The sequence below is a fragment of the Vibrio sp. Y42_MX_L11 genome (assembly GCF_024181785.1).
Lineage (GTDB): Bacteria > Pseudomonadota > Gammaproteobacteria > Enterobacterales > Vibrionaceae > Vibrio > Vibrio diabolicus.
Window position 1 is genome coordinate 1 of the sequence record NZ_JAMZAP010000025.1, and the last position, 57,671, is coordinate 57,671.

The 57,671-nt window shown below is 45.8% G+C and carries 48 protein-coding genes, 1 tRNA gene and 1 pseudogene (1 of these 50 running past the window's edge); 37 read left to right on the forward strand and 13 right to left on the reverse strand.

From position 1 onward, the window contains the following. Positions 1-30 precede the first annotated feature (30 nt). The gene (locus NL643_RS19990; RefSeq protein WP_253645035.1) at positions 31-321 is read right to left on the reverse strand and encodes an AAA family ATPase; all 291 of its coding nucleotides are present in this window, start codon (positions 319-321) and stop codon (positions 31-33) included. Between the two features lie 1,324 nt (positions 322-1,645). Between NL643_RS19990 and NL643_RS19995 the strand changes: the two genes are divergently transcribed. Beyond that, positions 1,646-2,410 carry a recombinase family protein gene (locus NL643_RS19995; RefSeq protein ID WP_253645036.1) on the forward strand — a complete coding sequence of 255 codons (765 nt, stop codon included), beginning with the start codon at positions 1,646-1,648 and terminating at the stop codon, positions 2,408-2,410. Next, positions 2,317-2,676: pseudogene (locus NL643_RS22795) on the forward strand (recombinase zinc beta ribbon domain-containing protein); the annotation flags it as partial. The gene NL643_RS19995 and the pseudogene NL643_RS22795, both read left to right, overlap by 94 nt. A gap of 525 nt (positions 2,677-3,201) precedes the next feature. On the opposite strand, the gene NL643_RS20000 reads toward NL643_RS22795, so the two are convergent. Beyond that, positions 3,202-3,292, reverse strand: a tRNA-Ser gene (locus NL643_RS20000). Between the two features lie 328 nt (positions 3,293-3,620). On the opposite strand from NL643_RS20000, the gene NL643_RS20005 reads away from it, so the two are divergent. After that, positions 3,621-4,301, forward strand: a complete 681-nt coding sequence (locus NL643_RS20005) for a MaoC family dehydratase (protein WP_005391037.1) — start codon at positions 3,621-3,623, stop codon at positions 4,299-4,301. A gap of 59 nt (positions 4,302-4,360) precedes the next feature. On the opposite strand, the gene NL643_RS20010 is transcribed toward NL643_RS20005, so the two are convergent. After that, the gene (locus NL643_RS20010; RefSeq protein ID WP_005391035.1) at positions 4,361-5,185 is read right to left on the reverse strand and encodes a phosphate ABC transporter substrate-binding protein; all 825 of its coding nucleotides are present in this window, start codon (positions 5,183-5,185) and stop codon (positions 4,361-4,363) included. A gap of 266 nt (positions 5,186-5,451) precedes the next feature. On the opposite strand from NL643_RS20010, the gene NL643_RS20015 reads away from it, so the two are divergent. Next, a complete protein-coding gene (locus tag NL643_RS20015; RefSeq protein ID WP_012842479.1) occupies positions 5,452-5,805 on the forward strand; it encodes a DUF3024 domain-containing protein in 354 nt (117 codons plus the stop codon). Positions 5,806-5,845: 40 nt separating this feature from the next. Here NL643_RS20015 and NL643_RS20020 read toward each other — a convergent pair whose 3' ends face one another. Both NL643_RS20020 and rnb read right to left on the reverse strand, forming a co-directional pair. Then, a complete protein-coding gene (locus tag NL643_RS20020; protein ID WP_253645037.1) occupies positions 5,846-6,655 on the reverse strand; it encodes an AraC family transcriptional regulator in 810 nt (269 codons plus the stop codon). Positions 6,656-6,728: 73 nt separating this feature from the next. Next, positions 6,729-8,732 carry an exoribonuclease II gene (gene rnb / locus NL643_RS20025; protein WP_012842481.1) on the reverse strand — a complete coding sequence of 668 codons (2,004 nt, stop codon included), beginning with the start codon at positions 8,730-8,732 and terminating at the stop codon, positions 6,729-6,731. Between the two features lie 413 nt (positions 8,733-9,145). On the opposite strand from rnb, the gene NL643_RS20030 reads away from it, so the two are divergent. Further along, positions 9,146-11,080 carry a DEAD/DEAH box helicase gene (locus tag NL643_RS20030; RefSeq protein ID WP_253645038.1) on the forward strand — a complete coding sequence of 645 codons (1,935 nt, stop codon included), beginning with the start codon at positions 9,146-9,148 and terminating at the stop codon, positions 11,078-11,080. A 73-nt stretch (positions 11,081-11,153) separates the two neighbouring features. On the opposite strand, the gene NL643_RS20035 is transcribed toward NL643_RS20030, so the two are convergent. Then, complete coding sequence (locus NL643_RS20035; RefSeq protein WP_031780182.1) at positions 11,154-12,692, reverse strand: bifunctional diguanylate cyclase/phosphodiesterase; 1,539 nt, start codon at positions 12,690-12,692, stop codon at positions 11,154-11,156. 363 nt (positions 12,693-13,055) lie between these two features. On the opposite strand from NL643_RS20035, the gene NL643_RS20040 reads away from it, so the two are divergent. The 8 genes from NL643_RS20040 (at position 13,056) to NL643_RS20075 (ending at position 21,868) form a co-directional block, all read left to right on the forward strand. Next, a complete protein-coding gene (locus NL643_RS20040; RefSeq protein ID WP_006742422.1) occupies positions 13,056-14,249 on the forward strand; it encodes an acetate/propionate family kinase in 1,194 nt (397 codons plus the stop codon). Between the two features lie 354 nt (positions 14,250-14,603). Beyond that, entirely contained in the window at positions 14,604-15,917 is a 1,314-nt protein-coding gene (locus NL643_RS20045; protein WP_253645039.1) for a methyl-accepting chemotaxis protein, read from the forward strand. A 236-nt stretch (positions 15,918-16,153) separates the two neighbouring features. Next, entirely contained in the window at positions 16,154-16,807 is a 654-nt protein-coding gene (locus tag NL643_RS20050; protein ID WP_041853126.1) for an ABC transporter permease, read from the forward strand. A gap of 27 nt (positions 16,808-16,834) precedes the next feature. Continuing rightward, positions 16,835-18,004, forward strand: coding sequence for an ABC transporter ATP-binding protein (locus tag NL643_RS20055; protein WP_253645040.1), 1,170 nt, complete (start codon positions 16,835-16,837; stop codon positions 18,002-18,004). Then, the gene (locus NL643_RS20060; protein ID WP_006742426.1) at positions 18,001-18,735 is read left to right on the forward strand and encodes an ABC transporter permease; all 735 of its coding nucleotides are present in this window, start codon (positions 18,001-18,003) and stop codon (positions 18,733-18,735) included. The genes NL643_RS20055 and NL643_RS20060 overlap by 4 nt, the downstream gene beginning before the upstream one ends. Positions 18,736-18,769: 34 nt before the next feature. Beyond that, on the forward strand, positions 18,770-19,651 hold the full coding sequence (locus NL643_RS20065; RefSeq protein WP_253645041.1) for a glycine betaine ABC transporter substrate-binding protein: 882 nt from the start codon (positions 18,770-18,772) through the stop codon (positions 19,649-19,651). Between the two features lie 4 nt (positions 19,652-19,655). Next, positions 19,656-20,492 (forward strand): nitrilase-related carbon-nitrogen hydrolase, encoded by an 837-nt coding sequence (locus tag NL643_RS20070; protein ID WP_253645042.1) that lies wholly within the window; start codon positions 19,656-19,658, stop codon positions 20,490-20,492. 14 nt (positions 20,493-20,506) lie between these two features. Continuing rightward, positions 20,507-21,868, forward strand: a complete 1,362-nt coding sequence (locus NL643_RS20075; RefSeq protein WP_253645043.1) for an MmgE/PrpD family protein — start codon at positions 20,507-20,509, stop codon at positions 21,866-21,868. 37 nt (positions 21,869-21,905) lie between these two features. Here the strand turns inward: NL643_RS20075 and NL643_RS20080 are convergent, their stop codons facing one another. Continuing rightward, entirely contained in the window at positions 21,906-22,862 is a 957-nt protein-coding gene (locus tag NL643_RS20080; RefSeq protein WP_047009304.1) for a GlxA family transcriptional regulator, read from the reverse strand. A 154-nt stretch (positions 22,863-23,016) separates the two neighbouring features. Between NL643_RS20080 and NL643_RS20085 the strand changes: the two genes are divergently transcribed. From NL643_RS20085 to NL643_RS20105, 5 genes are all read left to right on the forward strand, one after another. After that, entirely contained in the window at positions 23,017-23,910 is an 894-nt protein-coding gene (locus tag NL643_RS20085) for an alpha/beta hydrolase (RefSeq protein WP_005391008.1), read from the forward strand. A 58-nt stretch (positions 23,911-23,968) separates the two neighbouring features. Continuing rightward, the gene (locus tag NL643_RS20090; RefSeq protein ID WP_253645044.1) at positions 23,969-24,838 is read left to right on the forward strand and encodes an amidohydrolase; all 870 of its coding nucleotides are present in this window, start codon (positions 23,969-23,971) and stop codon (positions 24,836-24,838) included. A 55-nt stretch (positions 24,839-24,893) separates the two neighbouring features. Next, positions 24,894-27,941 (forward strand): FAD-binding and (Fe-S)-binding domain-containing protein, encoded by a 3,048-nt coding sequence (locus tag NL643_RS20095; RefSeq protein ID WP_253645045.1) that lies wholly within the window; start codon positions 24,894-24,896, stop codon positions 27,939-27,941. Positions 27,942-28,152: 211 nt separating this feature from the next. Beyond that, a complete protein-coding gene (locus NL643_RS20100; protein WP_046873653.1) occupies positions 28,153-29,031 on the forward strand; it encodes a DMT family transporter in 879 nt (292 codons plus the stop codon). A 40-nt stretch (positions 29,032-29,071) separates the two neighbouring features. Beyond that, on the forward strand, positions 29,072-29,623 hold the full coding sequence (locus NL643_RS20105) for a DUF2301 domain-containing membrane protein (RefSeq protein ID WP_253645046.1): 552 nt from the start codon (positions 29,072-29,074) through the stop codon (positions 29,621-29,623). An 8-nt stretch (positions 29,624-29,631) separates the two neighbouring features. On the opposite strand, the gene NL643_RS20110 is transcribed toward NL643_RS20105, so the two are convergent. The 5 genes from NL643_RS20110 to NL643_RS20130 form a co-directional block, all read right to left on the reverse strand. Further along, complete coding sequence (locus tag NL643_RS20110) at positions 29,632-30,540, reverse strand: hydroxymethylglutaryl-CoA lyase (RefSeq protein ID WP_047009300.1); 909 nt, start codon at positions 30,538-30,540, stop codon at positions 29,632-29,634. Further along, a complete protein-coding gene (locus NL643_RS20115) occupies positions 30,540-31,379 on the reverse strand; it encodes an enoyl-CoA hydratase-related protein (protein ID WP_005390997.1) in 840 nt (279 codons plus the stop codon). The genes NL643_RS20110 and NL643_RS20115 overlap by 1 nt, the downstream gene beginning before the upstream one ends. Positions 31,380-31,408: 29 nt before the next feature. Beyond that, on the reverse strand, positions 31,409-33,013 hold the full coding sequence (locus NL643_RS20120) for a carboxyl transferase domain-containing protein (RefSeq protein WP_167427598.1): 1,605 nt from the start codon (positions 33,011-33,013) through the stop codon (positions 31,409-31,411). A 25-nt stretch (positions 33,014-33,038) separates the two neighbouring features. Continuing rightward, positions 33,039-34,208 carry an isovaleryl-CoA dehydrogenase gene (locus tag NL643_RS20125; protein ID WP_046873648.1) on the reverse strand — a complete coding sequence of 390 codons (1,170 nt, stop codon included), beginning with the start codon at positions 34,206-34,208 and terminating at the stop codon, positions 33,039-33,041. Positions 34,209-34,274: 66 nt separating this feature from the next. Beyond that, complete coding sequence (locus tag NL643_RS20130; protein ID WP_012842485.1) at positions 34,275-34,649, reverse strand: MerR family DNA-binding transcriptional regulator; 375 nt, start codon at positions 34,647-34,649, stop codon at positions 34,275-34,277. A 277-nt stretch (positions 34,650-34,926) separates the two neighbouring features. On the opposite strand from NL643_RS20130, the gene NL643_RS20135 reads away from it, so the two are divergent. The 15 genes from NL643_RS20135 (at position 34,927) to NL643_RS20205 (ending at position 51,858) form a co-directional block, all read left to right on the forward strand. Further along, positions 34,927-36,138 (forward strand): thiolase family protein, encoded by a 1,212-nt coding sequence (locus NL643_RS20135; protein ID WP_253645047.1) that lies wholly within the window; start codon positions 34,927-34,929, stop codon positions 36,136-36,138. 23 nt (positions 36,139-36,161) lie between these two features. Beyond that, positions 36,162-37,655: a CoA-acylating methylmalonate-semialdehyde dehydrogenase gene (locus NL643_RS20140; RefSeq protein WP_253645061.1), complete on the forward strand. Its 1,494-nt coding sequence runs from the start codon at positions 36,162-36,164 to the stop codon at positions 37,653-37,655. Positions 37,656-37,674: 19 nt separating this feature from the next. After that, complete coding sequence (locus NL643_RS20145; RefSeq protein ID WP_253645048.1) at positions 37,675-38,829, forward strand: acyl-CoA dehydrogenase family protein; 1,155 nt, start codon at positions 37,675-37,677, stop codon at positions 38,827-38,829. A gap of 38 nt (positions 38,830-38,867) precedes the next feature. Then, positions 38,868-39,653, forward strand: a complete 786-nt coding sequence (locus tag NL643_RS20150; protein WP_253645049.1) for an enoyl-CoA hydratase — start codon at positions 38,868-38,870, stop codon at positions 39,651-39,653. 8 nt (positions 39,654-39,661) lie between these two features. Beyond that, the gene (locus NL643_RS20155; RefSeq protein WP_253645050.1) at positions 39,662-40,801 is read left to right on the forward strand and encodes an enoyl-CoA hydratase/isomerase family protein; all 1,140 of its coding nucleotides are present in this window, start codon (positions 39,662-39,664) and stop codon (positions 40,799-40,801) included. A gap of 11 nt (positions 40,802-40,812) precedes the next feature. Continuing rightward, a complete protein-coding gene (gene mmsB / locus NL643_RS20160; RefSeq protein ID WP_005390978.1) occupies positions 40,813-41,718 on the forward strand; it encodes a 3-hydroxyisobutyrate dehydrogenase in 906 nt (301 codons plus the stop codon). A gap of 110 nt (positions 41,719-41,828) precedes the next feature. Then, positions 41,829-42,587: an SDR family oxidoreductase gene (locus NL643_RS20165; RefSeq protein WP_074190874.1), complete on the forward strand. Its 759-nt coding sequence runs from the start codon at positions 41,829-41,831 to the stop codon at positions 42,585-42,587. Between the two features lie 789 nt (positions 42,588-43,376). Continuing rightward, complete coding sequence (gene cyoA / locus NL643_RS20170; protein WP_005388604.1) at positions 43,377-44,258, forward strand: ubiquinol oxidase subunit II; 882 nt, start codon at positions 43,377-43,379, stop codon at positions 44,256-44,258. Between the two features lie 5 nt (positions 44,259-44,263). Beyond that, a complete protein-coding gene (cyoB, locus tag NL643_RS20175; protein WP_005375781.1) occupies positions 44,264-46,300 on the forward strand; it encodes a cytochrome o ubiquinol oxidase subunit I in 2,037 nt (678 codons plus the stop codon). Further along, entirely contained in the window at positions 46,290-46,892 is a 603-nt protein-coding gene (gene cyoC / locus NL643_RS20180; RefSeq protein ID WP_005375782.1) for a cytochrome o ubiquinol oxidase subunit III, read from the forward strand. Before cyoB ends, cyoC begins: the two co-directional genes overlap by 11 nt. Beyond that, on the forward strand, positions 46,892-47,203 hold the full coding sequence (cyoD, locus tag NL643_RS20185) for a cytochrome o ubiquinol oxidase subunit IV (protein WP_012842490.1): 312 nt from the start codon (positions 46,892-46,894) through the stop codon (positions 47,201-47,203). Before cyoC ends, cyoD begins: the two co-directional genes overlap by 1 nt. Beyond that, positions 47,164-48,084 carry a heme o synthase gene (cyoE, locus tag NL643_RS20190; RefSeq protein WP_031780178.1) on the forward strand — a complete coding sequence of 307 codons (921 nt, stop codon included), beginning with the start codon at positions 47,164-47,166 and terminating at the stop codon, positions 48,082-48,084. Before cyoD ends, cyoE begins: the two co-directional genes overlap by 40 nt. 123 nt (positions 48,085-48,207) lie before the next feature. Next, positions 48,208-48,624 (forward strand): hypothetical protein, encoded by a 417-nt coding sequence (locus NL643_RS20195; protein WP_253645051.1) that lies wholly within the window; start codon positions 48,208-48,210, stop codon positions 48,622-48,624. A 217-nt stretch (positions 48,625-48,841) separates the two neighbouring features. Next, positions 48,842-49,945 carry an NADH:flavin oxidoreductase gene (locus NL643_RS20200; protein ID WP_253645052.1) on the forward strand — a complete coding sequence of 368 codons (1,104 nt, stop codon included), beginning with the start codon at positions 48,842-48,844 and terminating at the stop codon, positions 49,943-49,945. Positions 49,946-50,472: 527 nt separating this feature from the next. Next, positions 50,473-51,858 (forward strand): FAD-binding oxidoreductase, encoded by a 1,386-nt coding sequence (locus NL643_RS20205; RefSeq protein WP_253645053.1) that lies wholly within the window; start codon positions 50,473-50,475, stop codon positions 51,856-51,858. A 105-nt stretch (positions 51,859-51,963) separates the two neighbouring features. On the opposite strand, the gene NL643_RS20210 is transcribed toward NL643_RS20205, so the two are convergent. After that, positions 51,964-52,854 carry a LysR family transcriptional regulator gene (locus NL643_RS20210; RefSeq protein ID WP_253645054.1) on the reverse strand — a complete coding sequence of 297 codons (891 nt, stop codon included), beginning with the start codon at positions 52,852-52,854 and terminating at the stop codon, positions 51,964-51,966. Between the two features lie 155 nt (positions 52,855-53,009). Here NL643_RS20210 and NL643_RS20215 point away from each other — a divergent pair, with 155 nt between their 5' ends. The 4 genes from NL643_RS20215 to NL643_RS20230 all read left to right on the forward strand — a co-directional run. Then, positions 53,010-53,408, forward strand: a complete 399-nt coding sequence (locus NL643_RS20215) for a RidA family protein (RefSeq protein WP_005375789.1) — start codon at positions 53,010-53,012, stop codon at positions 53,406-53,408. Between the two features lie 72 nt (positions 53,409-53,480). Continuing rightward, a complete protein-coding gene (locus NL643_RS20220; protein WP_253645055.1) occupies positions 53,481-54,941 on the forward strand; it encodes an aldehyde dehydrogenase family protein in 1,461 nt (486 codons plus the stop codon). A 69-nt stretch (positions 54,942-55,010) separates the two neighbouring features. Continuing rightward, positions 55,011-56,000: a membrane dipeptidase gene (locus NL643_RS20225; protein ID WP_005390958.1), complete on the forward strand. Its 990-nt coding sequence runs from the start codon at positions 55,011-55,013 to the stop codon at positions 55,998-56,000. Between the two features lie 109 nt (positions 56,001-56,109). Next, on the forward strand, positions 56,110-57,671 hold the 5' portion of the coding sequence (locus NL643_RS20230) for a BCCT family transporter (protein WP_005390956.1). It continues 40 nt past the right edge of the window; 1,562 of the gene's 1,602 nt are visible here — the first part of the coding sequence; it begins with the start codon at positions 56,110-56,112; its stop codon lies off the right edge, out of view.

The window sequence follows — 57,671 nt, forward strand, 5'->3', positions numbered from 1 at the left end:
CATTTTTTGCTAGGTCGATACCTAATACAGTCACAGCCATGTTGTTATCTCCGTATGAAATGGTGAATTTATCATCTCAGAACTAACGGCTGAGTGATAGGGAGGAAGTCCATTCCATACGCTAAGCTTCTTACCCCGCTGAACGCTCACACGTAAAGAATGGTCGATTGAGAACAGCTTATTTAAGGCTTCTAATGCGGCACTTTTACCTGTGCCATTATGCCCAATGAAAATGGTTAGGTCAGGCTCAAACTCAATTGTTTGAGGGTGACTTGTGGATATACTCTTATAACCTGAAACCACTAATTTCTTTAATAACATGCTAACCACTTCTTGGAATATTATACGTAAGCCGTTTAAATCAACTAAGGTGAACGACTCTATAAGCTATCAAATGAATAGCAAATGTTACCATATATAACTGTACACTGTTCCTATACAAATCACTTTTTGATAAGAAACGCTTTGCTTTCACAAACGCGTCGTTAACACATAATGGGGCACGTCTGGGCTAGTTCAAATAATGAAAAGGCCGTGAGATCTAATCTTCGCTACTACGAGACAGTATCCTACGTGTTTACACATGCGATAAAGGTCTAGCAAACGGGATTCGTCAGCTTGCAAATCAATACCAAATGAAGTTCCAGTGGCATAAACGATACACTCAATAGGAGATTAAATAGCGCATAGTTTCAAATCAACGTGATGGTCAAAACTATAGGTTTCGACCTTAAATAAGTAGCAGATCGAATCGCGATGATAATAGTGTCGGACATAACATAGTTATTGTAGACCCGTAAAATTTCTACAAGCATCACAAACCATTTAGGGTTGTAGGAGGCATAACCATTCCACCTGTTGCCATTAGTGGCAGATGTCATCGGCCTTTCAAGGACGTTTATTCTCCTTAAGATCATCTGAAAGTAATTGTCTACGCCTTGAGTTGAGCGATCAAGTAAGTTTTCTGCTACCTCAAGCCGCTGAGCGTCATCAACACCAACAAGAGGTTTTATCTGGATGGAGTGTTGTGACTTTGGAAATGGGTGTACCAACCATTCTGAGCGACTATTCCCTGATGTGTACAACTGGTTCTCCAAGGTTGCAGCCCAATACTAATGAGCAAGTCCTCTTTTTTCACCAAAAAGAATAGATAACAACGGAGTGAATTAAGGCTTTGTTATGCTTATTTTTAGATTGTTTTCTTTTTAAATTAAATTTATATATCATGATGTCATGAAAAAACTTCAGTTTGATCCATATATATTGGCAATATAAAGACAAGAAGTTTTAAATTTTTCAAATACATAGCAATATGTAGATTGTGACTTTTTATTATTGAATAATATTCAATAACTTTATTGATTTAACTTTTTTATTAATTATTAAAACTATTTTTGTCACTATTATGCTTCATTTTTCACCTTCTATTTTTTTATGTATTTTTTGGTTTTGAAAAAATTAATAATTGGTCTTTTATTATAAAGTGTTCTAATTATCGTCACAAGGTGCTAACAATGAGTAAAATTAGTAGCGATATGATTGAGATTGAAGTTGATGTCGAATTAATACCAGAGCTATTTTTTGATAAGTTACTTGAGTTATATTTTTCATCATATGAAAAATATATTAATTAAGGAGAATGGTTATGGAGTACGTAGCATATCTAAGGGTTTCTTCATATAACCAAAAGGAAAAAGGAGATTCAATTGATGGACAAAGGAAGTCTATAACTAGATGGGTCACTGAACGAGGAGGGAATATAATTAAATGGTACATCGATGATGGTGTTAGTGCATATAAAGGTAAGAGGAATAATTTTGACCTAATGCTACAAGAACTTGAAAACGATATAGTTAAAGTAGACGGGTTAATAGTCTATTCTCTATCGCGTTTCAGTAGGAATTTGTTGGCTCAATTAGAAGCTACCAAAGTATTACAGAGGAAAGAAATACGCCTGATATCAGCAACGGAGGCTCTGCCTGAAAGCTATGAAGAAAGCTATGTGATGTCTTCAATTCTAGGCTTGATGAACGAACATTCCAGCATGCAAAATGGAAAGGTAGTTCGAGATAGATTGAGGGATACAGCGTTGAAACAATGCTTTACAGGTGGGCCAATTCCTTTTGGTTATCGTTCGGTTACAGTGACTGGAGAAACTTCTAAGAAGAGAAAAAAGCTACAAATACGAGAAGAGGAGGCGGAAATAGTGAGAGAAATATTTAATTTGGCCGAAAAAGGAGAAAACGGTAAACCATTGGGAGTAAAAAAAATAGCTGAGCGTCTGAATATAGATATGAAATATAAGAGAGGATCCAAATGGGAAAAAATACTATCTGTAGATTATTGCATAACAAGACTAATATCGGAGAATTTATATTTAACCCTAGTGAAGGAGATCCAGTTACTGTAAAAATTCCAAGTATTATATCTAAAGAACAATTTTATAATGTTCAGGAGTGTTTGAGATTGAAAGATATATTTTCTTCTGAGTCTAGGGGAATTCGGTCAAAGAACCTCTTAACTGGATTGCTAAAATGCAGTGTTTGTGGTGGCAGTATGGTAGTTACAAGCGGTAAAAATGGAAAGTACCATTATTATCAATGCAGCAAGCAAGTAAGACATTCTCCCGACTCATGCAGTTCTAAAAGAATAAGAAAGGATGAAATTGAACCTATAGTGAAAGATAAATTTGTTAAGCAATTATTGAAGGAAGATCACCTAAAGATGATTCATTATAATGCTAAGCAGCGCCTTAAGGAGGTTAATAAACTATCGTCGACAGATAAAGCCAAGATTTCCAAAAAGATCGGTAGCTTAGAAACACGTTATTCACGATTAGTCAACTTGATTGCTGATGGTGATTTAGTTCCAGATAAGAGAATAAACAAAACTCTTACAGGTTTATCTACTCAGATAGATGCTCTTGAGGCGGACATGGAAAAGTTGAAGGTTAGAACAAACCTCCCTGTGAAGAATTTTGGATCTGCTCGGTTAGAAGAGTTCGCAAAAGCCATACAAATATACTTACATGGTATTGATGATGAGGCGCTAAAACAACTTATGCTTGCTACAGTTACCAGCGTGAAGGTAGTAAAGACAACAAAAAAGTTGAAATTTGAAGGCTCTAACATGGCTGTTCTGTATCTAATTGCAAACGCAAAAACGGGAACCGATTTCTCGGTTCCCGTTTTCGTCACAAAGTGGCGGAGAGATAGGGATTTGAACCCTAGATACGCTATTAACGTATGCCGGTTTTCAAGACCGGTGCTTTGAACCACTCAGCCATCTCTCCGTTTCGGAACGTATAATAGGGAGCTTAGTCCGACTTGTAAAGTGCTGAATTATAATAGAAGTACTGTTTGCTCGTTTTATAGCCGCTGGTGAAATTTAAACAGTTTGAAAATGGGGTAAAAAAGAGACAAATAGTAGCAATTTATAGAGTTTTTACTTTATCTTGGCGCAAGTCAATAAAATGGTGTTTTATTGTTATCTTTATGATATTTAAGAAATAACTTGCTTTTAGGGTACAGGTGTTCGCCCGAAAGTATTTGCAAGACTTTGTGAACTAATTCAAAATTAACTGGTATAGCCAGTTGTGCTTAAATTTTTTAAGGGTGTTTATGAAGGTCACAAATCTATTTAAAGACAAAGTTGATGCGATTTCTGCTCATCAATCCGAGTTTATGAATTGGATGTCTCCAACGTTACGCGATTATTGGAGTGACTTTTTGGGAAAAGCTCAGAATAGCTTTCTTTTCTCGAAAGTTCGTGATCACCAACAGCCAGCTGTTAACGAAGAGGTTGCACCTCAACCTGCACCAATCGTAATGGCACCTGAGGCTCAAAAGCTGTATGACGAGTTAAGTGAAAAAATTGGTGAAGTGATTCACACTGGTGACTGGGTGCATGTATCTCAAGAACGTATCAATCAATTTGGTGCGGTAACGGAAGACATGCAGTGGATTCACACAGATCCAGAACGTGCGTCAGTTGAATCTCCATTTAAGACAACCATCGCTCATGGCTTTTTAACATTAGCATTGTTGCCTAAATTGACTGACTCAGTGGACCCTGATAAGCCAATGTTCCCAACAGCCAAAATGGTCGTTAACTTAGGCTTAAACCAAGTTCGTTTCCCTTACCCTGTTAAAGCAGGAAACAATGTTCGTGCTGTCAGCACGTTAACAAAAGTAACTCCGATCAAAAAAGGTTTGGAGATCGAGCGTGAAATTAAAGTGGAAATCGAAGGTATTCGTCGACCTGGTGCTGTTGTCGTTTCTGTTATTCAACTGCATTTCTAATTCCAGAGCCAGATAGAAAACATATAAAAAGAGAGCATCAATATGCTCTCTTTTTGGTTTTATTGATTAAAGCTTTTTACTGGAGTGTAACCGTAATCAGCAATCGCTTTTTGTCCTTGTTCTGAACGAAGGAAGGTGACGAATCCTTTACCTGGTTCGCTAATCTTATTGACTTTGTAGAGCACTAGGAATGGCCGCGCCAATTTATACTTGTGATTGCTAATGTTTGCCGAAGTTGGGTCAATACCATCTAATTGAATCGCTTTTATTGAGCGATCTACTGATCCCACAGAAATAAACCCAATTGCACGAGTATTATGGTTCACGATGGTTTTTACCATGCTGTTGCTATTTACAACCAAGTTGTTCGGGCTGATATCTGAGACGAGGCGATCATTTACGATTTTGGTTAGTCCTAGCAGACTTTCAAAACTGTAGCGCGAGCCTGAAGATGCCTCTCTAGTGACAACAGCGATAGGTTGATCTGCACCACCAACCTCTTTCCAATTCTTGATTTTACCTTTGTAGATATCAAACAGTTGTTGTTGAGAAAGGTTTTTTACAGAGTTTGTACGGTTTACAACAACAGCTAGGCCATCATAAGCGATAGGATATACGTTGAGATCTTCACCTTTTTCGCTTTCTGTCAGATAGCGAGAGCTCATCCCAATCTCGGCTACGCCTTTATTAACCATTGTAATACCCGCACTAGAACCAATACCTTGAACTGCAATGTAATCGTCCGGGTGTGTTTTGTTGTATTCCTCTGCAAGTACATCCATTACGCGAGCAACCGAGGTTGACCCAGAGATATTAATTTCTTTTGCAATGGCGGGGAGGGAGACTGCTATGGCCAATAACGTCGCCACAGTAAAACGTAACATATTAAACTCCATATACGGTATAAAGCAGCGTTTATGATATTGCGTTCAGGTTACACTTTTGTGAACTGTCAGGTCTAAACAAGGGAATTCTTTCTAACCAAGAGGTGATGTAGGTAGCGTTTCCAAGTAAAGTGAGATGATAATCTGAGGAAATGAGAATATAGCCACCCTTTGTTTGAGGTAGGCAGATAATCAGCATCGGTGGTGGTGTAAAGGTTATATACTAGGATCGACAGCTCTAACTATCATCCATCGGGAGAACGTTGATGTCAGTGTCCCAAATGGCGACAAGTCGTTTATACAAATCAGTTCAATCGCTCTGCTCTGCGCGTAATGCTAACCTGCCTGTCGAGCAGGGTAAGTGCCTATATGAGCCAGTGGAGAATGGTGTCGAGCTTCATAGAGCGCATTTTCTTCTTGATTCACAGCACAGCGAATATACCTCTCCCGTCGCGAAGATCGTGTTTGATGAGGGCAATCAGCTTTGGTATTTCTACGTCCCAACGTATCGCAACGAATTATTAAGGTGGATACCTTATAAGCCACTTCCATACAGCCAAACGCTTGAAGAACTACTCACCGAATTGGAAAGCGATCCTCAAGCGTGTTTTTGGGAATAGGGAACGCTCCAATTCTAACAGCTGCCAATGTCGCCATAATTTATGCTTTGGATTTAACGACTTGGTTTCTAAAGTCTTTCGGCGTCATGTTGTAAACCGATTTAAATGCGGTACTGAAATGCGCTGCACTTTTAAATCCGGATTCAAACGCTATTTCTGTTATAGATTTTTCTGACATGCGCAGCTGGGTTGCGGCGAAGTTGATCCGCTTCACTTTTAATATCTGTGAAAATGAAAGATCCTCTGCGGCGAGGCGGCGTTTTAAGGTCGCGATAGACATGCTCATATGAGCCGCTAAGCCTTCCAGAGTGATATCTTTCTCGATATTGTTCTCAATATACTTGATGGCCTTTTGAGAGTCGCTTAGGCTGCTTGCATCATCTATGATTGATAGGATATTTGGCTCTGCCTCCACCATTAACGACAGCAGTGCCATTGCGATATGACCTTGTGTGTAGTCTGGAGCATTGCGACTCGCTAAGTTGACCAATGTGTCTTTTAGTTGTGCTACTTCGCTGCTGGCTTGCGCTGAAAAAGGATAGAAGCGCCTTTCTTCCGTCTTGGAGCGTAGCATTGGGTGTGCTTTTTTAAAGTCACAGAATAGATTTGGGTTGAAGACTAGAGCCAGTGCTTTAAAGCCTTTTTCACTAGGGATGGCTTCTGCGCTGCTCAAATCAGCGGAGTTGTAGAGAGTAAAATCTCCTGCTTTAAGTTCAAATTGTTCACCATTTGGTTGATGAACTAATAGGGCACCTTCTTCAACAACATATAAGCCATTATGTGTTGCGGTGTAACGCTCACTTTTGCGCGCAGTGAAGTGATTAAAGCGAATGATCTCAATGTTCGGCATATTCGTTCTTATCATTTTTACATAACAAATAAAAAAGGCGCTCAATAGAGCGCCTTTTTAACTTCATTCGGTATTATTCACTTACAGTCTGTTCTGCTTGTGCTGCTGGTTGTTCAGCAAATACCTGGGTTGGCTTTGCAACTAAACTGCGGTTCTCTTGGTTTACGTCCGCAAGGACAATTTCCAATGTATCACCAAGTTTGTATACGACCTCTTTATCGATAGAGATGGTACCGTTGTCGCCATTGCACTCAATTCTTTCTTTATTATCAAGAATTAGTGCACCAGGAATAAAGGCTGCTGCGCCATTTTCGAGAAGTCGGACACGTGCACCAGCACGATTAATATCGAAAATCTCACCTGTGAAACAAGTTTTCTTGTTCGGCTCATCAGCAAGCGTACGTGCATATAACCAATCTGAGACATTTCGCTCAGCAATTTTATGATGTTTACGGTGCAGAGCTAGTTCTTCACCGACTTGATCATCAGGTTTTTGCACTGGCTCTTTGCCTAGGATGACAGCTTTCAACATGCGATGGTTGATCATATCGCCGTACTTACGAATTGGTGATGTCCAAGTCGCATAGATATCCAGCCCCATAGCGTAATGAGGAAGAGGCTGATTACCCACTTCACTGTAGGCTTGGAACTTACGAATACGATTATCAAGGTAAGAGGTTTCTTGCGCAGCCAACCAGCGACGCAATGCAGCAAAGCCTTCTAGAGTGGTAATTGACTCCGCTGTGAATTCCAGTGCACCTTCTGGATTGACAAGTTGAACCACTTCTTCAATCTTCTCAGTCTTAATGCCAGCGTGAGTATTGAAAACACCTGTTTCAAATTTATCGCGCAGTGTACGACCAGCACAGATGTTTGCGGTAATCATTGACTCTTCAACCAAGCGATTTGCACTGCGGCGCATATCTGCATGGATAGCAACCACATCGTTGTCTTCACTCAGCTCAAAACGGTAGTCAGGGCGGTCTGGGAAGACCACTGCGTTTTTCTCACGCCATTCTGCGCGAGCAAGAGAAAAGTCGTAAAGGTCACGAACGATCGTCGCGATCTCTTCAGATGGTTGCCATGCTTCTGAGCTGCCGTTTTCTAGCCAATCAGACACATGATCGTATGCTAGGCGTGCGTGTGACTTGATGTTTGCTGCAAAGAACTTGATATCGTCGCCAATTACGCCGTCTTTATTTACTGTTACGGTACAGCAAATAGCAGGGCGGATTTCGCCTTCAATCAGAGAGCATAGGTTGTCTGCTAGATCGCGAGGCAGCATTGGAATATTGCGGCCCGGAAGATAAATAGTATAGCCACGTTCACGTGCTACTTTATCCATTTCATCTTCTGGTGTGATGTAGGCGGTTGGATCTGCGATAGCGATAGTCAGTTCGAAATCGCCAGATTCGGTTTTCTTCGCGTACAGCGCATCGTCCATATCTTTGGTTGATTCACCGTCGATAGTCACGAAAGGAACGTGTGTCATGTCTACGCGTTCTAGATCGGCGTCGTCTTTTAGTTCCCAGTTCTCGATGCCTGCTGGTTCAGAGTTTGGTAGATCGTTTTGAGCAAGCGTTACCCACCAAGGTGCAATTTTGTCGTTCGCATCTGTGATTTTTTCAGAAATTTCTACGAAGAAAGAGTTATCGCCTTTTAGAGGGTGGCGAATAAGATGTGCGACAACCCAATCTCCCTCAGCGAACTCGTCAGGTTTTAGACCTTTCTTTAGTTTCGCTTTAAGAGAAAGCTTTTTAAGCTGCGGGTGATCAGGTGCTACGTTTAGCTTGCCTTTGAACATTTTGACTCGACCAATAAAGCGAGTCACGGCTTGTTCTAACAGCTCTTGTGGCTCAGCAACTTCGCGTTCATTTTCTGTGCGGATAATGGCGACGACTTTGTCACCGTGCATGCACTTTTTCATGTACGCAGGTGGGATGAAGAAGCTAGTCTTGCTGTCCACTTCCAAAAAGCCAAAGCCTTTATCTGTGGCTTTTATTGAGCCTTCTTTTTTCGGCAGGTTTTCTTGGATTTGCTGCTTAAGCTGAGCGAGTAGTGGGTTATCTTGAAACATCTTTTCTTAAATTACCTATGGAGTTGGGCACACTATAATCATTGCGAGCTATTATTACTACCTGTGGAGCGCAATTTCGCCGTGAATTTTGCTGATCGAATTGCAGGAAATCGGCTTAAATATTGATGAAAAACTCATCTGCGAGCTGCGCAAATCTACGGGGAATGGTGGGGCTGGTGGAAAAATATGCTAAAAATGCCATTATTGAGAATAAATTGTGATGTAATTCAATTTTTTCTGGCTTTTTTTATGCTTTTAAGGAATAATCCGCCTCCCTTAGTCGTCCCTAATGGCTTATCGCGGTTGTGTACTGTGCTGTGTTCCTGTCTGAATGGAATCAGTAACTGGATGAATCAGTATCGAATTGGAAGAGCATATGGGACTGTTTTTTTGTTTAATTAAGTAGGATCCCAATGCAAGATTCTGTTATTCAATTCAGCGATTTATCTCTGAATGATTCTATCCTTTCTGCTCTAGACGGAATGGGTTTCGTGTCACCAACTCCAATTCAGGCTGCGGCAATCCCACACCTGTTGGAAGGTGCTGACGCGCTGGGTAAAGCTCAAACAGGTACAGGTAAAACGGCAGCGTTCTCTCTGCCTCTTCTAAATAAGATCGATCTCAACCAACGTAAACCACAAGCTATCGTTCTTGCGCCAACGCGTGAGTTAGCGATTCAGGTTGCGGCTGAAATGAAAAACCTTGGTAAGAACATCAAGGGTCTTAAAGTTTTAGAGATTTACGGTGGTGCTTCTATCGTAGATCAGATGCGTGCTCTTAAGAGCGGTGCACAAGTTATTGTTGGTACTCCAGGTCGTGTACAAGACCTTATCAACCGTGAACGTCTACACCTAGATGAAGTAAACACGTTTGTACTAGACGAAGCTGACGAAATGCTAAACATGGGTTTCGTTGATGACGTTACTGCGATCATGGAACATGCACCAGAGTCTGCTCAACGCGTTCTATTCTCTGCAACAATGCCTCCGATGCTTAAGAAAATCGTTGAGCGTTTCCTACGTGAGCCTGTAATGGTTGACGTTGCTGGTAAGAACCACACTGTAGACAAAGTTCAACAGCAGTTCTGGGTAGTGAAGGGTGTAGAGAAAGATGAAGCGATGTCTCGTCTTCTTGAAACGGAAGAAACTGATGCATCAATCGTCTTCGTACGTACTCGTCAAGACACTGAGCGTCTAGCTGATTGGCTATCTGCACGTGGCTTTAAAGCGGCTGCTCTGCACGGTGACATTCCTCAGTCTTTACGTGAGCGTACTGTTGATCACATCAAACAAGGTGTTATCGACATCCTAGTTGCAACTGACGTTGTGGCACGTGGTCTTGATGTTCCACGTATTACGCACGTATTCAACTACGACATCCCATTCGATGTTGAGTCTTACATCCACCGTATCGGTCGTACTGGCCGTGCTGGACGTAAAGGTAAAGCGATCCTTCTAGTTCGCACTAACCAAATCCGTATGCTTCGCACTATCGAGCGTGTAACTAAGTCATCTATGGAAGAAATTCAACTTCCTCTACGTGACCAAGTTGCTGAAGCTCGTCTAGCTAAACTAGGCGCTGAGCTTGAAGCAGAGAAAGAGCACAAAGCACTAGACAAATTTGCTGAGCTGGTAGAGAAACTACAAACTTCTCTAGACATCGACCCAGCAACGCTTGCTGCTATGCTTCTTAAGCGCCAGCAAGGTAAACGTCCTCTGTTCTACATTGGCGAAGATCCAATGGTTGAAGCGATTGAGCGTGATAAGCAACGCCGCAAAGACCGCCGTGAAGGTGGTCGTGACGGCGGTCGTAACTTCAACAACCAAGATTGGGATACTTACCAGCTTCAAGTTGGTCGCGAGCAAGGTGTTCAAGTTAAAGACATCGTTGGTGCTCTAGCGAACGAACTAGGTCTAGGTAAAGGCTCTATCGGTGCGATCAAGCTAGCACAAGGCCACACATTCGTTCAGCTACCAAAAGCAATGACTTCTGAAGCTGCGGGCAAGCTAAGCAAACTACGCATCCGTCAACAAGATGTTGGTGCTGTAGTATGTGACTTCGATGACTTCCGAGAGTCTCGTGGTGGTCGCCGTGACGGTGGTCGTCGCGATGGCGGTCGTCGTGATGGCGGCGGTTACCGTGGCAACCGCGAAGGCGGCAACCGTGGTGGTGATCGTCGTGAAGGCGGTCGTCGCGAAGGTGGCTTCCGTGGTAACCGTGACGGCAACCGCGATGGTAACCGTGAGGGTGGCGAACGTCGCTTCGATCGTAACCGTGGTGGTGATCACCGTGGTAACCACCGTGGTGAGCGTGGTCACGGCCGTGGTCGTCGCACTCAAGAAGCATAATCACGAATCAGTGATTAGAGCAATTGATTAAATTGCCGTAAGAATTGAAAGCCGAGCGAAATGCTCGGCTTTTTTATGCGCGTCGAATACGGCTTTGTTTTTCATCGTGCTCATTTACCCAGGTTATTACTTCGTTTAAGGGTAGGGCTGGGCAGAACAAGTAGCCCTGAATGATGTCGCAGCCACGACTGCGTAAAAAATGCAGTGTATCCATGTCTTGAACGCCTTCTGCGACGACTGAGTACCCTAGGCCATGCGCTAACGCTATTGTATTCTCAACGATAGAGCGGGTGCCTTCTGTCCGGCTTGCGGTACAAAGAAATGATCGGTCGATTTTAATTTGATCAACTGGGAGATCTCTCAAAAGCGACAGAGATGAATACCCGGTGCCAAAGTCGTCCAAGCTGATCTTAATACCCAATCCTTTGATTTGGTGAATCAGGGGGTTGAGCTCAACAACTCTATCAATCGCCATCGTTTCAGTAATCTCTAAGCTTATAAGGTCAGCAAATTGAGGGTTTACTTTGAGCAGTGTTTCCAAGCGGTTAAACAATAAATTAGACGAGAGATCTTTTGCAGATAAGTTAACGTGGACAGGAAGCTTGATGTCTTTTTCTATAAAGGTCTGGAGGTCTTTTTCAACTTGGTTGAGGACCCACATGGTGATGTTGTGCACTTGATTACTTCGCTCCGCGATGGGGATGAAGTCGTTAGGCGAAATCGTTTTACCATTTTCATCATGCCAACGGATTACGGCTTCAAAGCCGACAGCTAAGTTAGTATGTGCGTCAATCAACGGTTGGTAGTATAGCTGGAACTCCTCTTTTTCCAGCGCACATTGAATACGAGAAGAGATTTCGAGCTGGTATTTGGCCCCGACGTTCATGTCCTCATTATAAAATGCAAAGAGATTGCCATTTCGTTTGGCGTGATACATGGCAATGTCCGCGTGCTTTATCAATAGATCATTGGACAGAGCGTCATAAGGGTAGGTACTGACACCGAAAACAACGCGGGAAGAGACTTGAAACTCATCTAAATGGAAGCGATTAGACAGTGCCGAATCTAACTCTTCGATGAGACTTTTGCCTGTTTCCTCGCATGCTGACGAGGTGAGGATGACAAATTCATCGCCACCAACGCGGAAAATTTTGTCACTGCCTTTAAGTTTCTCTTGGAGACGTTGCCCAATTTGAATCAGCAGTTGGTCTCCACAAAAGTGTCCCATAGCATCGTTGACTTGTTTAAAGTTAACGACATCGAAAAGGATCACTGAGAAAGGGTCTCCAGACTGTATTCTATCTTCGATTAACTCAAAGCAGTATTTACGGTTAGGGAGTCCAGTAAGTGCGTCGTGAACGGCATTACGCTTCTCTTTTTCAGCAACGGTATGAAGTTCCAGTATGGAGTCGTTGCTCCATTTGATAACCAGCACCACAAAAATGCTGCCACCGAATAAAATGAGAGAAACTCCGGTTTCCAAGAGGGAAGCGATAGGTTTTTGCATTATAGCGTGTAAAAAAGCGGCATAAGCAAAAATGAAACAGCTGATTAACAACAATAGGAAAGTCCACCCGGGTACATCAGTTCTCGAGCAGATGTTTTTTGTCATCTGCCATCCCCAGCAGAGCAAAATCAAACCTAAGATCACTAATAGAAATGCAATAGTGGGCACATTATTACCCCGATTTATTGATTGGTTTATTATTTTTGTTCACCCAATAAACAACGTAGCTCATATCTCTAAATTTGTACAAATTGACCTATTCATAAATTATGTTTAACAAGTCATATTTTTTAGTCTTCAAATAAAATCAAAACTTGCTACAGATCAACAAAATTTGTTCAATCAAATCGCTTTTACTAAAAGATTGTTGAAAGATTAAAAAATTATTGAATAATAGAGGGGCAAACAAGAAGTACGCAGCGCACAAGCGCTATTACAACCTCTGCTCTACAACAGGATAACTATTTCATGTCTAATTCGTTTGTACTGGTGATCAACTCTGGTAGCTCTTCATTAAAATTTGCTGTTATTGATTCTGAAACCGGTGAAGCTTTGGTATCAGGTATTGGTGAGTGTTTTGGCCTACCTGAAGCTGAAATCAGTTGGAAATATCAGGGAGAAAAAACCGTTGAAGCAATTCCTGCTGGCGGTAACCATCATCAGTACGCTGTTGAGCGAGTGGTAAAACTACTCGAGACTTTGGGTTTGAGCTCAAAATTTGTAGCTGTAGGTCACCGCATTGTTGCTGGTGGCGAAACCTTTAAAGGCACAGTAAAAGTCGATGAAAAAGTTATTCAAGAAGTTGAGCGTCTTGCTGAGCTAGCGCCACTTCATAACAAAGCGAATGCAGAAGGCATGCGAGCAGCAATGGCAGCATTCCCTTCACTGCCTCAATTCGCTGTGTTTGATACTGCTTTCCACCAAACAATGCCTGCAAAAGCGTTTATGTACGCGCTTCCTTACGAGCTTTACGAAGAGCATAAAGTGCGTCGTTACGGTGCTCACGGCACAAGCCACTACTACGTAAGCCGTGAAGCAGCGAAAATGCTAGATAAACCGGTTGAAGAAAGCAGCTTTATCACCGTGCACTTAGGTAACGGTGCATCAGTGAGTGCGGTTAAAAATGGCGAATGTGTTGATACAAGTATGGGTTTGACGCCGCTAGCTGGCCTAATGATGGGCACTCGTTGTGGTGACCTCGACCCAAGTGTTATCGAGTTCCTTTTCCGTAAAGGTTGGGAAAAAGACGAAGTGTTCGAGATGATGAACAAGAAGTCAGGCTTCTTAGGTGTATCCGGTGTAACAAGTGACGCACGTGGTGTACTAGAAGCCATGGAAGCGGGTAACTCACGTGCGAAGTTGGCATTTGAAATCTTCACTTACCGTGTTGCGAAATACATTACTTCTTACCTAGCTGCTCTGGATTCATTAGACGGCATCATCTTCACTGGTGGTATTGGTGAAAACTCACTACCAATTCGTCGTGAAATCTTGAAAAACCTAAAACTGCTAGGTTTTGTTGAAGATGAGAAAGGCAACGAAGATGCAAGATTTGGCAACGCAGGTGTTATTGCAACATCTGAGTTGCTCGGTGCGAAAGCACTAGTTATTCCTACCAATGAAGAGTGGGTAATCGCTCAACAGTCGGTGGAACTGCTGTAAAACGGCAAAAATTTTGGGAACTAAGTCAAAGCCCTTTCCTTTATGGAAAGGGCTTTTTTTGATCCAAATACATCCTTTCTCCATACAACTATCCGCATTAATACGGATCTATAATAGCTGCCAATTGCCTTAATATTGATAAATATATAAACAACTTGGGCGGTGAAGAAATTTCAGTATACTGCGCTTAAGTCATAACAAAGAAAAATAGCCTTATGTCATGTAGGTGTCTCAGCTCGGAGACAGGAATTGCGTTTGAAGAACGATCAAACGAAATCGTATCTTTGCAGGCTATTGGGCATATAAATAATAAACCGTTGACTAGTTCGAAGATTAGTCAAATGAGAGAAAGTCATGTTTTTTAATAAGTCGCTTCAGCAAGAAAACCAACGATTAAAGCAGGATCTGCAACGCTTGCAGCAAATCCAACACAGTTTAGATGAAGAAATGCTTCGCTTAACGCTGGATAAGAAAGGTTGCATTACCTCTGTAACTACAAAACTTCACCAACAACTCTTTTTCACTGATGCAGATGTTTTAGCGAAACCGATTACCGAGTTGGTGCCATCAAATTCGCGCAATACAGATCACTTTCATCGAATGAAGAGAGCCGTTCAGGAAAAAGTCTTTTGGAATGGCGCGATGCAAGTACTTAAAGGCAACGGCGAAGAAGCGTGGTTACGAACGGTTATCCAGCCTGTTTTAAACGAACATCAAGAAGTCGAAAGCTTTTTTGTGTTTGCTTCTGAGCTTACGCGAACGATCAAAGCATCGCGTGAGCAAGAGGACATGCTGAATGCGTTGAGCCGTTCTATGGCGGTTATTGAGTTCACGTTAGATGGTAATGTATTAAAGGCCAATGATAATTTCCTTAGTACGATGGGTTATACACTGGATCAAATTAAAGGTAAGCATCATCGTATGTTCTGCGATCAGGAAGAGGCTGGTTCTGAAGCTTATCGCGAGTTCTGGCAACGTTTGGCAAAAGGACAGTTTGCTTCAGACCGATTTAAGCGAGTTAACCGTTACGGTGAAGAGGTATGGTTAGAAGCCTCCTATAATCCTATCCATAACGATAGAGGAGAGCTCTACAAGGTCGTCAAGTTCGCGACCGACATCACCCAGCAGGTGATGCAAGAGCAGCAAATGGCTCAGGCTGCGCAATTGGCTAATGAAGTTTCTCAAGAGACCGGAACACAAACACTGCAAGGTCAGCAAGTGATAGGTTCGACGCTAGAAAAGGTGCAAACACTGTCTGACCAGATGCAGCAAGCGAATACGGCCATTGACGAGCTCAAAGCGCACTCATCACGCATTAGTGAACTGGTTAATAGCATCAGTGGTATTGCAGACCAAACTAACTTACTAGCGTTAAATGCGGCGATAGAAGCAGCTCGCGCGGGTGAGCATGGTAGAGGCTTTGCCGTGGTGGCTGACGAGGTGAGACAGCTTGCCACAAGAACCAATGCGACCACCGATGAAATTGTCACAATGGTAACTGAAAACTTAGAGCGAACCGATAATGCTGTCCAACTGATCGCCAAATGTCAAAAAGAAGCACTAGATACGCTAGAACTTTCAGAAAAAGCGGGGAATGTGATGAACGAAATACAAGATGGCGCTAGCCGTGTCGTAGAGGCTGTGGAGCAATTTAACCGCTCATTGTAGTTGGTTCTTCATGCTATCAATGGCTTTTTTCAGTTCCGATATAATCAACTTGTTTACTACTGCTGCTCATCGCCAATAAAGCGCTTTTTTTGGTGATGAGAAAGCCAATTATTTCCCTCCTTAATATTTCGTATTTCTATCTTAACGTGTCGCTATTTCACAACACTGTTAATAAAAAGTAGCGTAATTTAATCTCCTGTTAACTTGGTTGCGAATCACAGTTGGGGGAGACCTACTTGGACTTACTAAATTTCACCATAGATAACTTAGCGCTGCTAGGTACGCTTACCATGGAGCACATCTCTTTGGTCGCTCTGGCTGTTGGGCTTGCCATCCTAACTGGCGTACCTATCGGCATTCTTATCACACAAAATGAGCGCGTTGCGAAAGTGGTGCTTTACGTAGCGTCCATCATTATCACCATTCCTTCAATCGCACTGTTTGGTTTGATGATTCCTCTCTTATCGACCATTGGTCATGGGATTGGCTACGTGCCCGCCGTGATTACCGTACTGCTTTATTCTCAGCTGCCTATTATTCGCAACACTTATACCGCCATTCACAACGTAGAACCGTCACTCCGAGAGGCAGCTCGAGGCATCGGGATGACGCCTTTTCAGCGTTTGAAAATGGTGGAAATTCCGTTGGCGATTCCGGTGATTATGGCGGGTGTGAGAACGGCAGTAGTAATGAATATTGGCGTTATGGCGATCGCCGCGTATATCGGAGCAGGAGGGTTGGGCGTGTTTATCAGCCGTGGCATATCGCAAAGTGATCCTCGACAACTGATCGTTGGTGCCATCGCCGTCAGCCTTCTGGCTATCATCGCGGATTACGGATTGATTCGACTACAAAAAAGATTAACGCCACCGGGCCTAACCGCTGCTTGATAAAGGACAAATAATAGGGACATTCAAATGATCAAAATTGACAAGCTAACCAAAATTTTTGAAACGCCTAATGGCCCGGTGACTGCCGCAGATCACATTGAGATGGAAGTTCCCAGTGGTGAAATTTGTGTGTTACTTGGCCCATCCGGTTGTGGCAAAACTACCACGCTGAAAATGGTCAACCGAATTATTCCCGCGACATCGGGCAAGATCTATCTTGGCGGTGAAGATACTTCTGGGATGGATACGGTCACTCTGCGCCGCAACATTGGCTATGTTATTCAGCAAATTGGCTTATTTCCCAACATGACGATCGGCGAAAACATCGCGGTGGTTCCCAAGTTATTAGGATGGGATAAGGCAAGGTACATGACGCGTGCAAAAGAGCTATTGGAGATGGTGGCTCTTGATCCTAGTGTCTTCCTTAATCGTTATCCAAATGAGTTGTCTGGCGGACAGCAGCAACGAATTGGTGTTGCCCGAGCTCTAGCTGCGGATCCTCCCGTCATGCTGATGGATGAACCTTTTGGTGCGATTGACCCGATCAACCGTGAAGTAATCCAGGATGAGTTCCTTAAAATGCAGCAAGAGCTCAACAAGACCATCATGTTTGTCAGTCATGACATTGATGAAGCGGTCAAAATGGCCGATAGAATTGCGATTTTCCGTGATGGTCACCTGGTTCAGTACGATACGCCTGACGATTTGCTCGCACACCCGAAAGATGATTTCGTGAAAAACTTTGTCGGAGATGATCGCGCACTTAAACGTCTTCGCTTAGTGACGGCTGAATCCGTCATGCAGACCACTTTTGCGTACGTGAAACCTAACGTTACGCTTGCCGACGCCCTAACCAAAATTGACGCGTATGGGTATCGCGACGCCGTGATATTAGTGAATGACCAACACCAACCTATCGGTTATGTGCCAAAAGCTACCGCAATCAATATGAAGGGGTACTGCGGCGAACATTATGTCGGCCTGAAAACAATCGCCCGAACCACGGATGATCTGCGTAAAGTCGCATCGAAGATGTTCACGCACGACATTGTTTGGATGCCGTGTGTTGACGAGAATGGCCGCTTAGTGGGCGAAGTCACACAGCGCGGCATTACCCATTATCTCGGTGCAACTTATCAGCGCGATACCTCTCCTAGTCAGCCGCAGCCATTGCATCAGGCTAAGGAGGCATCGTGACCAATCAGCTCAAACAAACCTACTATTTCGTTTTATTGGCGTGTGTCTTTGCGTTGGGTATTTATTTACAAGGCGCGGGTACGATCGACGATTTCCTCTACTACCAAGAAGACATTGTTTATTTGACGGTTCAGCACATTGAACTGGTGCTGCTGTCTGGTGGGTTGGCGATCCTAATCGCGATTCCCGTCGGCGTATTGCTCAGCCGTCCCCGTTTTCAGAAAGTCGCAGAATCGGCGATGCAGGTTTTGAATGTGGGGACCACGATTCCTACTTTAGCCATTCTCGCGCTGGCAATGAGCTTTCTTGGCATTGGCACCGTGCCTGCGGTATTTGGACTGACGATTGCCTCGTTGTTGCCGATTGTCAGAAACACCTACATCGGGCTGAAAGAAGTGCCCGCTCATTTAAAAGAAGCGGCGTCAGGCATTGGTATGACCGAGTTACAAATGTTGTTTCAGGTTGAAATTCCTAATGCGCTGTTCGTCATTTTTGCCGGTATCCGCACGGCGTTAGCTGTCAACGTGGGCACCGTTCCACTGGCCTTCTTAATTGGTGGCGGTGGGTTAGGGGAGCTCATTTTTACCGGTATTGATCTGGATGAACCCATCATGATGCTCGCAGGCGCTATTCCTACAGCGATGCTGGCTATCGCTATCGACAGTGTGGTAGGAGCCGTTTCCTATGTCACTGTACCTAAAGGCTGTAACCCTATTAGAGCTAGACAATAACAATCCTAAAAATTAACACAGACAGGAGTCAAACATGTTGAAGCAAATTACTCGCCGCTTGCTGGCCGTTGGTGTACTGCTTTCAAGTTTTCACGCATCTGCGGAAATCGTCGTAGGTGGTAAAAACTTTACAGAACAACAGCTTTTAACGGAAATTACGTCTCAATATTTAACCAAAAAAGGCTACGACGTTGATAAGCGTTCGGGCATGGGCAGTGCGGTTTTGCGTAAAGCGCAAGAAAACGGCCAGATTGATCTTTATTGGGAATACACGGGCACATCACTGATCATTTACAACAAAGTCAAAGACAAGCTCCCAGCAGAGCAAGTGTATCAACGCGTTAAGGAACTGGATGCCAAGAAAGGCCTAGTTTGGCTTAATCCTTCAAAAGCGAACAACACCTACGCGCTCGCTATGCGCAGTGACGATGCGAAACAACGTGGCATTTCAACCTTATCCGACTTCGCCGAGCAAATGCGCCAAGACCCGCCAATGACCATTGCTTTGAATGCGGAATTCTATGCACGAAAAGATGGCTTCCGACCTTTACAGAAAACCTACAAATTCAAAGCTTCACGTGACCAAGTGAAACGCATGGATACTGGGTTAACTTATGATGCGCTAAAAGGGAAAGAAGTCGATGCTGCGCTTGTATTTGCAACAGATGGTCGTATCAAAGCATTCGGTTTTACCGTTTTAACGGATGACAAACAGTTCTTCCCTGATTACGCGATCACTCCTGTGGTTCGCCAAGAAACGCTAGATGCGAACCCAGACCTTGCCGACCAAATGAACGCACTTTCTGCGGCGATCGATGGCGATACGATGTCGACATTGAATCAACAAGTTGATGTGGAGCGACGTTCGATCTCAGAAGTCGCAAGCCAGTTCCTATCTGAGCATAACTTGGGGTAATACCATGACTATCCTGCAAGTCAGTGTGGCCCAAATCAACGCCCAGTTAGGCGATGTGAATGCTAATCTGAATACTCATCAGGATTACATAAAGCAAGCTGCGGCCTTAGGGTCGCAGCTATTGCTGTTTCCTGAACTCTCCTTGACCGGATACCAGCTCCAATCCTCAGTGCGTGAAGTTGCCATGAAGCGTGATGATGCTCGGCTTAAAGATCTTGCGCAACTTGCACCGCACATGTCCGTGATTGTCGGCTTTGTGGAACAGGCCGCTCCGGGAGAATACTACAACGCGATGGCTTGGTTGCTCGGTGGTACGGTGGTTGCTGTGCATCGCAAAATCAATTTACCAACCTATGGTGGGCTTGAAGAGGGCAAGTGGTTTCATTCGGGAGATGCCACCACCAGCGTTTCTCTTGATGATAATTGGCGAGGCTCGGTTTTAATTTGTGCCGATTTATGGAATCCACCTTTGGTTCATTGCGCATTACTCGATAAGCCTGAAATCTTGCTTGCGCCGATCAACTCGGCCAGCAGTATTGTCAGTAAAGATTTTTCCAATGAAGACAACTGGTTAGTTAACGTTAAATTCTATGCGGTGCTCTACGGAACCCCAGTTTTGATGGCCAATCGTTACGGGCCAGAGGGCGAAGCGTGGTTTTGGGGAGGAAGCTGTATTTTGTCTGCAACGGGTGAGCTCTTGGCGCAGGCAGAAGACAGTGAAACCTTGATAACTGCAACCTTGTCATTGGACGATATTGATAAAGCCAGATTCGAGCTGCCTACCATGCGAGACAGCAATACACCATTGATCACAACGCTATTGTCGAAGGCAAAACGCTAAAACTGGAGCAGTAGATGATGCAATCTATTCATCGATTTATTCACGAACTAACCTTTGAACAGCTTCCTGCTGACGTTATTGAACAAGCGAAGTATTGCGTCTTGGATTTGTTAGGTGTCGCCGCAGCTGGTAAAGCGACGCAGCTGCAAAACATGGTAGCCAAACTCGCGCAGAAGCAGTTTGCCGGTGATACGCCGATGCTGTTTTCTGATCACACGGCCAGTGGTTGTGGGGCAACTCTATATGGCGGAATGTTGATTGACAGTATGGACGCGCACGACGGCCAAGTCCTGACGAAAGGCCATGTTGGCGTCGCTGTTTTGCCGGGGCTGCTCGCCAGTATGCATGGGTCAGCAGTTACGGGAGAAGAGTTATTAACGTCCCTCGTCATTGGCTACGAAATAGCAACTCGCGCCGGAATCGCGCTGCATCAAACCGCTTGTGACTACCATACTTCTGGTGCTTGGAATACGTTGGGCGTCGCTGCGGTGTCTGCAAGAAGAAAAGGCTTAACGGATGCACAAACAGAGCATGCGCTCGGCATCGCCGAGTTCTATGGCCCGCGCAGCCAAATGATGCGTTGTATTGAACATCCAACCATGCTCAAAGACGGCTCTGGCTGGGGAGCGATGGCGGGCTTTGCCAGTGCAGAGCTGGCAGAAGAGGGATTTACTGGCGCGCCAGCCGTGACTCTGCTGGACCAACAAACTCACGCTTTGTGGGCAGATTTAGGACAGCGCTGGTATATCCTGGAGCAATACTTTAAACCTTATCCGGTTTGTCGTTGGGCTCAACCTGCGGTTGAAGCGGTGAGAGCACTGCAACAAGAAAATAAACTAAAACCTGATGAGATTGAACTTATCGAAGTTCACAGCTTTCACCAGGCGGTGTGCCTGCATACCAAGCGCCCTGAGACAACCGAGCAGGCTCAGTACAGTTTGCCATTTTCAGTCGCGAGTGTGGTCATGGATAATACGGTCACGGTAGAAGCCGTTACCAAAGGACTGAAAGATCCTGCTCGCTTGGCAATTACGGAGCGGATGAAGTTAATTGAAGAGCCTGCTTACAATGATAAGTTTCCAGCCGAACGCTGGGCGCATGTCGTGGTGACGTTGAAAAATGGCGACAAACTGACTTCGCCTCCCTGTATTGCGCGAGGTAATCCTGAAAATCCGCTCAGTCGAGACGAGATGCGAGGTAAGTTTTATACTTTGGCAGAGAAAGAATTGTCCGCTTCACGCGTGTCAGAGATAGAAGAGGGCTGTTTGCAACTTGATAAAGCCAGTAAAGAGCAGGTACTTGCTTGGCTATCACTGCTTTACCAAGGCACGTTGTCTGATAAGCCGTCTGACACGTCGCCTGACACATCACGATGAGATCGAAGAGATCGAACTTCTTTTCTCTTACTCAATCTTAAGCTAAACGTCGCTCTTCACGCGGCGTTTTTTCATAGCGTTTTTTGTAGCAGCGCGCAAAATACGATGTAGAACTGAACCCACAAGCGGTGCTGATTTGGGTGATGGACAGCATGGTTTGCAACAACAAATGTTGAGCACGTTCTAAGCGCAGTTGAAGGTAGTAATTGCCTGGTTTGTCTTGCAAGTATTGCAAAAATAACCTCTCCATCTGCCTGACCGATAACCCTACTTGTTCGCCAATTTCATAGCATTTTAGCGGTTCTTCCATGTTGGCTTCCATGATCTCTACAGCGTCGAGCAGGCGCGGGTGGCGGATGTTGTGCTTACGGATTAACGACATCCGCTGTTTATCATGCGCTGGTCGAATCGCAGGGTGAATGCATTGCTCAGCCACTTGATTCGCCAAGTCGCTCCCATGTTGGTTTGTAATTAAATGAAGCATCATATCCAAACCGGCTAAGCCGCCCGAACAAGTTGGTGTGCGTGGGTCGAATTCGTACAACTCACTGGTCACGTTAATGTTTGGAAACTCCTCTGCCAGGCTGTTGGCGGACTCCCAATGCACGGTACACGTTTTGTTTTTTAACAGGCCAGCTTTTGCTAACAACACGCTGCCTGTCGAAGTCGAGCCCACGGCGATGCCTTGACGAAGCGCCTGTTTTAACCACTGATTCACCGAGCCACTCGCAGCAGCAACATGGGCGCCAATACCTGCCACAACCAGCAGCAAGTCTAAATGAGCAATGTTGTTGATTGACTGTGTTGGCGAGAATGAAACGCCATTACTGGCCGACACTTCTTTATCTTCGAATCCATAAATATCCCACTGATACAAATCGCAACCAGCGAGGCGGTTGGCCATTCGAAGAGGTTCGATAACCGCCGAAAAAGAGAGCATCGAAAAATCAGGAATAAGGAAAAAACCAATGCGATACGTGTGTGTCGTTTTCATTCTCTGTGGTCACCAAGTGGGCAGTTCATCTATGTCGTATTTCTGGATAAGAATGTCGCAATTGTTAAATTATTGCTATCAAAATTCGAACATGATGTGACTTAAGACAAGGAGTTCTTTGTCGAGCATACACATTCATTTGGACGAGATAATTATGATTGAACAAAAAGCCCCAGTAATTAGTGATGGTCTACGCCTTGATGGCGCTTTCTTTACTGACGAGAACGTTAACAACCCAGACTTACCGATCGTTATTGTCTGCTCAGGCTTTACTGGGCAAAAAAATATTCACCCAGAGCGTTACGCGAGAGCCTTAACTGCGAAGGGCTTTACAGTATTCGGATTTGACTACCGTGGCTTTGGCGAATCTGAGGGTATTCGTGAGCGAGTTATTTTGGATGAACAAGTACGCGACATCGCCAACGCGGTTGCGGTTGTGAAAAAGCGCGCTGACGAGGAAGGCCGCAAAGTCGTACTGGCTGGCTGGGGCATGGCGGGGGGATTAATTCTTGATGCTTACCGCGTTTGCCAAGATGCGATTGATGGCCTTATCTCCATGAACGGCTTTTATGATGCGGTACGTGTTCAGGTTGCTCAACGTGGTGAGCACGGTTGGAAAGCGTTCCGTCAATTTATGTTAGAAGAGCGTACACGTCTTGCTCTTGGTGGAGAAAAGCAGGGGATTGATCCATTTGAAATCTACCCGCTTGATCCAGTAAGCCGCGAATATGTATTCACTGAACTGGTCAAAGCGCCGGGCTACGGCGTGACATCTGATCTGGATTTTGCGGATTCTCTCATCAATTTCAAACCGGAAGCTCTACTGGACGAGCGATTTGCAGACGCGCCAATCTTGATTGCGCACGGTGCAGAAAACGACCTTCACCCAGTGACCGAAGCAAAGTCGCTGTACGCGAAATACCCTGGGCCGAAATCTCTATTCTTACTGCCTGAAGGTGGTCACACCGAGTGGATGTTGGACGACGATCCTAAGTTTATTCAGTTCTCTGGCGTGATCGCGAACTGGTTGAGTGAGAACTTCAGTTAAGTTTTCAAGAGGTGCTTTCGTTGATGGCACCTCTACCTTTCTGACAGGATGATTTTCGATGAGCATAATTCCATTTTGTGAAGCGGCGGACCCATTTGTAAATAAACCAACAATCGCGATTCCTGAAGGCGCGGTTGATTGTCACGCCCACGTTTTTTCTTCACGTTATCCGTACTGTGAAACGCGAACCTACACGCCACCTGATGCCAGCGTCGGCGCGTACCTGCATTTGCACCAGCAATTAGGCATCCGTCATGGCGTGCTGGTTCAGCCGAGTGTGTATGGCAATGACAACCAGTTGCATCTTGATACATTGCGGTATTTGCGCCAGCAAGGTTACGACTACAAAGGCGTCGCGGTCGTGGATGCGGATGTTTCCGAGCAAACGCTGGATGAGCTACAAGAAGCGGGATTTTGTGGGGTGCGGATGAATTTGCTGTTTAAAGGTGGTATTGAGTGGCGTGATGTTGAACGTTTAGCGGCTCGCCTTGCAGAGCGACACTGGCACCTTCAATGCTTAATTGATGTTTCGCAGTTTGATGACTTATATCAGCGATTAAGGGCTTTACCCGTGCCAGTAGTGATTGATCATCTTGGACATATGCCAACAAACAAGCTGATTTCTCATCCTGGTTTTCAAACCTTATTGAAGCTTAAGGCCGAAGGGAAAGTGTGGACAAAATTGTCGGCACCGTATCGTTTGTCGCCTCAATCACCGCCTTATGATGACGTTTCTTCGTTTGCTCAAGCTTTGTTAGAAGCGAATGAAGAGCAATGCGTCTGGGGCTCGGATTGGCCTCACCCATGTTTTGCTGCTGAGATGCCAAATGATGGCCAGCTGTTAGATACCTTGTGGCACTGGACGCAAGATACGACACTGTTTGGCAAGATTCTGGTCGATAACCCCAAGCGCCTCTACCACTTTTAACTCCGCATTCATGTTACGAACCTAAAAAGACAACCGTAAGGCACCGATTCAAATTATGCTTCCTGCACTTCCGCTACAGGTTTCCTCTGATCCTGTGGTTATCAAGTTCTTTAACACCCTTAAACAGCTTGGTTTCAAGGGGGATACTGATGCTCGCTATACCACTCGATTGAGTATGGCGACTGACAACAGCGTCTACCAGCAACTTCCGTTGTCGGTCGTCTTTCCTGCCAACCATCATGATGTGGTAATACTTGGCAAGGTCAGTGCACGTGATGAATTTAAGCACCTGACCTTTTCGCCCAGAGGAGGCGGAACGGGCACCAACGGACAATCATTGAACTCGGGGATTGTGGTTGACCTTTCTCGCTACATGAATCGAGTGTTAGAGATTAACGAGCAGGAAGGCTGGGTGAGAGTGGAAACAGGGATAGTCAAAGATCAACTCAACGACATCGTTCGCCCTTATGGTTATTTCTTCTCGCCAGATCTGTCGACCAGCAACCGCGCAACATTAGGTGGGATGATTAATACCGATGCATCAGGCCAAGGCTCTTTGCAATATGGTAAAACCTCGGATCATGTGTTGGCGCTCAAAGCCATATTGGCGGATGGTTCGGTAATCGATACCGAAGCAATTCAACAAAACAAATGGTTAAACAGTGATGCAGTATCGCGAGCGTTAAAAATTACGGAGGAAGTTTGTCGAGACAAGCGTCAACAGATTCTGGATAAGTTTCCTCCTCTGAATCGATTTCTTACTGGTTATGACCTAAAAAATGCCATAAACGACAAGAGTGAAGAGTTTGACGTCACGAGAATATTATGTGGCTCTGAAGGTACGTTAGCTTTTATCACTGAAGCCAAGCTTAATCTTACGCGAATACCTACCACGCGACGGTTAGTGAACGTTAAATACGATAGTTTTGATTCTGCATTGCGAAATGCTCCCTTGATGGTCGAAGCAGAGGCGCTATCGGTAGAGACGGTTGATGCAAAGGTGCTTAATCTTGCAAGAGAAGACATAGTCTGGCACTCGGTAAAACACGCGATCTCAGATGTGCAGGGCAAAGAGATGCAAGGGATTAACTTTGTCGAGTTCGCAGGCAGTCACAGCGATGATATTGAAGATAAAGTTGAACGCTTACTTTCAATTCTCGATAAAGAAATGGCTCACCGACGCAGTGGTATCATCGGTTATCAAGTCTGTCGTGAACCCCAAGACATCCTGGCCATTTATGGCATGCGCAAGAAAGCGGTTGGGCTGCTTGGCGCGACCAAAGGTCAGGCAAAGCCGATTGCATTCGCGGAAGATACCTGTGTGCCGCCTGAAAATTTGGCGGACTTTATCGCGGAATTTCGTACGTTGCTAGACCGCAATAACCTGCATTATGGCATGTTTGGTCATGTGGATGCTGGCGTCCTTCACGTGCGTCCGGCGCTCGATATGTGTGACCCTGAGCAGGAAGCGTTGATGCATCAACTATCCGATGATGTGGTCGCGCTGGTGGCAAAATACAATGGCTTAATGTGGGGAGAGCACGGTAAAGGATATCGCTCAGAATATGGACCTGCCTTCTTTGGTGATGAGCTCTTTACTGAATTAAGGCGCATTAAAGCGGCGTTTGACCCAGACAATAAAATGAATCCGGGGAAGATTTGCACACCACTGAATAGCGACGCTGAAATGGTAAAAGTCACAGCGACCAAGCGTGGCTACTATGATCGTCAGATCCCCGTAGCAGTCCGAGAGTCGCTTAAGCCCGTGCTGTCTTGCAATGGCAATGGGCTGTGTTTTAATTACGATTCTGATAGCCCAATGTGTCCATCATTTAAAGTGACAGCCGATCGTCGCCACTCTCCGAAAGGGAGGGCTGGGATAATGCGTGAATGGCTGCGTCGCCTTAATGACAGTGGCTTCGATTTGCTCGCTAACGAACAACAGCTTCTCAATCAAACATTATCGGTTAAGCTTTTGACTCAGAAGCTGAGTAAGTTGATATCTCGCCCCGCATCTGATGATTTATCGCATGAAGTTTATGAGGTGATGAACGGTTGTCTAGCGTGCAAAGCGTGTGCGAGTCAGTGTCCTGTTAAAGTTGATGTGCCTGATTTTAGAGCACGTTTTTTACACGTTTATCACTCGCGTTATCGCAGACCTCTGCGCGACTATCTGGTGTCGAATATTGAGCAACTGCTGCCGGTTATGGCAAAAGCCCCCAAGCTGGTTAATCGAATTGCATCTAGTAGGCCTGTTACGCAAGTATTAGAGACATCCATCGGTTTTGTTGATTCGCCAGTGCTATCGATCCCTACGTTGCAAAGTCGATGTCAGGCACTTGGCGTGAGCCCGTTCGACTTTGCGTATCTAGAATCGCTTTCCCCAGAAGTGAAGCAAAATTACGTCTTGATTGTTCAAGATCCATTTACCAGCTTTTATGAAGCCGAGTTGGTTGCGGACTTTATTCAGTTATTGCAGCGGTTAGGGAAACACCCTGTTGTTCTGCCTTTCAAACCCAATGGGAAAGCTCAACATGTAAAAGGTTTCCTTAAGGCATTCGCCAGAAATGCACAAAACACCTCGGATTTTCTCAACCAAGTTGCTGAGCTTGAAATTCCTATGATCGGTATCGATGCAGCCTTAGTACTTTGTTATCGCGATGAATACCGTCAGGCTCTAAAAGAAAAGCGGGGCGAGTTTACAGTTAATACGGCTCATGATTGGCTCGTGGATACACTCAATGAATGGCCGCCAGTAAGTGTATCAGACGAAGAACCTTGGTATTTGATGGCGCATTGCACAGAAAAGACCAAAATCCCGGAGACTGAGAAATCTTGGCAGTCTATTTTTCATCACTTTGGCTTAAAGCTGCATGTGATACCTACGGGATGTTGTGGCATGGCAGGGACATTCGGCCATGAAGTGGATAAGAAAAGTACGTCTGAAGCTATTTATCAGCTGAGTTGGAAACCGAATATAAAGAACCTGCCCACTGAGCGTGTGTTAGCCACGGGGTATTCCTGTCGCAGTCAGGTTAAGCGTTTTGAAGGGGAGGTCGTTCGACATCCGGTCCAAGTTTTAGCCAGTTTGTTTAGTGCATAAGATGCTTAGGCAATTTAGTATACGAAAACGCTTGCCTTAAGACTTTACCTGCCTTTAATGTATCCGACCGCAGAACTTCAATCTGCTTAACAACAACACAGGAGAGAATCGGGCTTTCACTTCCGCTCGACAGAAACTCCTTTCAAATTGATACAATAGCGCAGCAAACTTCCCTTGCTGCGATACTGTGTTCCATATTTTGTGAGTACTTATGTTTAACTCAGAACGCAAAGCGACGGTTATTCTGGTTGCGACAACGATGATCGCGGCACTTGGTTGGATCTTTTCTAAGGAAACAATACAGGGTTTACCACCTTTCGGCTTTATCGGGGCGCGATTTACTATTGCATCGCTCTGTCTGCTGCCGTTGTGTTATAGACCTTTGCTGAAAGCGAATTTGAAAGATGTGCTTTCTGCTGGTGGTGTCGGGCTCCTGTTAGGCAGTGCCGTTATGACATGGATTTACGCCATCTCCATCAGCGACACGCTCGGAGAAGGCGCATTTATCATGAGTCTCTCCATGCTATTTGTGCCTATTGTTGCGTGGGTTATGTTTCGTCAACGACCACAACGAATTTTCTGGCTTTCTTTGCCTATCGCGGTATTAGGTCTCGCCTGTCTCTCTTTAGTTGGCGGCTGGAAGCAATCGGCCAGTCAATTTTGGTTTCTTGGGGCGGCACTGGTTCTGGCGCTTCACTTTAATGTGAACAGTAAATATTCTCAAAAATTGCCTGTGTTGCTGCTTACTTGCGTGCAGCTTTTTTCTGCTGGTTGTTTAGGTTTGTTGGTTTCTTTCTTTATGGAGTCTTTTCCGGCAGAGGTTGACTCCTCCATTTGGTGGTGGTTCGCGTTGAGCACTTTGCTAGCGACGAGCTTGCGTTACGTAATGCAAACCATGGGGCAAAAATTTGTTCAGGCAGGTAATGCTGCCTTGATCATGATATTAGAGCCAGTTTGGACCGTCATTCTAAGCGTGCTGTGGTATGGCGAAGTGCTAACGGCAAATAAGCTAGTTGGCTGTGTGCTTATCTTATTTTCTCTTATTATTTACCGTACTGGCGGGCGATTTCGTTTGTCTATCCCTAGGTAGCTTCAAGAGGTTTGGGTAGGGAACAATTTAGGAGTGAAGCATGGCCAATACTGAGCATCAGGAATCACTAGACTTTTTAGATATTTTAAGTGTCTGTTTATACCGTTTAGGAATTAGCGTATTTGCCTTTGGACTTATCGCGATGACGATATCGGGTTTGCACCTTATTGAAGGTTCGGCATTTTATGATCGAAATGTGTTGCTGCTCATCGCCATTGCAGGCGTATTAACTGCAGCAAATATCCATGTCTACAGTAAAACTGTGCGTACTGTCATCAGCTGGTCAACTTGGGTGGGACTGCTCTTCATGGTGAGCGATCCAGACTTATCCAGCGTGTGGCTTTCTCTTGGTTTTGTCTTTGTCACTTTTTCCGGTGTGGCGCTGAAAGAGTCCTTTTGTTTTAAAGTTCCAGGCTTGAAAGCGGTGCCAGTGCTACTTGCCATCGCAACCTTTGCGTTTTGTTTCGAAATACTGACGGTAGCGAATATTGCAACAGTGTTGTCTGGCTTAATTATGGGTTTCCTGTCTATATCAAAGTGGCGGATGCCACTTCATTTTGATATTGGTATTAAAGCAAACTACGAGGTTTAATAAACGTCTTATGTTAGAGATGTCATACGGTTACGCAAAGCTAGCGATACTTTTGACGTGGGTTCTCGATTAAGCTCTTCGCTGATCATCCAGCCAGCTTTTGCTAACAGCTCCAAGTCGATCCCCGTTTCGATCCCTAATCCTTGGCATAAATACAGTACATCCTCCGTCGCGACATTCCCCGAGGCCCCATGAGCGTATGGGCATCCACCCAGCCCAGCTACACTACTGTCGATGGTATTGATGCCCATACTTAATGCTTGATGAATATTGGCGAGCGCTTGTCCCCATGTATCGTGGAAATGGACAGCAAGTTGGGGGAGAGGTGTAACCAACATGACGGCTTCCAGCATGGCTGCAATTCGATTTGGCGTGCCTGTGCCGATGGTGTCACCTAGAGACACCTCATAGCACCCTAAATCGATGAGGGATTTGGTCACGCTCGCCACCTGTTTAGGGGCCGTCGGACCGTCATAAGGGCAATCGGCAACGCAGGATAGATAACCTCGAACAGGGATGCCGTGTTTGGTGGCTAATCGCATTACAGGCTCGAAGCGAGTTAAACTTTCTGCAATCGAGCAATTGATATTGTGTTGGCAGAATCCTTCTGATGATGAAGTGAAAATTGCGACCTGATTGGCACCAGCCTCCAAGGCTTGTTCGAAGCCTTTTAGGTTTGGTGTCAGGGCAGAATAAGTAACATGATTTCGCCTTGTTATTGCTTTCATGACCTCTGTTGAGTCCGCCATTTGTGGCACCCATTTGGGCGAAACAAAAGAGCCCGCCTCAATATGCGTTAGCCCAGTATCAGAGAGTAAGTTGATCAACCGGATTTTAGTCTGGGTCGCAACAGGAGACTCATTTTGCAACCCATCTCGTGGACCTACTTCGACAATATTTACTTTGGAAGGCAGCATTACTTGTCCTGTGATTTGGTTACCCAACTTGGGCTTCGTTTTTCAAGAAACGCTTGCAAGCCATCTTGGCCTTGTGGCGATACCCTAATGTCCGCAATGAGCTTGCTAGTATAGTGAATCAGTTGTTGATCGATGGGGTTTTGATGACATTGGTGACAGAGCGTTTTCGCTTTACGCATCGCATCTGGGCTATTAAGTAGTAACGTCTTGATCACGCTATCGACCGCACTTTCAAGTTGTTTGGCTTCTTTCACTTCATGCACAATACCAAACCGTTCGGCATCCTCGGCTGAAATGACTTCACCACTTAAGATATAGCGTCTAGCTTGTCGATTCCCCATCGCGCGCATGACGTAAGGCGCAATGGTTGCCGGAACTAAACCCAGCTTAACTTCACTTAAGCAAAAGTTAGCACATTGGCTCGCGATGGCGATATCACTGCAACAAATCAATCCCAGCGCGCCGCCGTAAGCGGAGCCTTGTACAACCGCGATGGTGGGTTGAGGGAACGAATCTAGTGTTTCCATGAGTCTTGCCAAGTTTTGGGCATCAACGAAATTATCTTGCCTCGTGCTGTCGGCCATCGACTGCATCCAATTCAGGTCGGCCCCGGATGAAAAGTGCTTGCCGTTACTTTTTAATACCAAGCATCGCACATCCGTTCGTAAAGCGAGATAATCTAGGCGGTGGATCAGCAAGTCGATCGTACAAGCGTCAAAAGCATTGTGTTTGGCTGTTCTGTTTAGAGTGATGGTCGCTACGCCATTGTCATCGACATGCCAAAGAACATCATCTTGTCTTTGGGCGTTGGGAATAATGCTTGGTTGCATTTCCTGCATACTTACTTCCTTAATTTATCTCTGGATATTTACATTCTGAAGACGCCAAACTCGCTATCAGGAATGGGGGCATTTAATGCTGCCGTTAGCGCTTGACTCAACACCTGACGCGTTTGTTTGGGGTCAATAATTCCGTCATCCCATAGCCGAGCGCTCGCAAAATAGGGATGTCCTTGTGTTTCATACAAGTCTATGATTGATTCTCTAAAAGTGTGTTCTTCTTGCTCTGACCACGCTTCTCCCTGGCGTTCCTTCGCGTCTTTTCGAACTTGTGTTAAGACGCCTGCCGCTTGTTCTCCGCCCATCACAGAAATACGAGCGTTCGGCCACATCCACATCATGGTTGGATCATAAGCTCGGCCGCACATGCCATAATTGCCAGCGCCGTACGACCCACCGATGATTACGGTAAACTTTGGTACGTCAGCACAAGCGACGGCCATCACCAGCTTGGCGCCATGTTTTGCGATGCCTTCTTCTTCCACCTTTTTCCCAACCATAAATCCGGTAATGTTTTGGAGAAAGAGAAGCGGTGTTTTCCGTTTGGCGCAAAGTTCAATAAAGTGCGCGCCTTTTTGTGCCGATTCAGAAAACAAGATGCCGTTGTTTGCCACAATGCCGATCAAGTGTCCGTGAACGCGAGCAAAGCCACATACTAACGTTCTGCCGTACAAGGCTTTGAATTCGTCAAAATCAGAATCATCGACGATGCGGGCAATGATTTCTCGAACGTCGAATGATAGTCGTAAGTTGGCATTCACGATTCCGTAGATTTCTTCAGCATCGTAGCGGGGAGGTAGCACGGTGTTTTCCGGCTTAATCGGTTTCGCTCTATTGGCATTGGCAATGGCTTCTCGGGCAAGCATTAGGGCATGCTCATCATTTTCAGCGTAATAATCAGCAACACCAGATTTACGACAATGCACGTCTGCCCCGCCGAGCTCTTCACCCGTCACGACTTCGCCAGTGGCCGCTTTAACTAGAGGCGGTCCCGCCAAAAATATGGTGCCTTGCTCTTTGACCATAATGGACACATCCGCCATGGCAGGAACATATGCGCCCCCAGCAGTGCAAAGCCCCATCACAACAGCAACCTGAGGGATGCCTTTTGCTGACATCCTCGCTTGGTTAAAGAAAATGCGACCAAAGTGTTCTTTGTCGGGGAAGACGTCGGACTGATGAGGGAGATTTGCGCCACCGGAGTCCACCAAGTATACGCAGGGGAGTTGGCAACGTTGGGCTATCTCTTGCGCTCTAAGGTGTTTTTTTACCGTGAGTGGGTAGTAGGTTCCGCCTTTTACCGAAGCATCGTTGGCGATGACCATACATTGAATCCCCGCTATGAAACCAATGCCGGCGATAACGCCAGCGCAGGGGATGGATTCGTCATACACTTGCCAGGCGGCAAACTGGCTAATTTCAAGAAAATCAGTGTTGTCATCAAGCAAGCGCGCGATGCGTTCTCGTGCGGGGAGTTTTCCTTTTTGCCTCTGGTGCTGAATGGCTTTTTCACCGCCTCCTTGTTTGATGGTCTCGATATGTTGATTCAGTTGAGTGACCAACGTTTCCATCGCAGCTTTATTGGAAAGAAATAACTCGTCAGTTGGCTTAGTTTTACTTTTGATAATGGCCATAATGACTTCCTTGTCGTATGTTCCTTTAGCGAGATTCTTCGAACAGTTCTCGGCCTATTAACATGCGGCGAATCTCTGAGGTACCCGCGCCGATTTCATAAAGCTTTGCATCACGTAGCAAACGACCAGCAGGGTATTCATTGATGTAGCCATTCCCACCGAGCAACTGTATTGCATCAAGTGCCATTTGTGTGGCGAGTTCTGCACTGTACAGAATCGCTCCTGCGGCATCTTTACGCGTTGCGTTACCTCGATCACAAGCCGCTGCGACGGTATATACATACGCTTTTGCTGCACTCATTCGAGAGTACATATCGGCGATCTTGCCCTGAACTAACTGAAACTCGCCAATGGATTTTCCAAACTGCTCTCGTTCATGTACGTACGGGACCACAATGTCCATGCAAGCTTGCATTATCCCGAGTGGTCCGGCAGCGAGGACGACGCGCTCGTAATCCAGCCCACTCATTAACACCTCGACGCCTTGATTCAGCTCGCCAAGAATATTCTCTTTCGGCACTACGCAATTGTTAAACACAAGTTCGCAAGTGTTCGAGCCCCTCATGCCTAGTTTATCCAGCTTTTGAGCATGGCTGAAACCTTCGACGTTGCGTTCAACAATGAATGCGGTAATACCTCGTGAACCTGCATTGACATCCGTTTTAGCGTAAAGCACCACTATGTCAGCGTCGGGACCGTTGGTGATCCACATTTTGTTGCCATTCAGTACAAAATGGTCGCCCTTGTTCTCCGCTTTCAGTTGCATGCTTATCACGTCTGAACCGGCATTGGGCTCACTCATAGCTAGGGCGCCAACGTGCGTACCATCGATGAGTTTGGGAAGGTATTTCTTGCGTTGAGAAGGCGTGCCATTGCGAAAAATCTGATTGACGCACAGATTGGAATGAGCGCCGTAGCTTAAAGCGACGGAGGCAGAGGCTCGGCTGATCTCTTCCATCGCCACAACGTGAGCAAGGTATCCCATGCCTGCACCACCAAGTTCTTCATCGACGGTGACACCGAGCAGCCCCATTTCTCCAAACAAAGGCCACAAATGGTTCGGAAACTGGTTATCGCGGTCTATATCTGCGGCGATGGGAGCAATATGTTCCGTAGCAAAGGCATTAACGTGGTCTCGGAGCATATCGATGGTATCACCAAGTCCGAAATTCAGTGGGGCGTAGGTGCTTTTCATAACGTCTCCCGATATCAGAGGTAAGGTGGAAAAGCCGATTGCAGTGTCGCTATTTGAGTATAGCGGTTATGTCTCTTTGCTTTTGAGTGTTTGAATACAGCGTTCTTTAGCGGCATTCAACTCTGCCATTACGACGCTGATGTCATTGAGTTGCTGTTGTAGGACGGCTTGTTTCTCTTCAATGATATTGAGCATTTTCAATAACTGTCCTTCGGTTTGTTGCATGTCATAAAGCTCGAAAAGTTCACGAATTTCTGCCAGTGAAAAACCGAGCCGTTTCCCTCTTAAAATCAGTTTGAGACGAATTTTATCTCTGCGTTGATAAACGCGCATGTTGCCTTTTCGCTCTGGTTCAATCAGACCTACGTCCTCATAAAACCGGATACTGCGAGTGGTAATATCAAACTCCTTGGCGAGGTCACTGATTTTGTATTTTTCCATAACATACTTACCTCGAATAAAAATCCAGTTTCTGGAAATCGAACCTTCAAAGGAAAGGCCGAACGCAAATTTTAAGAGATAAATGCCTACTTGGTGTGTTTTTTCATCTCATTGTAAAGGCTAGTGCTATGCTTACGTAAACGTCAAGAAATCGCAGTATGAAAGTTTGTCAGTGAGAAAGGGCGACAAAGACTGGCGTAGCGCTTGGTAAGCAATGTCATGCAAGGGCGTTATCAGTCAGTCTAGTGTTCACATATACCTCAAGGGAATGCGAATCATGGAAAAAGACATCTGGATTGTCAGCGCGAAGAGAACGCCGATCGGGCGCTTTCAAGGAAAGTTGCAAACTTACTCCGCTCCCCAATTAGGTGCACAAGCGATAAAGGCTGCGATGCATGAAGTGAATGTGACATCTGTAGATGAAGTTTTCATGGGATGTGTGCTACCTGCGGGGTGTGGGCAAGCCCCGGCGAGACAAGCGGCAATTGGTGCGGATTTACCCATGAATGTAGGTTGCACGACTATCAATAAAGTGTGTGGTTCCGGCATGAAGAGCGTCATGTTGGCGCACGATCTTATCAAAGCTGGAACGATTCGAACTGCCATTGCTGGTGGTATGGAGAGTATGACCAATGCGCCGTATTTATTGAAAGAGGCGAGAAAGGGAATGCGCATGGGCCACCAGTCGACGTATGACCACATGTTTCTCGATGGATTGCAAGATGCGTACGAAGGGCACTTAATGGGTGTTTATGCTCAGCACGTCGCAGACAGGCTTAAGTTCACCAGAGAGCAAATGGACGAATGGGCAGTGATGTCGGCAAAACGTGCGTTGGAAGCTCAAGAGCGAGGCTTATTTTCCGACGAGCTCTCACCGATTGAACTCAACACCAAGTCTGAACAAGGAACGCTGGATTACGATGAGCACCCGCGCTCGATTGATCTGGATAAAATCCCTCAACTCAAACCTGCATTTGATAAAAAAGGCACGGTGACCGCTGCTAATTCGAGTGCGATTTCCGATGGCGCTGCAGCGCTTGTTCTAATGGATGAAGAGACTGCGCTCCACCAAGGTCTTGAGCCACTCGCCGTTATCAAGTCTCACGCCACACACGCCAGAAAACCTGCTGAATATACTTTGGCTCCCGTTTATGCGATTGAACAGTTGTTGTCCCAGTTGGATTGGTCAATTGACGAAGTGGATCTGTGGGAGATAAATGAAGCCTTTGCTGTCGTGACACAAATCGCGGTAGCAGAACTTGGGCTTGATATAAGCAAAGTCAATATTAAAGGCGGAGCGTGTGCACTCGGGCATCCGATAGGCGCAAGTGGCGCACGAATTCTGGTGACATTGATTCATAGTTTGCGTCAGCTACAAGCTTTAGGTACCGACGGTGATCTAGACGCCAAAAAAGTGATGCGAGGCGTTGCGTCACTTTGTATCGGTGGTGGAGAGGCAACGGCGATAGGCATTGAAATACCGCTTTAATTGAAATCAGAAAGGAGTAAATGATGACTCGTTTGGTTCCCTTGTTTATTGGTGGAGAGTTTCGTGAATCTCAAACTTCGGATTGGGTTGAGGTGACCAATCCTGCCACTAATGATGTCATTGCGTACGTTCCCTGCTCAACGGATCACGAGATGGAAGCCGCCATTGATAATGCGAAAGAGACATTCCAATCCTGGAAGGAAGTGGCAGTATCCGAGCGTGCCAGAGTCATGCTTCGTTATCAGCACCTTCTCAAAGAACATCATGATGAGCTTGCCACACTGCTTTCTCATGAAACGGGTAAGATTTTAGTGGATGCTAAAGGCGATGTGTGGCGAGGCATAGAGGTTGTTGAGCAGGCTGCAAACATTGCCAGCAATATGATGGGCGAAACCGTCGAAAACGTTGCCACGGATATTGATAGTTACTCAATGATTCAGCCCCTGGGTGTGTGTTGCGGCATTACGCCGTTTAACTTTCCTGCCATGATTCCGTTGTGGATGTTCCCAATCGCTATCGCTGCGGGCAATACGTTTGTGCTTAAACCCTCTGAACAAGTGCCGTTGACCTCTATTCGTTTAGCCGAACTATTTGAGCAAGCTGGCGCGCCGAAAGGAGTGTTGCAAATCGTTCATGGTCGCAAAGACCAAGTCGATTTTCTGCTGGCTCATCCTGACATTCGAGCGGTGTCATTTGTTGGCTCGGTTCCTGTTGCCCGTTATATCTACACCACGGGTACGAAACACTTTAAACGCGTTCAAGCTTTTGCTGGTGCTAAAAATCACATGGTGATCATGCCTGATGCGAACAAAGAACAAGTGGTGAATAACCTAGTGGGGTCCTCCGTTGGGGCGGCGGGGCAGCGTTGTATGGCGATTTCTGTTGCGGTATTTGTCGGCGATTCAAAACAATGGATTACAGACCTCAAACAGGCAATGGCGAAAGTACACCCAGGGCCTTGGGACGATGAGCAAGCTGCTTATGGTCCTCTCATCAGTGAGCAAGCTAAACAACGCGTATTGGACTTAATTGAAGATGGCAAACAACAAGGCGCAGTGTGTGAACTGGATGGCAGTCAGTGTGAAGTGGAAGGCTTTCCCGATGGAAACTGGATTGGCCCAACCTTGTTTAGCGGTGTAACAGCGAATATGTCGATTTACACGCAAGAGATATTTGGCCCCGTTTTGGTTTGCATGGAAGTGGATACGTTACAAGAAGCCATTGAGTTAGTGAATCGCAACCCATACGGGAACGGCACTTCCATTTTTACGGCTAATGGCGCTGCTGCAAGAAAATATCAGCATGACATTCAAGTCGGTCAGGTCGGGATCAATGTGCCTATTCCGGTACCTTTGCCATTTTTCTCTTTTACAGGCTGGAGAGGCAGTTTCTATGGCGATTTGCATGCGTATGGTAAACAAGCGGTACGTTTTTATACCGAGACTAAAACGGTGACGGCACGTTGGTTTGATGACGATATTCCAACGGGGCCTAATTTGACCATCCAACTGCGCTGAGTGAATAGAAGGAGCTTTTATGGACTTTGAACTTAATGAAGATCAACGTGCATTTGCCGATACCGCTCAGCAATTTGCCGATGAGTGTTTAGCACCGATGGCGGCGGAGTGGGATGAAAAACAGATCTTCCCCAAAGACGTATTGAGAGAGGCGGGAGAACTGGGGTTTCTCAGTCTCTACACTCCAGAAGCGCAAGGTGGCCTAGGGCTGAGTCGCTTAGATGCTTCAATTATCTTTGAACAACTGGCCATGGGATGTACGTCCACTACGGCGTTTATGACGATTCACAACATGGTCAGTTGGATGATAGCCAGTTTTGCTACCGATGAAGCCAAAACGCAGTTCTGTCCGAAATTAGTTACGGGTGAGTGGTTAGGCTCCTATTGCTTAACTGAGCCCAACGCAGGATCAGACGCCGCTGCACTGACCACTTCCGCTACAAAAAAGGGAGATAAGTATGTCCTCAACGGTGGCAAAACCTTTATCTCTGGCGCAGGAGAGACAGATGTTTTGGTCGTGATGGCGAGAACCGGAGAAGCGGGGGCCAAAGGCGTGTCTGCATTTGTTGTTCCTGCTCAAACAGATGGTATCAGCTATGGGCGCAAAGAACCCAAAATGGGTTGGAACAGCCAACCAACACGAGCGGTTACTTTTGAAAATGTCGTTATTCCAGCTAGCCATTTACTGGGCGAAGAAGGGCAAGGTTTTGTCTTTGCGATGAAAGGGCTTGATGGAGGGCGTATAAATATTGCGACCTGCTCCGTCGGTACGGCTCAACAGGCCCTTAATCAGGCGGCACGGTACATTCAAGAACGTAAGCAGTTCGGCAAACCGCTTGCGCAGTTTCAAGCCTTACAATTCAAATTAGCAGACATGGCGACAGAGCTAGTGGCTGCACGGCAGTTAGTGCGCTATGCCGCCAGCAAGCTCGACCGAAATGACCCAGATGCCACTGCTTATTGCGCGATGGCAAAACGGTTCGCAACCGATGTAGGCTTTCAGGTTTGCGACCAAGCGCTGCAGCTTTATGGCGGCTATGGTTACATCAAAGAGTATCCAATGGAGCGTCATTTCAGAGATGTGCGTGTGCATCAAATTCTGGAGGGAACGAACGAAATTATGCGCTTGATCATCGCGCGCCGTTTGCTCTCTGAGGAATCGGCCTTGCTGTAGCGAAGTATTGGATTTGCTCATTGAGAAAGGATTCAGATATGCCATTAACCCAAGAAGCCATTCAACATACGATCACTAATCACGTTGCGGTGGTGACAATGAACAACCCGCCAGCCAATACGTGGACAGCAGAGAGCCTCAAGGTACTGAAGTCGCTGATACTCACACTTAACAATGATAAGCAGGTCTACGCACTGGTTTTAACCGGTAGTGGAGACAAGTTTTTCTCTGCTGGTGCGGATCTCAAGCTATTTTCTGATGGTGACAAAGCGGTTGCGTTAGACATGGCGCGATGCTTTGGTGAAGCGTTTGAAACACTCTCGGAATTCCGTGGTGTTTCCTTTGCCGCCATTAATGGTTACGCCATGGGCGGAGGTTTAGAAGTGGCATTAGCTTGTGATATTCGAGTAGTTGAAGAGCAAGCGGTACTTGCTTTACCTGAAGCCAAAGTCGGACTTTTGCCCTGCGCTGGCGGTACCCAAAACCTCACAGCGTTAGTAGGAGAAGGCTGGGCAAAGCGCATCATTTTATGTGGAGAACAAGTTAGCGCTGACAAAGCAAAAGAACTAGGCTTGGCTGAGGAGTTGGTTCCCAAAGGCGAAGCGTTAAGTAAAGCGTTGGAGCTTGCTGAATCTGTTGCGAACCAGTCACCATCTTCTGTCGCCGCATGTAAGGCGCTCATTCAAAATATGCGCTCTGCGCCACTTAAGCACGGCTTAATGAAAGAGCGAGAGTTGTTTCTGAATCTTTTTGATACGGAAGATCAAGTTGAGGGTGTTCGCGCCTTTTTAGAAAAACGCCCACCGCAATGGAAAAACCGATAGGAGGCCACATGGCAGGGATGGTAACCATCAGTGAAATAGAGTGCTTAGATGGCGTGCACCGCATTGGTATCGCAACGTTAGACAACACCGCTTCATTGAATGCATTGACGTATGACATGTTGGTCCAACTCAACGATCAGCTTATCAAGTGGCAAGACGATCCGCATGTGACTTGTGTGGTACTCACTGGCGCTGGAGAAAAAGCATTCTGTGCTGGTGGCGATGTTCGAGCTATGTATCACGTCATGCATAACGAGAGTAAAGAAAAAATCGTAGAGTTCTGTACGGACTATTTCTCGTTGGAGTATGAGTGTGACTATCTCATTCACACTTACAACAAGCCTATTATCGGTTGGGGAGAGGGTATTGTCATGGGTGGTGGGATGGGGCTTTTTATGGGAACCAGCCACAAAGTTGTGACAACAACATCACGCCTTGCTATGCCAGAAATTAATATTGGACTGTATCCTGATGTGGGAGGTACATGGTTTTTAAGCCAGATAGATCCGCAAGTGGGTTTATTCCTCGGATTGACAGGTTCAATGGTGAACTCAAGTGACGCTGTCACTATTGGTTTGGCCGATTGGTTACTGTTGGAAGAGCAGTATCCCACCTTACTGGATGAGCTAAAGCAGCTCCAGTGGGGCAAAGAAGATGCGAAAGAGTTGGTAACTGCGCTACTACAATTAATGGAAGAACAGGTTATTGATAGCAAACCAACCACGCAAATTTGTCCATACTTAGATCAGATAGAGGAAGCGTGCAAAGGCTTTGATCTTAATGCAATAGCACAGCGAATCATGGCTATCGAAGGGAACAGTCAGTGGATAGAAAATGCGAAACAAACGTTCGCCGCGGGCAGTCCGATCACCGCACATATTTGCTTCAGACAAGTGAAAGAATACCACAGCTTACCACTTGCAGATTGCTTCCGCTTGGAGCTGAGTTTATCGGTTCGCAGCGCCTTATTAGGTGAGTTTAAAGAGGGCGTCCGTTCTCGGCTTATTGACCGGGATGGCGAACCTAACTGGATGTTTAACAGTGTCAGTGAAGTCGATGAAGATGTCATCGATACCTTGTTTACCTCACTTTGGCCGGATGACGAACATCCGCTTGCTGATTTGGGTGAACAAACACTAGGTCAATAAGGAGAATGATCATGAGTACCATCGCATTTATCGGTTTAGGAAGAATGGGGCATCCGATGGCGCAAAACTTATTAGCGTCTGGATTTAACGTGCAAGTATTCGATGTCGATAGCGAAGCGGCAAAGCAACTTGCACCTTTTGGTGCGGTGGTGGCGAGCTCTATCGAGGAAGTCGTGGATGGTGCAAGCACAGTCATCACGATGCTACCAGCAGGATCTCACGTTCGTTCCGTGTATCTTGGCGACTTACACGGCGGCGTAGGTGTCCTCAACCTTGTCTCGCCAAGTACCTTGATGATTGATTGTTCAACCATTGATCCGGACTCTGCGCGATTAGTCGCCAATGAAGCGGCAAATAAACGCGTGCTGTTTGTCGACGCGCCCGTTTCGGGTGGTGTTGCCGGCGCTAAAGCGGCGACATTAACCTTTATTGTTGGTGGCTCGGATGAAGCATTTTCTAAAGCCAATGCCATTTTGCAGTACATGGGAAAAAATGTTTTCCATGCCGGTAAAGCGGGCGATGGTCAAATGGCGAAAATCTGTAACAACCTTATGCTCGGCATTTTAATGTCTGGTACGTGCGAGGCGCTAAATCTAGGTATCGATCATGGGCTCGACCCCAAAGTGTTATCAAACATCATGCTGCAAAGCTCTGGCCGAAATTGGGCATTGGAGCTTTACAATCCTTGCCCTGGCGTGATGGACAGTGCACCAGCCAGCAACGATTACCAACCGGGCTTTATGAGCAAACTCATGTTGAAAGATCTCGGTTTGGGGTTAGATGCGGCGTTACAAACACACTCTTCGGTTCCGATGGGCTCACTGGCGCGTAATCTATATTCTTTCCACAACGCGAGCGGCCACGGCGAGCTCGACTTCTCAAGCTTGTTTGAGTTTTACAAGAGTAAGAAAGGCTAGACTGAGTTTTGCTACAAAGCCGTCTGAAATGGTGAAGTAAAACTCATCATTTCGGACCACCTAAACAGGCTTGAAATAGGGAACATTATTAGCGATGGAGTGCAGTAACTATGGATATTAAAAATAGTGTCATTGCCATTACAGGTGCAGGGCAAGGACTTGGGCAAATGATGGCAATTACGCTTGCTCAAGCCGGTGCAGATTTAGCGTTATTAGATGTAAACGCTAGCGGTTTAATGGAAACACAAGAGCAGTGCCGGATGCTGAGTGCGAAAGCGTTGACTTATCAAGTGGATGTAACGAGCGAAATCGACGTTGAAAACACGTTTGACGCGGTTATCCAAGATTTTGGCCAACTCAATGGGCTAGTCAATAACGCTGGCGTGCTAAGAGATGGGTTACTTGTAAAATCAAAAGACGGCGTGATCAGTAAGATGTCTTTGGATCAATTCAATTTGGTCATGAACGTCAACGTTACGGGGACATTTTTGTGTGGGCGTGAAGCTGCCGTCAAGATGATTGAGAGCGGCTCACAAGGCGTTATCATCAATATTTCTAGTGTCGCGAGAGCAGGGAATATCGGTCAAACCAATTATTCTGCATCTAAAGCGGCGGTCGCAACCATGGCGACAACGTGGGCCCGTGAGTTAGCAAGATACGGTATCCGCGCGGCGGCGATTGCACCAGGTGTGGTACATACCGCGATGGCAGAGCAAATGAAACCAGAAGCCATAGAACGACTAGAAAAGATGATCCCAATTGGAAGGATGGGTGAAACAAGTGAAATCGCACATGCAGTAAAATACATTCTTGAGAGTGATTACTTTACTGGCAGAGTTTTAGAAGTGGATGGAGGCATTCGCATGTAAAGCCCTAGGGTTAGGCCCCACAGACCGGAATGACAAGCTTCTTTCCCTTTCAACATTTCCTATTTTTCCGAGAGCCAGTTCTGGGTAACGTAAGTGTTTATTACTCATATTTGGATTCGCCCTGCGAATGGTTTGCCAAAAGTAAATAATGAGAAGTAAATACCACTCAAATACTAAGTGAAATCATTAGTTTGATATTGATCACAATTTTCCACTTTTAATTTCCCCTTCGTACTCAAGCTATCTATGTAAATGCAGTTGATAGTCAGTCTCATCAAAATTAATTTGCAACTGTCTGTTTCAAAAGACATTAACTGTGAAGCACGTGAAATTCGTGTTGAGGTTAATCTCCTATTGAAAGTGTGTTGATTTCATTAATGGAAGGTTAGTTTCCAGTTGTGGCTAATGAGCTTTAACTTTTTACTCCTCATAATGCGCCAAATGTAACATTGTGTTTCAAAGTGTAACAATAAACTCACACTAATAGTGTGGTTTTGATCTCCACTCAATTCCGTTTTGTTTCGCTCTGATCCCGACGTTACTCATGCTCAACACATAAACATTCTAATGACTATAACAACTGGTTCTTAGCTTGATACCAATCGTAGCAAGTAATTGTTCATTCTAGCTGGTTAAGATGCTTGATAACGGCGCTGAAAAATTTGTAAGTAGAATAACTACTTATCAAAATTTTTGCCTTTTTATCAAACATTCCCCTGCGCTGTTTCTGAGCTCTTATTTACTGTGATTGGCATTTGTTTTGAAACCAGACAACCATCGAGAAAGTTAATGGAAGCCTCAAGATATAAACGCATCTTGTCGAGGGGAAGTTTGGCGTCCGTCATACTTATGCTCTCAGGATGTAATTCAGCTTTACTTGACCCCAAAGGTGCCATTGGTGTGCAGGAAAAAGAGCTAATTATTACTGCTCTTTTGCTGATGTTGATCGTTGTAATCCCTGTGATTCTAATGACGATTTACTTCGCTTACCGATACCGCGCCTCTAACACTGAAGAAGAGTACGCTCCCGAGTGGTCACACTCGACCAAAATCGAAGTGGTGGTATGGACAATTCCAATCATCATCATTGCGATTCTTGCGACGATCACATGGCGTTCGACTCATGAACTAGAGCCCTCCAAACCATTGGAAAGTGATGTTAAACCAATGACCATCGAAGTGGTGTCACTCGATTGGAAATGGTTGTTCATCTATCCAGAAGAAAACATTGCGACGGTGAACTATGTGGCGTTCCCGAAAGACGTGCCAGTGCAGTTCAAACTGACTTCGGACAACATCATGAACGCGTTTTTCATACCTCGCTTAGGTACACAGATCTACGCGATGCCAGGCATGGTAACCAAGCTCAACCTGATAGCGAACCATGAAGGTGACTACAAGGGTTTTGCATCGAACTACAGCGGCGAAGGCTTTTCGCAAATGAAGTTCACAGCCTCTGCAATGTCTGATCGTGCTGCGTTCCTAAATTGGGTGCAGAAAGTGAAGGCGAGCCCTGATCGTATTGAAGATTGGGAGCAATACAGCTCACTGGCAGCGCCAAGTATCGCAGAGCCAGTCACTTTGTTCTCTAGCGTTCCTCCGTTCTTGTTCACCGACGTTGTGACTCAGCATCCTGGTTCAATGAACTGTTTGCCTGAAAACCAAGGATAATCGTAATGTTTGGAAGATTAACTCTTGATTCAGTTCCATTCCACGAACCTATTATCGTCATCACCTTAGCGGTCGTGGCGCTGGTTGGTTTAGCCGTAGTTTACGCGGTAACTAAAGCCGGAAAGTGGCAATATTTGTGGAATGAATGGTTTACTTCAGTAGACCATAAAAAACTTGGCTTCATGTACATCGCAGTAGCGATGGTGATGCTTGTTCGTGGTTTTGCTGACGCAGTCATGATGCGTAGTCAGCAACTCCTTTCTTCTGCGGGTGAAGCAGGTTACTTGCCACCGCATCACTACGATCAAATTTTTACTGCCCATGGCGTGATCATGATCTTCTTCGTAGCGATGCCATTGGTTATTGGTCTGATGAACATCATCGTGCCATTACAGATTGGTGCGCGTGACGTAGCTTTCCCGTATCTGAATAACTTGAGCTTCTGGCTGTTTGTTGTTGGTGTCATTCTAACAAACATGTCTCTCGGCTTAGGTGAATTTGGTCGCACCGGCTGGCTAGCGTATCCGCCGCTTTCAGGTATTGAGGCCAGCCCAGGAGTCGGGGTCGACTATTGGATTTGGGCGCTGCAGATATCAGGTGTCGGTACGACGTTAACAGGCGTGAACTTCTTCGCGACCATTTTGCGTATGCGTACACCGTCTATGCCAATGATGAAGATGCCAGTTTTCACTTGGGCGTCTCTGTGTGCAAACATTTTGATCATCATTTCATTCCCAATCCTAACGGTGACTATCGCTCTGCTAACGCTGGATAGATACCTAGGCATGCACTTCTTTACCAATGATCTTGGCGGCAACGTAATGATGTACGTCAACCTGATTTGGGCTTGGGGCCATCCAGAAGTGTACATTTTGATCTTGCCAATTTTTGGTGTGTTCTCAGAGGTCACCGCAACCTTCTCACGTAAAAAGTTGTTCGGTTACACATCGCTAGTTTGGGCTACCGTAGTTATCACGATTCTTGCGTTTGTCGTTTGGCTACACCACTTCTTTACGATGGGATCTGGCGCGAACGTAAATGCTTTCTTCGGTATTGCCACGATGATTATTTCTATCCCAACAGGGGTGAAGATCTTCAACTGGCTATTCACCATGTACAAAGGCCGCATCCGCTTTACGACGCCAATGATGTGGACGGTGGGCTTCCTGATCACCTTTACTGTTGGTGGTATGACAGGCGTACTCATGGCTGTTCCGGGCGCAGATTTCGTTCTGCATAACTCAGTATTCCTGATTGCTCACTTCCACAACGTTATCATCGGTGGTGTGGTGTTTGGATGTTTCGCTGCGATCACTTACTGGTTCCCGAAAGCGACAGGTTTCACCATGAATGAAACTTGGGGCAAACGTGCGTTCTATCTTTGGATTATTGGTTTCTTAATGGCGTTCCTACCGCTTTACGCATTGGGCTTTATGGGTATGACTCGTCGTTTAAGCCAAGACATCAACCCTGAATACTTCCCACTGTTGTCGATTGCCGCAGCAGGTACGGTTGTGATCGCGCTGGGCGTATTGTCTCAGTTCATCCAAATTTACGTGAGTATCCGTGACCGCGAGCAAAACCGTGACCTAACTGGTGACCCGTGGGGTGGTCGTACTCTTGAGTGGGCAACATCGTCTCCACCGCCGTTCTACAACTTTGCACACCTGCCAAAAGGTGATGTGCTGGATGCCTTCTGGTACCAGAAACAAAGTGGCGAGTTCGATCCAACTAAAGAAGTGGAATACGAACGTATTCATATGCCAAAAAACACGGCAACAGGCATCTACGTGTCGGCTTGGTCGCTCCTATTTGGCTTCGGCATGATTTGGTACATCTGGTGGCTAGCGGCGGCAAGTTTGGTCGGTATTATCGTGACGTGTATTCAGCATAGCTACAACGATGACGTGGATTACTACGTGGAAGTTGAAGAGATCAAAGCAATTGAGGCCGAGCGTCGAGCTCAGCTTGAAGAAGCGAAGAAAAACTCAGTGAAAGACAGCGAAAGTAAAGATGATCTGGAGGTGACGTATGCAAACTAATATCGCAGCACATCACGACCATGATCACCACCATGACACGAATGGCAACAAGCTATTTGGTTTTTGGGTTTACCTGATGAGTGACTGCGTACTGTTTGCGACCTTGTTCGCGACATACGCTGTGCTGTCGAGCAATTCAATTGCGGGCCCAACAGGTAAAGACATTTTCGAACTCCCATTCGTGTTTGTCGAAACCATGCTGCTGCTGTTTAGCAGTATCACATTTGGTTTTGGCATTATCGCGATGAAGCGCAACAACGTTGCTGGTCTCAAACGTTGGATGTTAGTAACGTTCGCACTTGGTCTTGGCTTTATCTGTATGGAGGTCTATGAGTTCCATCACCTGATTGAAGAAGGCTATGGCCCACAAACAAGTGCGTTCCTATCGGCATTCTTTACGTTGGTTGGTACGCACGGCCTGCACGTAACCTTTGGTCTGATTTGGTTAGCGGTAGCGTACCATCAACTGTCGACGAAAGGTCTGAACGACAATATGGCAATGCGCTTTAACTGCTTAAGCCTATTCTGGCACTTTCTAGATATCGTCTGGATTTGTGTCTTTACCATCGTTTACTTACTGGGGGTAATGTAATGGATCAACATGTAGAAACCAGTGCGTCAGATTACGTGAAAGGCTTCATTGCCTCACTGATTCTGACGGTAATTCCGTTCTACTTTGTTTGGACGAAATCATTACCAGATACAACGACCTATGCGATTCTATTTGGATGTGCATTAGTGCAGATATTTGTTCACTTTAAATACTTCTTGCACATGGAAACAAAAACATCCGACGGACGTTGGAACCTTGTATCACTGATGTTTACCGCCATTGTTGTACTTATCCTTATCGCTGGCTCGGTATGGATCATCTACAACATGAACGTCAACATGAAGTTGTAGGCCAAGGTATGCTGAAAAGTTATTTGTCTATCACCAAACCGGGCATTATTTTCGGCAACCTGATTTCTGTTGCGGCGGGGTTCTTCCTCGCCGCAAAAACAGAACCAGCTAGTCTAATGTTGTTCGTTACAACGTTAGTTGGTGTGGGGTTAGTCATCGCTTCAGGTTGTGTGGTGAATAATATTTTCGATCGTGATATCGACCAAAAGATGGCACGTACACGAAATCGTGAAACAGTGAAAGGTAACATCAATATCGATATTGCGTTTGTTTATGCGCTTGCTTTATTGCTGGTAGGCACCGCACTGTTATTTATCCGAGTGAACCCACTATCCGCTGTCGTCGTGTTGCTTGGCTACGTGTATTACGTGTTCTTTTACACGATGTGGTACAAACGTAACTCGGTGTATGGAACCTTAGTGGGAAGTATTTCAGGCGCAGTCCCGCCATTGGTGGGTTACTTGGCGGTAACAAACTTCATTAGCTTGGAAGCGATTTTACTCTTTACCATGTTCTGTCTCTGGCAAATGCCGCACTCGTATGCCATTGCCATGTTCCGGATGCAAGACTACCGAGAAGCCGGGATTCCCGTATTACCAGTTAAAGAGGGCATTCATAAAGCGCATCGACACATGAAAGCGTATGTCGTGGCGTTTGGGGCCGTATCGTTGGGGTTATTTTTACTTGGTGAAGCCGGGTATGAATACTTAGCGGTTGCAGCGGTCGTTTGCTTTATGTGGACGAAAGTGACCTTTCGCAGCATTGATGACAGCAACTACATCGCTTGGTCAAAGTCGGTGTTTAAAGTCTCACTGCTAGTGGTGATGGGGATCAGTGGTGTACTAGGATTAGAGCTTATTCCGTTGCCGTTTATTTATTGAGTTTGAAATTCTTTAATATCACTTCCATGTAGCTCCCATTCTGAGAGCTACATGCTTTGCTAGACTCGAATTCATGCCTAAAAGAGATAATATGATTATCCCTTCTAACTATGGTCTTGGTTCATGTTTCGTCGTTTTACTCTTCTTTCAATTGTTGCTATTTCTTCATGCGTATTAGCCCAAGTTCCGTCCTCGGTTAGCTCCGTGGAAACTTATCGTATTGGAGATATTCTTGTCAGGCTTATTATTCACAACATGGAGATTAATCCAGTGATTGAAGTCGATACAATTAATCGTTCAGATTATGAAATAAATGATGTATTTCGAGTTTCCTCCATTTCTCTAGATAATGAAAAACTGGATTTCAACCAGAGTGCTGGCGTTTTTGTAGAAGAGTATGGAGTGCGTGATAATAAAGTATTTTTCGTGCTTGATTACTTTTACCTACATGGGGGAGGAAGCGTTCTTGTGGATTGTGAAGTCTCATTCGAAAAAGAGAAGATCTTACCCCCAGAATGTAGAGTGATGAAGGTAAACTGAGAAATCGGCCGAGTTGCTTTTCTTACAAGCTTATCTCACTAAACCTTAATCCAGATTAAAGTTTTGCCACCCACGAGGCATTAAGGTGCGCCTGTAGTTTGCAGGTCTCACGGATTCAGAGAAGGAACAGCCATACGTTGGGTATCGCTGTTCCTTTTTTGTTCTTGGTTACTTGGGAAAAGATAGAACCATAAAGACAACATTAAGAGGACTGGTTTTGAGCATTTTGTTTTCCGAAGCCCGCATTGGCAACATGACCCTAAAGAACCGTTTTGTGCGCAGCGCAACGTGGGAGAACATGGCGACCGAAGATGGCCACATGACGGATAAGCTTTACGATATTTACGAAGAGTTGGCGAAAGGTGAAGTGGGTTTAATTGTTACTGGTTATGCCAATATTGTGGAAGAAGAGAAACCCAACGCTGGGATGATGGGGATCTACAACGACTCTTTTATTGAAGAATACAAAAAGCTAACAGAGCTAGTACATCAACACGATTCTAAAATCGTAATGCAAATTGCTTACGGTGGAACCAAAACCACCTACAGCGTCGGTGAGCGTGTCATCTTTGCTCCGAGTGATGTGCCTGAGCGTGGCACGAATACGCAAGGCAAAGCGATGACTAAGGACGAGATCGATTACATCGTAAAGGCATTCGCATTGGCGAGTAAACGTGCTCAAGACGCTGGTTTTGACGGCGTAGAGATACATGCGGCACACACTTACTTAATTAACCAGTTTTTAAGCCCGTACTATAATCGTCGCGAAGACGAATACGGTGGTGGCTTAGAAAATCGCATGCGTTTCCTTTTAGAAATTTTTTCTGAAACCAGAAAGCTGGTTGGGAATACTTTCCCAATCCTTGTGAAGCTTACCGCGACAGAATTCTTTGACGGCGGTTTAACGTTCGATGAAACTCGCGTCGTCTGTAAGAAACTCGAAGAAGTGGGCGTTGATGCGATCATCGTGTCTGGCAATATTCACGGCAAAGCAAAAGAGCTTGTTGGTGAAACGTTCGATGGTTACACACTACAAGAAGAAGGCTATTTTCACGAATATGGACATGTGATCAGTCAAGATGTGAGCGTCCCGGTGATTACTGTCGGTGGATTGAGTGACATTGATGCGATTGAGAAAATTGCAGAAAACACAGATATCCAATTTTTCGCTGTGTCACGTCCTTTATTGGCTGAGCCTCAGTTAATAAAGCGCTGGAAAGAGGGTAATCGAGCGCCAGTGGATTGCGAGCGTTGCTCAAAATGCCGAACCAAACGTGGTAACTTTTGCGTAGTGTATAAGAACCGAAATCGTCGTAAATAACCCACCTTAAGTGACGGTATATCATTGATAAATAGCGCAATAGTCTTCTAAAACACTAAGAAGGCTATTCAATTTAATTCAATATCACTGCCTCTAACGGCTATTCACTATTCGCAGTCCGAAATATTTTTATAATCCTATTTAATTGATAAATAAAGGTAATATAATTAATTATTAAAAATATTAATTATAAGACAAAGTTTCATATTTGAAACTAAATTGCATTCTAAACTTACAATGAACTTATTAATAATTAGGTGCGAGTGTTACACAGGGTAAAGAATACAGAAGGTGTTTTGAGGTGCGGTATCATTGCGATAACTATCTGATTTTTATAACTGTGTTTCAGCTTTATCGAACCCAAGAGAGTAAGGGAATTTGTGACCCTACGGTATCGTTACTGTGGGGCCTAGTTTATTTTCTGAAAATAGCTACTCAAACGTCACGTTTAATTGTGAGGGACTTGTATTAGCTTGTCGTTGCATTGTGCTTTGCAAGCCTCATGTAAAACGTGAGAGGCAACTAATATGAATAGTCTAGAAAATGCAACCATTGAACACTTTAAAAATCAATTTCAGGGTGATGTTGTTTTGCCCGGAGATCCTACGTACGACGAAGTTCGTCAAATCTGGAATGGCATGATAGATCGCAGTCCCGGTGTTATCGCTCGCTGCAAGTCTGCCGATGATGTCGTGATGGCGGTTAACTTTGCTCGGGATAACAATCAGCTACTTTCGATCCGAGGTGGCGGGCATAATATTGCGGGCAATGCGGTTTGCGATCATGGTGTGATGATCGACTTGTCACTTTTGAATCATGTTCAAGTGGATGAAAGCGAAAGAAGGGCTTTCGTTGAACCTGGCTGTACGTTGGCTGATGTCGATGAGGCCACACAAAAATATGGATTAGCAACGCCTGTCGGCATTAATTCAACCACGGGAATTGCGGGGTTAACGCTTGGTGGTGGTTTTGGTTGGTTGAGCCGAAAATATGGTATGACGATAGACAACTTGGTCTCCGTAAATGTCGTAACTGCAGATGGTCGTCAACTGCTCGCGAATGAGACAGAAAATGCTGATTTGTTCTGGGCGTTACGTGGGGGCGGCGGTAACTTTGGTATCGTTACGCGTTTTGAATTCCAGCTACATCCTGTCGGTCCAGAGGTGTTAAGTGGTCTCATTGTCTTTCCATTTGAGCAAGCGAAATCCATTATCACCCAGTTTGCGAAATTCACTGAGTCGGCCCCTGATGACCTAAGTGTCTGGATGGTGAGTCGGAAAGCGCCGCCACTCCCATTCTTACCTGAAAGCGTTCACGGTAAAGAAGTGGTTGTACTCGCGATATGTTATGCGGGTGACCCGGCTGAAGGTGAGAAGTTAATTGCACCGTTGAGAGAGTTTGGTGATGCACATGGTGAGCATGTTGGTGTACAGCCATTTGCGGCGTGGCAGCAAGCGTTTGATCCATTGCTTACTCCGGGCGCACGTAACTATTGGAAATCGCACAATTTTAACTCGCTAAGCGAAGGTGTGATTGATGCAGCGATAGAATACGCAGGTAAGTTACCATCGCCTCAGTGTGAGATTTTTATCGCCTCTCTTGGCTGCGCTGCCTCTAGACCTGAGCCCGAGTCTATGGCTTATTCTAGCCGTGATGCAAACTATGTATTAAATGTGCATGGAAGATGGGATTTAGCAGAAGATGATGAAGCTTGCATCAGCTGGGCAAGGGAATTTTTTGCCAAGACTAAGCCCTATGCAAGTGGCGGAGCGTATATCAATTTCCTTACACAAGACGAAGCTGAACGTACAGAGTCTGCCTACGGTCCAACCTTTGCGCGTTTACAAGCAGTGAAGAAGAAGTTTGATCCAAATAACTTGTTCAGAATGAATCAGAATATCAAGCCAGAATAAGTGCAATAAGAGCGTCGTCATTTCATATGACCGGATCTGTCACTTAATATCAAATAACAGTGGCTCTAAAATCTAATGGAGCCACTGTTAGCTAAAACCTTCGAACTACGTCTCTTCATCTTGATAGTTTAGATAACGTACACACAAATCATGAAACGCTTTTGCTTGAGGCGAGATCGTGCGGTCGGTCAACGTAAAGATACCAATTTGCCTTTCAAGCGGTGGATCGATAAGTGGGATCCAAACCAAGCGTGTTTCATTGGTTGGGAAAGCAAGCTTCGGTAGGGTCGTGACACCAATCCCAAGTTCTAAGACAGAAAACAGCGAAGTGATATTCTCGACCGAATAGAGCGCTTGCTCACTCAGTGCTCTGGCTGGGGTTGGATCGAGAAGCGTACAGGTGCCGTTACGAATAAAAGGTTGTTCGAGCAAAGTTTGCCACTCGATTCCCTCTGTTTTATTGGCAATCGGGTTATCTTTTAAACACACCACGCCAATGGTGTCGGACAACAGCGGTGTAAAGTCAATGCCGCCCTCATCAAGGTGGGAGGGGTTACCGAGCGCCAAGTCGACTTCACCGGAGAGTAAGCGAGCCTCGACGCTCGCCGCGTTATCATCGATCAAGCTTACTTCTACATTTGGATACTGCTCGCAAAAGGCACCCAACACGCTCGGGATGAGTTTCGCTGCAACAGAAGGAACGCTCGCAATTCGCACTCTCCCTTGCTGTCCGGCCGCGGCAGCTTTGAGATCGTTGTCCAGCGCACTGTAGATATTGAGAAACTGAACCACCTTGGGCAAACAAATCTCACCAAAAGGCGTTAATTTGGTTTTGTTGCCGGGCTCAAACAGCGTTTGTCCTAGCATTTTCTCTAGCTCTTTTATCGACGTGGAGAGCGCAGCCTGAGATCGATTTGCACGATGTGAAGCGGCTCGAAACCCACCTTCCTCGACTACCATCACAAAATGCATTAATTGTTGAAGCTTAATACTCATCCCTAATGCCTCTTAATCCCTTTATTTACGTTATTCTCAATGAGGTGATAAGTTTTATTTATCAAATGTAAAAAATTTACCGTTAGATTTATCGCCTGTCAATGTGCATCATTTAACTATATTGAAACAAAGCTGTTACAAAGGTTGAAAGGCACGTGAATACTCCTACTAAAAAACACCCAGTTAAAACCAGTCTATTTGCTTCTAAAGCGCCGCTTGAATGGGCGATAGTCAACAACGGAACCCTGTATACGGCTCAAATTCCTATTGATGACACAGGCGCGGTTGTGGAAGGCGGCATCGAAGCACAAACACGTCAAACCTTTAACAATCTCATTCACACCCTGGAGTGTGCAGGGGAGTCTTTGGACTCTGTATTGCAGGTCCTGATTTACGTGACCGACAGAGAATACTTAAAAACCGTTAACCAAGTGTACGCGGAATATTTTGAAGCGCCGTACCCAAATCGCGCCGCCATGGTGGTTGCAGGGTTAGCACGAGAAGAAATGTTGGTGGAGTTTGTCGTCTACGCGTCGGCAAGCCAACCAGAATAAATCCAACAAGAATAATTGAGATCAGTGAGTGGGTGGCTTGCCATCACAAATCGGAAGAACAAGGAAAGAACCATGACTTTTATTAACAATGTTCAAGCAGAAAAATCCCTCTACATAGCAGGTGAATGGCAATCGGGCATGGACACCATCGCCAATATTAACCCTTCTGATATCAGCGAAAACATAGGCGATTTCGCACAAGCGAGTGTGTCGCAAGTAGAGCAAGCGATTCAAGCGGCTAAATCAGCGCAGCCAGATTGGGAAAAAACACCAATCGAGCGTAAACAAGCAGTGCTGCAAGCGATTGGTGATGAGCTCATTGCACGATGTGACGAATTGGGCACCTTGCTTTCGCGTGAAGAAGGCAAGCCATTTGCTGAAGGTCGAGGTGAGATTTACCGTGCTGGCCAATTCTTCCAATATTTTGCTGCTGAGGTACTGCGTCAAATTGGCGATAACGCTGCTTCCGTCCGTCCAGGTGTCTCCGTTGAAGTTACTCGCGAAGCCGTCGGCGTTATCGCCATTATCTCTCCTTGGAACTTCCCAACAGCAACAGCGGCTTGGAAAATCGCGCCAGCACTTGCGTTTGGCAACAGTGTCGTCTGGAAGCCTGCCAACCTAACTCCAGCAAGTGCCGTTGCACTGACTGAGATTATCCATCGCCAAGGTTTACCTGCTGGCACGTTTAACCTCGTTTTGGGTAGCGGTTCGCAAGTAGGTAATACCCTTATCAATTCGAAAGACGTGAACGGCGTTAGCTTCACTGGTTCTGTGGACACTGGCCGTAAAGTTGCAGCGGCTACGGCACCAAACTTTGTGCGTTGTCAGCTAGAGATGGGCAGTAAAAACGCGCTCGTAGTGGCAGATGATGCAGACATTCAAATTGCCGTTGAAGCCACAATCGCAGGCTCATTCTCGGGTGCGGGTCAAAAATGTACTGCGTCTTCTCGTCTTGTGGTTATGGACGGAATTCACGACGCGTATGTTGAAGCGCTAATCAAACGCATGAGCGAACTTAAAGTGGGTCACGCACTAGAAGAGGGCGTATTTATGGGCCCTGTTGTTGATGGTAACCAGCTGAATGCGAACTTTGAGTGGATTGAAAACGCACGCCAAGCAGGCGCGGAGCTGGCTTTCGGTGGTGAGCGTCTGAGCCTAGAGCATGACGGTTACTACATGTCACCAACCCTGTTCTTGAACACACAAAACAACTGGGAAGTGAATCAAGAAGAAGTCTTTGCACCAATGGCAAGCGTGATTCGCGTTTCTGATCTGGATGAGGCGATTGCAGTCGCGAACGATACGCGCTTTGGCCTGACAGGCGGCATTATTACGCAAAGCCTGCGCAATAGCGCGATCTTCAAACAGCAAGTCCAAACGGGCTGCGTCATGGTTAACTTGCCAACTGCGGGTACAGATTATCACGTCCCATTTGGTGGCCGTAAAGAATCTAGCTTTGGCCCTCGTGAGCAAGGTCAGTACGCCAAAGAGTTCTACACCGTGGTGAAAACCGTTTATCAGCGCCCTTACTAAGAACAGCAGGGTAGCTGATGGTGTCAGTTACCCGAACTAAAAGGCTAAGAAATTGTTTAAGGAGTGGTTATGTACCAACAACGGATTGTGATTGACGGATTGCAGTACTGCAATTGGGATCGAGAGTATTTCCAAACGCTTAAGGCTAGTGGCATTACCGCCGTTCATGCCACCATCGTCTACCACGAAACTGCGCGCGAAACCTTAACGCGTTTTGCTGAGTGGAACTTGCGCTTCGAGCAAAATGCGGACCTCATCATGCCTATTTATTCAATGGCAGATGTAGAAAAAGCCAAAGCAGAAGGCAAAGTCGGCATCTTCTTCGGCGCGCAAAATTGCTCACCAATTGATGATGAAATTGGCCTGATTGAAGTGATGCGCCGCCAAGGTCTGCTGATCATGCAACTGACCTACAACAACCAAAGCTTACTGGCGACAGGTTGTTACGAACAAAACGATTCCGGCGTAACTCGCTTTGGTAAGCAAGCGATTGAAGAGATGAACCGAGTCGGGATGATCATTGATATGTCCCACAGCGCGGAGCGTTCAACGTTGGAAGCTATCGATCTTTCTTCGCGTCCAATTTGTATCAGCCATGCTAACCCGACATTTGCGCATGACGCACTGCGCAACAAGTCCAACACCGTGATCAAAGCACTGACGGAGCGCGGTGGTTTGATTGGATTCAGTTTATATCCGTTCCATTTGCCAAATGGCAGCCAGTGCACGCTGGATGATTTCTGCCAGATGGTTGCGAAAACCGCAGACATGTTTGGCGTTGACCATTTAGGTATCGGTAGCGATTTGTGCTTAAACCAGCCGCAACAAGTGTTGGAGTGGATGCGCAACGGTCGTTGGTCAAAAGCGATGGATTACGGCGAAGGTTCAGCAAGTAACTCGGGATGGCCAGATGCGCTGCCATGGTTCTGCGGCAGTGCAGGGATGGAGAACATCTACAACGGATTAATGCGTCACGGATTCAGTGAATCTGAGGCAGGAAAAATATTGGGTGAAAACTGGTTCAACTTCCTCAAAGAAGGATTAGAGCCTATTTCATAGTACTCCCAAAATTAGGAACCGCCTGCCTACATAACAACAATACGGCAGGCGTAAAACTCACATTTGTAGCCAGTCTTTGGCAGCTGCAAAGAACCTCTGGAGCCAGAGTATGTCTGATTTAACCAATAGCATGAAAGCTTCCACGATGAGCGTGTCATCGGGCAAGTCAAAAGCAACACACAACACATCAACAACAGAAAACACGACGGACAAATTGGGACTGAATAACCCGGCCTTTTGGTATAGCGGTGGTTTTATCGCGTTGTTCGTTGCTATTGCACTTTATGACGGCGAGTTGTTATCTACGATCGTTAACGCCGGCTTTGGCTGGGCAGTTCAGGTGTTTGGTCCTTACTGGCAGTTACTGCTGCTTCTCACTTTTCTTATTGGTCTTGGCTTGGCTGCAGGGCGAACAGGCAAGGTGATGTTGGGCGGGATTGCAAAACCAGAAATGGATTCTTTCCGCTGGATGGCGATTATTTTCTGTACCTTATTGGCTGGTGGTGGTGTTTTCTGGGCCGCGGCTGAGCCTATCGCGCATTACGTTAGCCCACCCCCTTTGTACGGCGCGCAAGATAACCCACAGCAAGGTGCGGTGAATGCGTTGTCGCAATCCTTTATGCACTGGGGCTTTCTGGCTTGGGCGATTGTAGGTAGCTTAACTTCCATCGTAGTGATGCACCTGCATTACGACAAAGGTTTACCATTAAAACCCCGTATTTTGCTTTATCCAGTGTTGGGCGAACGAGCACTTAAAGGCCAACTCGGTGCGTTGATTGACGCGTGCTGCATTATCGCGGTAGCCGCGGGCACCATCGGGCCAATTGGGTTTCTAGGATTGCAGGTTAGCTACGCGTTAAATGCGCTGTTTGATATTCCTGATGGCTTTACCACTCAGCTTATCATCATCTTGTTTGCGATTGCGCTTTACACCTTGTCTGCACTCAGTGGATTAAGCCGAGGCATGCAACTGCTTAGTCGTTACAACGTGATTCTGGCAATGGCATTGATGGTTTACATCCTGTTTTTTGGCCCTACGAATTTTATCTTTAACGGATACATTCAAGGTGTAGGGAGCATGCTGGATAACTTTATCCCAATGGCGACCTATCGTGGTGACGAAGGTTGGCTAAGCTGGTGGACAGTATTTTTCTGGGGCTGGTTCCTGGGTTATGGTCCGATGATGGCAATCTTTATTGCGCGTATTTCCCGTGGTCGCACTATTCGCCAAGTTATTTCAACCATCAGTATTGTGGCTCCGTTAACCACCTGTTTTTGGTTCACGATTGTAGGCGGCTCTGGCCTAGCGTTTGAAATTGCTGAACCGGGTAGCGTGAGTGCGGCGTTTGAGGGCTTTAACTTGCCAGGTGCTTTGCTTGCGGTGACTCAGCAACTACCAATGCCAATGCTGACTTCAATTCTATTTCTGATTTTAACCACGATCTTCATCGTCACGACGGGCGACTCAATGACCTACACCATCAGTGTCGTGATCAGTGGTGAAACGGAGCCGAATGCGATCATCCGTACCTTCTGGGGCGTAATGATGGGTGTGACAGCTCTGATCCTGATTTCGCTTGGCTCTGGCGGCATCTCTGCACTGCAATCTTTCATTGTGATTACCGCGGTTCCGGTTTCGCTGATTCTGTTGCCGTCACTTTGGAATGCACC

Coding starts and splice junctions, on each gene's coding strand:
- NL643_RS20105 (WP_253645046.1), top strand. CDS start 29,072: ATGGCCAATACTGAGCATCAGGAATCACTAGACTTTTTAGATATTTTA.
- NL643_RS20010 (WP_005391035.1), bottom strand. CDS start 5,185: ATGTTACGTTTTACTGTGGCGACGTTATTGGCCATAGCAGTCTCCCTC.
- NL643_RS20055 (WP_253645040.1), top strand. CDS start 16,835: ATGATCAAAATTGACAAGCTAACCAAAATTTTTGAAACGCCTAATGGC.
- NL643_RS20205 (WP_253645053.1), top strand. CDS start 50,473: ATGAATAGTCTAGAAAATGCAACCATTGAACACTTTAAAAATCAATTT.
- NL643_RS20090 (WP_253645044.1), top strand. CDS start 23,969: ATGAGCATAATTCCATTTTGTGAAGCGGCGGACCCATTTGTAAATAAA.
- NL643_RS20150 (WP_253645049.1), top strand. CDS start 38,868: ATGCCATTAACCCAAGAAGCCATTCAACATACGATCACTAATCACGTT.
- NL643_RS20135 (WP_253645047.1), top strand. CDS start 34,927: ATGGAAAAAGACATCTGGATTGTCAGCGCGAAGAGAACGCCGATCGGG.
- mmsB (WP_005390978.1), top strand. CDS start 40,813: ATGAGTACCATCGCATTTATCGGTTTAGGAAGAATGGGGCATCCGATG.
- NL643_RS19990 (WP_253645035.1), bottom strand. CDS start 321: ATGTTATTAAAGAAATTAGTGGTTTCAGGTTATAAGAGTATATCCACA.
- NL643_RS20020 (WP_253645037.1), bottom strand. CDS start 6,655: ATGCCGAACATTGAGATCATTCGCTTTAATCACTTCACTGCGCGCAAA.
- cyoC (WP_005375782.1), top strand. CDS start 46,290: ATGCAAACTAATATCGCAGCACATCACGACCATGATCACCACCATGAC.
- NL643_RS20080 (WP_047009304.1), bottom strand. CDS start 22,862: ATGAAAACGACACACACGTATCGCATTGGTTTTTTCCTTATTCCTGAT.
- NL643_RS20100 (WP_046873653.1), top strand. CDS start 28,153: ATGTTTAACTCAGAACGCAAAGCGACGGTTATTCTGGTTGCGACAACG.
- NL643_RS20140 (WP_253645061.1), top strand. CDS start 36,162: ATGACTCGTTTGGTTCCCTTGTTTATTGGTGGAGAGTTTCGTGAATCT.
- NL643_RS20130 (WP_012842485.1), bottom strand. CDS start 34,649: ATGGAAAAATACAAAATCAGTGACCTCGCCAAGGAGTTTGATATTACC.
- NL643_RS20095 (WP_253645045.1), top strand. CDS start 24,894: ATGCTTCCTGCACTTCCGCTACAGGTTTCCTCTGATCCTGTGGTTATC.
- NL643_RS20145 (WP_253645048.1), top strand. CDS start 37,675: ATGGACTTTGAACTTAATGAAGATCAACGTGCATTTGCCGATACCGCT.
- NL643_RS20015 (WP_012842479.1), top strand. CDS start 5,452: ATGTCAGTGTCCCAAATGGCGACAAGTCGTTTATACAAATCAGTTCAA.
- NL643_RS20165 (WP_074190874.1), top strand. CDS start 41,829: ATGGATATTAAAAATAGTGTCATTGCCATTACAGGTGCAGGGCAAGGA.
- NL643_RS19995 (WP_253645036.1), top strand. CDS start 1,646: ATGGAGTACGTAGCATATCTAAGGGTTTCTTCATATAACCAAAAGGAA.
- cyoD (WP_012842490.1), top strand. CDS start 46,892: ATGGATCAACATGTAGAAACCAGTGCGTCAGATTACGTGAAAGGCTTC.
- NL643_RS20110 (WP_047009300.1), bottom strand. CDS start 30,540: ATGCTGCCTTCCAAAGTAAATATTGTCGAAGTAGGTCCACGAGATGGG.
- NL643_RS20035 (WP_031780182.1), bottom strand. CDS start 12,692: ATGACAAAAAACATCTGCTCGAGAACTGATGTACCCGGGTGGACTTTC.
- NL643_RS20030 (WP_253645038.1), top strand. CDS start 9,146: ATGCAAGATTCTGTTATTCAATTCAGCGATTTATCTCTGAATGATTCT.
- NL643_RS20005 (WP_005391037.1), top strand. CDS start 3,621: ATGAAGGTCACAAATCTATTTAAAGACAAAGTTGATGCGATTTCTGCT.
- NL643_RS20070 (WP_253645042.1), top strand. CDS start 19,656: ATGACTATCCTGCAAGTCAGTGTGGCCCAAATCAACGCCCAGTTAGGC.
- NL643_RS20115 (WP_005390997.1), bottom strand. CDS start 31,379: ATGCAGGAAATGCAACCAAGCATTATTCCCAACGCCCAAAGACAAGAT.
- NL643_RS20125 (WP_046873648.1), bottom strand. CDS start 34,208: ATGAAAAGCACCTACGCCCCACTGAATTTCGGACTTGGTGATACCATC.
- cyoB (WP_005375781.1), top strand. CDS start 44,264: ATGTTTGGAAGATTAACTCTTGATTCAGTTCCATTCCACGAACCTATT.
- NL643_RS20075 (WP_253645043.1), top strand. CDS start 20,507: ATGATGCAATCTATTCATCGATTTATTCACGAACTAACCTTTGAACAG.
- NL643_RS20120 (WP_167427598.1), bottom strand. CDS start 33,013: ATGGCCATTATCAAAAGTAAAACTAAGCCAACTGACGAGTTATTTCTT.
- NL643_RS20085 (WP_005391008.1), top strand. CDS start 23,017: ATGATTGAACAAAAAGCCCCAGTAATTAGTGATGGTCTACGCCTTGAT.
- cyoE (WP_031780178.1), top strand. CDS start 47,164: ATGGATCATCTACAACATGAACGTCAACATGAAGTTGTAGGCCAAGGT.
- NL643_RS20040 (WP_006742422.1), top strand. CDS start 13,056: ATGTCTAATTCGTTTGTACTGGTGATCAACTCTGGTAGCTCTTCATTA.
- NL643_RS20045 (WP_253645039.1), top strand. CDS start 14,604: ATGTTTTTTAATAAGTCGCTTCAGCAAGAAAACCAACGATTAAAGCAG.
- NL643_RS20210 (WP_253645054.1), bottom strand. CDS start 52,854: ATGAGTATTAAGCTTCAACAATTAATGCATTTTGTGATGGTAGTCGAG.
- rnb (WP_012842481.1), bottom strand. CDS start 8,732: ATGTTTCAAGATAACCCACTACTCGCTCAGCTTAAGCAGCAAATCCAA.
- NL643_RS20065 (WP_253645041.1), top strand. CDS start 18,770: ATGTTGAAGCAAATTACTCGCCGCTTGCTGGCCGTTGGTGTACTGCTT.
- NL643_RS20225 (WP_005390958.1), top strand. CDS start 55,011: ATGTACCAACAACGGATTGTGATTGACGGATTGCAGTACTGCAATTGG.
- NL643_RS20195 (WP_253645051.1), top strand. CDS start 48,208: ATGTTTCGTCGTTTTACTCTTCTTTCAATTGTTGCTATTTCTTCATGC.
- NL643_RS20220 (WP_253645055.1), top strand. CDS start 53,481: ATGACTTTTATTAACAATGTTCAAGCAGAAAAATCCCTCTACATAGCA.
- cyoA (WP_005388604.1), top strand. CDS start 43,377: ATGGAAGCCTCAAGATATAAACGCATCTTGTCGAGGGGAAGTTTGGCG.
- NL643_RS20155 (WP_253645050.1), top strand. CDS start 39,662: ATGGCAGGGATGGTAACCATCAGTGAAATAGAGTGCTTAGATGGCGTG.